The organism is Nocardioides sp. CCNWLW239 (assembly GCF_037137035.1).
In the GTDB taxonomy this organism is placed as follows: Bacteria; Actinomycetota; Actinomycetes; order Propionibacteriales; family Nocardioidaceae; genus Nocardioides.
The window spans coordinates 973,358-1,030,464 of sequence record NZ_JBBBNW010000001.1 but is presented as its reverse complement, the minus strand read 5'-3'; the positions used below and the strand labels follow the sequence as shown (position 1 = coordinate 1,030,464).

Sequence of the window (57,107 nt, the reverse complement as noted above, 5' to 3'; positions counted from 1 at the left end):
GTCGTGCTCGCTGCCGTTCTCGGGCTCGCCTGTGGCGCTGCCGCAACCAAGATCACCCACTCCGAGCTTCTCCAGACCCGCCGCGACTGGGCGCGTGACCGCGCCGAGCAGGCCCAGGCCTTCCGTGTCGAGTCCGAGAAGCGGGCCGAGGAGAACGCCGAGTTCCGCGAGCACATGGATGCCAAGCTCGCCGACCGCGCCCAGGCCGTCGAGGAGCTCGAGGCCGCCCTGGCCGCTGCTCATCAGCGTGCCGCCGAGGCGGTCCGTCGCCGTGGCGAGGAAGCTCGCCGGGCAGCCCAGGCCGAGCTGCGAGGAGAGCAGCTCGAGGAGCGCCTCCAGGCCGTCGAGGCGGATGCCGCGGAGGCGGCGATCCGGGTCGCCGAGCTGGAGTCCGAGCTGGACGCCGTGCGCGCGGAGCTGGAGGCCGAGCGCAGCAGCTGGACCGGGGCCCAGTCCGCCTGACCGGCGACCGACCCACAGATGTACGAATGGTGACGAGAATCCAACAGCCTTGAGGTAACTCGCGAAGGTACGCCTGAAAAGTGCCCGTGCGCCCAATCAGACACTCGGGTGGGTAACTGTCGGCGGGCTGCCTCGTTATGATTTCCTGGAACGGGTAACGCGTCTCTCTGTCGCGTTACCCGCGGTCTGTGGGGACGCTGCGGCTAGGTCGTTGGCTAGGTCGTTGGCTAGGTCGTTGAAGGGGAGGAGATGCCGGTGACGTTGATCGCCGAAAGGGCAGTCACGATCACTGATGGCCTCGACTACCTGCGCGACCTGATGACGACGTACGCCAGGAGGACCCCGGTGGCCTCGGTCGCTGTGCTCGGCAACGCTCCGTTGGCACCCAGCGACGACCGGGCCCAGGCGATCGACGACGCCGATCTGGTCATCCGGGTCAACAGCTTCGTGCTGGACGAGCCGGGTGAACCGCGCGTCCAGGGGTCGCGGGCGGACGTCGTGATCTGGAACCGGATCACCCGCCCGACCCGCTTCACCTTCGACCGCTACCGGGAGCGCCTCTACCTGCTCGCCGAGCCGATGCGCTTCCATGGCCGTCCCGAGGCGTGGCCGATGTCCTGGCCGCCCGACCTGGGTTTCGTGCCGCTCCCGAACGCGGAGGTGCTCCCTCGTATCGGCGACGAGCTCGACATCCCGTGGCGTGCCGAGAAGCTCGCGCCGACCACGGGCTTCACCGCTGCGTGGCTGGCGGTCAACCTGTTCCCGGGGGCCGACATCCGGCTGGCGGGGTTCTCGTTCATCGACAACCCCGGGCAGACCGAGTGGACCTACCAGGGAGGGGGCACGTCGCCGGTCGCCCCGGAGCATCGGATCGAGGCGGAAGCGCGTGTGATGAACGACTGGCTCAAGGAGGAACGGGTGTCTCTATGGCGTTGAACCGACTGCGCGGCGAGGTCATCAAGAAGGTCAGGTCCGCCGCCGACGCGGAGGAGGCCCGGGCCACCATCGAGGAGCTGCGGGCGATCACCGACCGGCAGCGCGTACGCATCGGTGATCTCGAGCGCGAGCTCGCCCGGGTCAGTCCGCAGGTCGCTGCTCTCGAGGCGCGTCTGGAGACCTTGCGCGACGCCGTCGAACGGGGCGCCACCGCGACGAGCCCGCCCGCGGCCGGCAGCGTCGACACCGCCGCGATCTGGGCCGAGATCCAGCGCCAGCAGGAGCAGGTACGTGCCCGGATCACCGCGGCCACGCGCTTCGAGGAGCGGTTGCGACGGCTCGAGGACGGCAACCGCGTTGGGTGAGAGCGGGACACGGGCTGCGCTGAGCATCGTCATCCCGTTCCACAACGTCGAGCCCTACTTCCAGACCTGCTTGGAGTCGCTGCGGACCCAGACCTTCGCCGACTTCGAGGTCGTCATGGTCGACGACGCGTCCAGCGACGGGTCCGCCGAGATCGCGGACCGGTTCGCGTCGACCGACCCGCGGTTCCGGGTGGTCCGCTCGGCGAAGGTCGGTGTCGGTGTCGCGCGCAACATCGGCATCGAGAACAGCAGGGGAGACCTGCTCGCCTTCGTCGACGCCGACGACTACGTGCCGGAGTACGCCTACGAGCTGATGACGGACACGCTGGCCCGGACGGGTTCGGACTTCGTGGCCGGGAACGCGCGCCGGTTCGACTCGGTATCGGTCTGGCAGTCGTGGTCCCACCGTCGCCCGTTCGTCACCACCCGCATGTCCACGCACTGCCGCCGGACCCACATCCTGGGGATCGACCGCTACATCTGGAACAAGGTCTACCGGCGCGACTTCTGGGACTCCGCCGGCCTCACCTTCCCGGACATGCTCTACGAGGACTACCCGGTCGCCCTGGCCGCGCACATCCGCGCCCGCCAGGTCGACGTCCTGGCAGACCCGATCTACTACTGGCGACACCGCGACGGTGGCGAGGCGTCGATCACGCAGAGCCACTGGAACCTCGACAACCTCAGTGACCGCGTACGTTCGGCCGAGATGCTCTTCGACATGGTCGACGAGCACGCTCCTTATCTGTCCGACCTGGTGAAGTCGCATCTCACCGCGACGGACGTCCAGGTGCTTGCCCGGTCGATCGAGGACCACCCGGCCGAGGAGGCCGGACGCATCTTCGACCTCGCGGCGCGCTACCTGGCGCGTGTCGACGACGCGATCCTCGACCGGCAGGGTCCGTTCGAGCGGCTGGTGTTCGACCTCTTGAGGCGTCGGCGACGTGACGCGCTGACCGCGTTGACCCGTTATCGCGCCGAGCACGGGACCCAGGCGCCGCTGGCCCGCCGTCGGGACGGCTGGTACGCGAAGCTGCCGTCGTTCGAGGACCGCGCGGTCGGCGTGCCCGACTCGGTGTTCCGCCTGTCCCCGGCCTACATGAAGGCCAAGGCGGTCGCGACCGAGGCCTGGTGGAGCGGCTCCCAGATCGCGGTCCGCGTGAACATCGGCATCAACACGCTCCCGCTGAGGCCACGCACCCGCTTCAAGGTGTGGCTGGAGAGTCCCACCGGCGGCAAGGTCCCGGTGGAGCACGTCACCCGCCCGCGGGCGATCGCGTTCGGTCAGGTGGACCGGTCCACGCTCGAGCTGAGCATCGATCCTGCGCGGCTGGCAGGCGACCGTCAATGGCGCATCATGATCGGCCTCCGCAACCGCGACGTACGCGACGTGATCCAGGTGACGACGTCGGGAGACGGCCGGGAGCGCTGGCAGGGCTGGCGGCGCATCGGCAACCGCTGGTGCCGCCCAGGACGTCTTCCCGGAGGCTTCGGGGTCACCGTCCGCGACCTTCCGGACGCCTGGGTGGACCACACCACGGACCTCGGCGACGAGTTCGAGATCCGGGGCGCGTTCCGAGGCAGTCCGCCCGAGGAGGCGGAGCTGACGCTCACCGATCGCGGTGGCTCGGTGGTGACCCATCCGCTGACGATCGGCGAACGGGGCGACCGGGGTGTCACGCCCTGGCGGGTGACGGTGCCCGTCGACGCCGTTCTCGAGAAGTCCGGGTTGGACGTGCCCATGGAGGAGATCGTGCCGACCCGAGTGAAGCTGGTCCGGAACGGACGCACCTCTCCGCTCCCTGTGCATCCGGACTTCCTCGGTTCTCGGTCGCTGATGAAGGGGCGCGCGGTGAACGCCACCCGCGACCCGAACGGTTGCTTCGTCATCACCGCGACGCCCGATCGACCGGTCGTCCACGACGCCTGGTGGCGGTCCGGCGACCTGGTCCTGCGTGGTCCCGACGGCCCTCGGCTGGCTTCCACCGGAGCGGTGCTCCGGACCTGGCCGACCCCGGAGAAACCTCTCGACGTCGCCCTCGACGTGGCCGACCGGGACGGTGTCTTCGAGGTCACCGTCCCCGTGCGTACGCTCCGAAGCACCGCGACCGAGCACGGTGCCTGCGAGACGACGCGATGGTCGTTGCTGGACGGTCGCGACCACAAGCCGGTCGTGGTGGCCCGTGAGCTCTGCGAACGGGTGCCTCAGCCAGCCGCGACCGAGGCGGCGAAGCTCGAGTTCGGCTGGTCGGACGAGATCCACCTGCGGCTCGCGCCGGCCACGCCCGTCGGGGCGTGACCGGCGGGCCAGACATGCCCTAGCGCTTCACCACGCGGCGGACGGCTCGGAGAGCCCGTCGCAGCAGACGGGCCGCTCGCCGCGTGCCGGGGATGCGTCCGATGCGCGCGCGGGCCCGCGAGCGCACGGTCGAGGCGCGCTGGGCGACCCGGCTGACGGGCGGGGCCTGCCGAGCTTTCAGCTGGTCCTCGAGCTCCTTGATGCGGCTGTTCAGCGCTGCGACGTCGCGGCGGGCGGCGGTGCGGACCTCGTGGGTCATCGTCTGACGCTGACGCATCTGCTGCTTGAACCAGGCGACCTGCCCGCGCAGCGCCTCGTTCTCGTCCCGCAGCTTCGCTCGCTCGCTCGGGTCGGCGTCGGGGGTCTCCGGCCGAGGGGGCACGACGGGGGACATGCCGGCGGAGGTGAGTGCGGCCTCTCGCTGGCGCCGCACCTGGCGCACCTCGGACGGGGTCGCCGTCATGTCGACGGTCGCGGCGAGCAGGACGCTGAGCTCGTCCCGACCGCGGCCGGCGGGCCAGGGGTGCCGCCACCCGGTCGCGCAGAGGTAGGCAGAAAGCTCGTCCAGCAGCCCCAGCAGGATGTCATCGGCGGTCTCGCCGAGCTTCACCGTCGACTCGTGGACAGGGACGATGCGGCCACCGTCCAGGCCGATCTCGTCGACCTGGACGCCGCACCAGTGCTCGGGCGCGCCCTCGACCGCGTCCCGCAGCTGGCGTACGTGGCGGCGAAGACCAGCAGCGTCGCGCCGAGCCGAGTCGCGCATCGCCTCGACCAGCCAGGACCGGTGGGCAGCGATCCAGGAAGCCTCGACGCCGGTCCGATCGATTCCGACGATCGGCGGGACCGGGTCCGCGGTGACGCCCTCGCTCGGAGCGAGGCCCCGCACGACCAGCCAACCGCCGGCGGCCGCGGGGGCTCCCAGCGTGTCCAGCGTCTGGCCAAGGACGGGCTGGACCTCGCGCAACGTGGGGACGTCGGCGGGGCGGCCGTGAGCGACCGCGAGCGCTGCCGAGCAGGCTTCCGGGACCGCGGCCAGGGTAGGCGCACCGATCCCGGGCCACAGCGTGTAGCCGCGACCGCCGAACCGCGTGCTCGCGTCCGCGAGGCTCCGCGGGTGAGCACGATCGTGGACCGGGAAGGACCAGTCGGCGTCCTCGTCGGAGGCCTCCGGAGGGACGGACCGGAGCTGCTCGACCGGAGAACCGGGGTTGGGGACGACCAGCGCCAGGCGAGCATCAGGGGCCGCGAGCGCCGCGACGTGCTCGGCGATCTGGTGCCAGTCGGTGGCGGACGCGTCGATCGTCGTGACCCGGCCGAACCCGTCCAGCGCGAGCACGGCGTCGACCGGCCGATCGGGGGACCACGACCGCAGGTCTCCGCAGACGACGTCGACCGGCCGGGTGGCGTAGCGCTGGGCGACGAGCTCGGCATCGGCATGGGCGCGGAGGACGACGGTCGTCGTCGCGGCTCGGCCGACGACCGCATCGAGCAGGTCGAGGTCGTGCGGGCCGACGACGAGCAGGTGGGAGGCGCCGCTCGCCGTGGCGACCGCGAACCGGGTCAGAACCGGCCCGCGCGGGGGTGCGACGGTGCCACTCATGTCGGACCAGTCGTACATGTCTCCCGAGACGATGCTGTAGGCAGCGCTCATCACGGAGGTGTCGGTGCTGTTCATGCTGCGATATCCCATCCGAAGAGCGCGCGCAGCTCAGCGGGCGACGCGATGGCATCGAGCCCGAGCTCACGCACGGTCGTGGCGCGTACTTCCTCTGCGTCGGTCTCGACCCCGTGGAACTCGGGGAACAGGCGCCTGGCCTGGTCGTTCCCGTCCCTGACGCTGGCGTCCCGGACGTCGGCGAAGGTCATCGGGTCGCCGTAGACCGCCACCTCGGAGCCGACCGACGCCCCGTAGAAGATCGCCGTGGTCAGCCGGTTCGATGCGACCCGGCGGTGGCGGATCTGCTCGGCGTACTGCTTGTGGAGGAAGCGGATGTCCGTGCCCTGACGGAGCGTGCCACGCTTGCCGTGGCAGATGACCCGGAACCCGGCGTCCTCGTAGCGGCCACGGATCTCGGGCATGTCGTACTCGATCCAGTAGAGGCAGACGGTCACCGGGCCGTCCTCGGTGTCGCGGATCTGCGCGATGAGCCGGTCGTGGTCGCCGTTGATCTCACCGTGGTCCCAGGTGTGGAACGGGTAGAAGATCGTCCCCTCGCGCTCGGCCGCCGGCGGAACCGGCTCGACGTCCTTCTTGAGCTCGAGCAGGTAGTTCCACGGCGCCCCGATCACTGCGTAGTCACGCCACCCGATCGCCTGACCGCGTCGCAGGTTCGCGTGGGACCAGACGAACTTGGGGAAGCCGTAGGGCGGCGCGTGGCCCGGACCGAAGCCGTGGAGCAGGTTCCAGCCGTGCTGCAGCACGCCCCAGATCGGGCGCGGCTCCTCGAAGGAGAGGCCGCAGTACTCCGACAGGATGTGGGCGTGTCCGTACCAGTGATTGCTCGTGTCCAAGTGTCAGTCTCCGAGAGCTAGCGAACGTCGTGCAGGTTCAACGATGAGGTTTGAGTGCCGTTACCAGCACCGAGGAACCGAACGGAAGATCGAGCGCGGGCAGGAGCCGCTCGTCGATGCGGGTGGCACCCAGCAGGAGCCGTTCGATCGCGGGGGAGACCTCGGGGAGCGGGGCGACAGCGCCGTCGGGAAGCTGCTGGACAGCGCCTGCGTCGCGCTCCTTGAACCGCGTGACCAGGCGCTGAGCGGCGAACATCGGGAACGTGCCGGTGAAGCCGTACGTCGCACGCAGTGGCACGAGTCCCGCGCCCTGGACCGCTTCGACCGCCCGCCGCCGGGTGTAGCGCCGGTGGTGGTGGTTGTGGTCGTCGTGGCTGGTCCAGGCCCAGTCGTACGCCGGCACGGACATCAGGAAGCGACCGCCGGGGGCGAGGACGCGCTCGATCTCGGCCAGCGCGGTGGCCTCGGGCTCGCAGTGCTCGATGACGTCGAAGGCGGCGACCACGTCGAAGGAGCCGTCGGCGAAGGGCAGCCCGGTCGCGGAGCCGCATACGCCGCCGTCGGGAAGGCCGCGCGGGTCGACGTCCAGCGAGACGTGGTGGTCGGCGGTGCCCCGGAGCCAGGTCACGCTCGGCCCGTCGGCGCTGCCGACGTCGAGGAGGCGATGTGGGGTGCCGACGTACGGCTTCATGACGGTCTCGAGGATGCGGGTGCGCGCCCGGTACCACCAGTAGTCGCTCTGGGCGATCGAGGGAGATCCCCCGGCCTGGGTGCCAGGCATCACGGTCGTGTCGGTCATCGGATGGAGATCTCGCTCACCTGGGTCGGCTGATGCTGGTGGCTGGGGGCGGACGTGCCGGCAGCGTAGGTTCGTGCGATGTCGTCGGCGGTCCGACGTACGCCGACGGAGAACGGCGTCTGTGGCCGGTGCCCGAGCTCGGGCCATACGACGCTGCGGACGCGGAGGTCACGCACCTGGCCGGGGGCGCCAGCGCCCGGGATCCGCAGCCTCGCCCGTCGCCTGAAGATCCGGTTGGTCTCCCCGATGACGGCCGAGAGGGTCACGCCGGTGCCGGCGGCCAAGATCTTGACGACGACGTTCGATCCGGTGCGGCGGGCATGCTCGGGGAGCCCGTCGAGGGCGTCGACGATCATCTCGGCGCAGTCGCCGACGTAGAGATAGTCCCGGATCGTGTCGAAGGAGACCCAGACCGGCAGTGGCGTGCCGCGCAGCTGGGCCAGACACAGCTGCGAGACCAGGCCCTGGGGCTTGGAGAGCCTCTGGCCGGGGCCGTAGAGGTTGGTGATCCGGCCGAGGAGTGCCACCGATCCGGTCTCGGCGCAGAACGCGGTCAGAGCCTCCTCCATCTCCAGCTTCGCCTTGCCGTACGCCACCAGCGGGCGTGGCTCGGAGAGCTCGGTGAACGGCGGATCGGCCGAGCCGGCGTAGACCCCGCCGGCGGAAGAGGCGAAGAAGAACGCGACCCGGGTGTCGGGCCGCAGCGCCGCTCGCAGGTCGGTGAGCACCTCACGGAAGAGCGCCACCTCGGTCTCGAGCTCGGCGGCCGGGGTGGCCACGATCCCGGCGCCCGCGCACCAGGCGACGTTGACGCGGCCGTCCGGCGCCGAGGCGACCAGGGTGGTGAGCTCGGACCTCAGTACGTCGCGGGAGGCGACCGGGTCGTGCCAGGGCACGTTCACGCTGTGTACGGGGGCTCCGGAGCGCTCGAGCGCGCTGTGGACGTGGCGACCCAGCAGACCACCACCACCGACGACGAGCGTCGGAGGCTTGGCGGCGGGGAGGACGCTGGTCACTCGGGGCGACCAGGCCCGGGTGCGTCCCGGAGCGGGCCGTACGCCGGGTCGCTGACGACGACGTAGAGCGGCTTGCCCATGGCCATGTTGACGGCCATGCCGAGGTATTCGGCGATCACTCCGAGGGTGAGCATGATCGCGCCCGAGCAGACCAGGATGGCTGCCATCAGCGAGGTCCAGCCCTGGACCTCGACGCCGCCGGCGAGCCGGGCGACGACCAGAGCGACCGCGAGCACGATGCCGGAGGTGGCGAGCAGGGCACCGCAGACGCTGACCGTACGCAGCAGCCGGGTGCCGCCGGTCAGCACCATCCGCCAGAAGTGGGACAGCAGGGACCGATAGCTGTAGCCGGAGGGCCGCTCACCCTCGTCGCGCAGCTCCACCGGGCACGTCGCCACGTCCGAGATCACCCAGCTCAGCGCGACGTCCAGGTAGACCCCGTTGGCCGCGTAGGCGGACACGCTGCGGCCGTACTCACCCAGGATCAGGCGGAAGCTGTTGAACTGCCGGGCACGCCCGCCGGGCATGACGCGGTCGATGAGGATCTTCGACCCGCGCGAGGCGAGGTTGCGCACCGGACCGTGGGGCGCCGGGTTGGTCGGCTGGGCGTAGACAAGCGCAGCCCGCTCGCCGAGAGCGGTGTCGAGCATCGGAGCGATGTACGCCGGGTCGTGCTGCCCGTCCTCGTCCATCGTCACGATCCAGTCCGCGCCGGACGAGGCCAGACCGGCGAGAGTGGCGGCGTGCTGGCCGAAGTTGCGGCTCAGCCAGATCGGGCGAACGATGTCGTACTTCTCGGCGAGCTGCCGGATGGCGACGTCGGAGCTGTCCGGGCCGTGGTCATGGACCAGCAGGATCTCGGTGACACGTCCCTGGTGCCCGCTCACGGTGACGAACGACTCGGCGAGATCGACGACCTCGCTCACCACCCCGGGAAGCGTCTCGGCACCGCGGTAGACCGGGATGACGACGGAGATGGTGTGGGTGAGGGACATCGCAAGGAAAATAGCGCATCCGGAGGGGGTTCGGTGTACTCGGTGTAGGCGTTTTGTTGGCATGATCGCCCGCGTGACTGCAGACCCGGCAACCAGGGGCGTCGCGCCCGACGCGACGCCTTCCTCGGATCGCACGCTCTCGGGCCGCGTCTTCCCGGGAGGGTCCTGGTCCGGACTGCTTCCGGGCGCGCTGGTCGTGGGCGCGATGCTCGTCCTCGCGATGGTCGTCGCCGGTGTCGCTGTCGGCGACGCTTTGCTCTTCACCGGGTACGTCCTGGCGTTCCTCACCTTCCCCGGCACCGTGGTGTGGCGGGCGGTCGCGAAGCCGGGACCGAGTCTCGGCAACGACCTGGTGCTCGGCACCATCCTCGGGCTGGTCCTCGAGGTCCCCCTCTACATCCTGCTGCGGCTGCTCGACCTCACTCCGCTGATCTACGGCTACCCGGTCGCGGTGCTGGTCGCCGTGCTGGTCGTGGTGCGTCGACGTGGGCAGGTCGGTCCGGTCGTGATCGGGCGCGCGAGCCTGTGGTCGTGGGCCGGTGCGGCGGTGGCGGGCGTACAGCTGCTGCTGGTCACGAAGCAGATGTGGACCTACCGGCCTCTCGACGCGTTGCGGGCGCCGTACGTCGACGAGCCCTTCCACCTCGCCATCGCCGGCGACCTGCTGCACCACTTTCCCGCCCAGATGCCGTGGGTCGAGGGCACTCCGCTCTTCTACCACTGGCTGGTCTACGTCCACCTGGCGTCGGCGGCGACAGTCACCCACATCGAGCTCATCGTGCTCATGCGCAGCCTGTCGATCGCGCTGCTGGTGCTGCTCACCGTCGCAGGAGCGTACGCAGCAGCCACCCGCCTCACCGGGCGGCCATGGACCGGGTTTGTCGCTGCCCTCGTCCTCGCCACGGGTGCCACTCCGGACTTCTTCGGCTGGACGAGCCTGGTCGCTCCCGCGCAGCTGGCCTTCGACTCCGTCACCCGGGCGTTCTACAGCCCGACGCACGCGTTCGTGATGCCGCTCCAGATGGTCCTGATGGTGCTGGTGGTCGAGATGATCCGAAGCTCGCGGTGGCGGTGGGAGACGTGGTTGCTGACGGTGGCCGTGATGGTCGCCGTGGCCGGCGCGAAGTCCTCGGCCCTGCCGACGGTGATCGCCGCCCTGCTGCTCGCGCTGGTCGTCGCTGCCATGCTGCGCCGTGGGCAGACGGTCCGCACCCTCGCCGCCCTGTTCGGGTCGGCCGTGGCCGTCTTCCTGGTCGCGCAGCAGCTGTTCTACGGTGGCGGGACGCGGGCGACGTCGATCGATCTGAACGGAAGCACCGTCCAACGGCTGGGCATCTTGATGCTGCCGGAGGGGGAGACGCTGCCCGGGTCCGCGCCGGTGTCGATCTGGATCAGCTTCACCGTCGGATTCGTCCTCGTCGCCGTGCCGGTCCTTGTGGGCCTGGTGCGTGGCGGCTGGCGGCGGCCGGACTTCGTTTTCCTGGCCGGGCCGTTCGCCGCTGGTGCCGGTGCGTTGATGGTCCTGAGCCACCCGGCGCTGAGCCAGGCCTACTTCCTCCTGGGTGCCGCCGGGTTCTTCGCCGTGGCCACCGCCGTCGCGCTCTCGGACCTCCTCCCTGTCGACCTGTCTCGGCGTGACGGGGCGCGGATCGTCGGCTGCGCCGTTCTCGGCTGGCTCACGATCGTGGCCGTTCGGCTGATCGTGGGCGGCGAGATGCCGGCCAGCGGCTCGGTCTTCACGCCGACGCTGCTGACACAGCTCGCCATCGGGCTGGTGGCGCTGGCCGTCGCGGTCGTTCTCGTGCTGGTGTACGCCAAGCGCACCACGATCGCGGCGATCCCGGCTGTCGTGGCGCTGATGCTGGGAGTCGTGCTCGCCGGCGCACCGCAGACCGTCGCGCTCGCCGTGGCTGGCCCCTCGCTCTCCCGGGCTCCCGACACGGACATCATCGGTCCCGGTGGGATCGCCGCCGCCCGGTTCGTCCGCGAGCACTCGCAGCCGGACGAGCTGATCGCGACCAACGCCCACTGCATCGGGTTGCCCGTCCCCGACTGCGACCGGCGGAACTTCTGGATCGCGGCGTACGCCGAACGCCGGGTGCTCGTGGAGGGCTGGGCCTACATCGACCCGCTCGTGGTCGGGCAGCCGTCCACCGATCTCAACAACTCGGCGTACCTGCCCTTCTGGGAACCTGAGCTGCTCGAGGCCAACGACGCCGCCATCACGCACCCGTCACCCGCGACGATCGCGACGCTGCGCGACGAGTACGGCGTCGACTGGCTCGTCGTCGACCGGCGCTACCGGGCCGACCTCCCTGGCATCCGACGTGAGCTCGGCCAGCCGCGGTTCAAGGACGGGCTGTACTCCGTGTTCGACCTGCGGTAGCGCCTGCGGGGCCGCCCGAGAGATAGGCGCTCCGCGGTGAACGAACGTTCGTTCACCGCGAGGGGACGAACGAACGTTCGTTCAGCGCCGGACCGCCCCTCCCAGATCCTGGGCCGCGGTGCGACGGCTCAGCGACGCAGGAGGCCGCGGAGGCGTCGCCGCGGGGGCGGGGCTGCTTCGCGGCGTCGGGCGCGGCCGGCCTCGACCTCCTGCTGGATCTCCTCCGGCATGGTGTGCAGGCCCTGCATCACCAGCTTCACGACCTGCATCACCTCGTTGCCCGGGATGGTGGCGTAGTCGCCGATGTTGTAGTCGGGGAAGGTGCTCTGCTCGATCATCTGGGTGAAGTCGAAGCCGCCGAGCTTGCCGATGAGGAGGTTGTCCTCGCGGTAGTCGTCGAGGAGCTCCTGGCGGAACTCGGGGGTCATGTAGACCGCGCTGGTGTTGTTCCAGCCGAGCTGGGTGGTCAGGGTGACGTAGTCGCCACGGATCATCTGGATCCACCGTAGCCGGGTGGCCTTCCAGGAGTCGGCTCCGCGGAGCCGCCCGCGCATCGGTGCCGCGGCCACGATCGGGGCCAGGTGGCGCGCGGTCTCGACGGTCCTCCAGCCGGAGCCGACGTTGGTCGCAGCGGCCCCGGTGCCCTGGAGGGGAAGCTCGCAGGTGCTGAGGAAGTCGGCGACGGCGTTCCCGTCACGGAGCTCCTTGCGGATGAAGGGGCGAAGCCGCAGGTCGACGTCGGGGATCGCCGTGGTGATGGTGTCCGCGAACTGGCCGTAGTGCAGGAAGCTCATGTCGAGCGGCGACCACTCGCGGAAGTCCTCGAAGGGCAGGTCGACCAGCTCGGCGTGCTCAGGGCGCATCACCATCAGCCGCTCGACGTAGAAGGCGTTGTAGAAGGTGGCCTGGTCGCGTACGTAATGGACCCAGCGGACCTTCGCGCCGGCCTGGCGGGCGTATTCGCCGATCGCCCTGATGTGCTCGGGCTGGAGCATCGAGAACGCCTCGCACGAGATCACCGTGGTCTCGGCGGTGCCCGAGGCGATCGACTCGACGAGCTGCTCCCACGTGCCGAGGGCGGGGGAGAAGAGCACCTCGCCGAGGAGCTCGGAGTAGAGGTTCTGGTGCTGGATGCTGTGCTCGCCCCGGCCGATCGTCGGATAGGCCACCTCGGGCGGGAGCTTCCCCTCGCGGCTGGCGCGCGCCAGAAAGGTCTGGATCGCCGTGCTCCCGGTCTTGAAGGTGCCGGAATGGACGATCAGAGTCTTCTGCATGGAACGCTCCCCATGTCGCTGCTGGAACGGAAGGGTGCGACATCCCCTGTGTGCACGGATCTTACTTGCCGAGGCTCACTGGCCGAGCTTCTTCTGCTCGATCTGGGCGTTGATCTCGACCAGCTCGGGATGGCTCTCCAGCAGGGCGACGAGGCCGGCGGTGTCGAGACGGTGCGCGTCGTGGTCCTCGATGAGGATCCGCAGGAGCCGCAGGTCCTCGGGGGTGTCGAGCGTGATCCGGTACGCCGAGGCGTCCCGCTCCCACGGCAGGTTGAGCTTGGGCCGGGCGTCGTCGGTGTAGAGCCACGGGGTGACGTGCTCGCGGTGGGGCTGCTCGGTCGCGAGCCGGTCGGCCTCCAGCAGCGCGGCCGCGGAGAAGACCTCGAAGTCGAGCCCTCGCGGGTAGGTGCGCTCCAGGGCGTTGCTGGCATACAGCGCGGGATCGCCGGCAGCGATCCAGGCGTCCACGCCGCGGCGTACGACATCGCCGTCGATCAGCGGACAGTCGCTGGTCACCCGGACGACGACGTCGGGTTCGAACTCCCGCACCGCCAGAGCGAAACGGGACAGCACGTCGTGCTCGCTGCCGCGAACGACCGCGGCGCCGAGCTTGTCGGCCAGGACGGTGACCGGATCGTCGTCGGTGTTGGTGGTCGTCGCGACGACCACCGGGAGTCCGGCCGCGGTGAGCCGCGTCAGGTGATGCTCGAGCATCGTGACGCCCGCCGCCTCCAGGAGCACCTTGCCCGGGAGGCGGGTGCTGGTCATCCGGGCCTGGGTGATCACCGCGATGTTCGGACGAGTCTTCACAGCACCCCGATCAGCGTCTCGACGACCTCGTCGACCTGGTCGTCGGTCAGGTCGGGGAACAGCGGCAGGGAGAGCTCCTCGGCGTAGAACGCCTCCGCGTTCGGGCACATCCCACGCCGATAGCCCAGGTCCGCGTAGACCGGGTGCCAGTAGACGGGCAGGTAGTTGACCTGTACGCCGATGCCGGCCGCCCGCATCTTCTCGAAGACCTCGCGCCGACGGCCCTCGAGGATGCGCACCGGGTAGAGGTGCCATGCCGGGTCGACCCCCTCGCGCCGGACCGGGAGCCGCAACCCGTCGATGTCGGCGAGCGCCGCGTCGTAGCGGGCGGTGATCTCGGCACGGCGCTGCTTGAACGCGGCGAGCCGCTTGAGCTGGGAGAGACCGAAGGCGCACTGCAGGTCGGTGAGCCGGTAGTTGAGCCCGAACTCGTGGACCTCCTGGTGCCACGGCCCCTCGTCCTCGATGCGGAACCGGGCGGGATCGCGCATCAGCCCGACGTAGTGGAACTCGTGGGCCCGCTGGGCCAGCGCGGGGTCCTTGGCGACGACCGCGCCGCCCTCGGCCGTGGTGAGGTTCTTGGTCGGGAAGAAGGAGAGCGTGGTCAGGTCGGCCAGGTCGCCGACGGGGCGCCCGCCAGAGAGACCGCCGATCGAGTGCGCCGCGTCCGCCAGCGTCAGCGCGCCGACCCGGTCGGCGATCGGCTGCAGCGCGGCGTAGTCGGCCGGATGACCGGCGTAGTCGACGGCGGCGACGACCTTGGTGCGGTCGGTCACGAGCGCGTCGACGGCGGCCGGGTCGATGAGGGCGGTGTCCTCCTCGACGTCGGCGAAGACGACCGTCGCGCCGAGCAGCGAGGCTCCCGAGGCGGTCGCGACGAACGTCATCGGCGTGGTGACGACCTCGTCACCGGCACCGACCCCGGCGGCTGCGTAGGCGATGTGGAGGGCAGCGGTGCCGGAGGTGCACGAGACCGCGCGGTGGCCGCCGACGAGGTCGGAGAGCGCCTGCTCGAACGCGGCGACCGTCGGTCCGGTGGTGAGCCAGTCGCCGCGCAGGACCGCGGTGACGGCCTCGATGTCTTCCTCGGAGACCGACTGGCGGCCGTAGGGCAGCATGCTCAGATCCCCGACTCCAGCACCGTGCGGAGGTCGTCGGCGTCGTACCAGATGTCGTTCTTGTCCGAGGCGCAGTGGAAACCCTCGGGGACCGGCACGGCGTCCATGATCGGCTTGTAGCCCCACTGCGGGTTCTCGGGCTCGATCACGTAGTACTTCCCGTCGCGGATGCTGACCGCGCGGCGGCCCTCCTCCGGGCTGATCATCTCCTCGTGGAGCTTCTCGCCGGGGCGCAGCCCGATGTCGACGAGCGTCGCGTCGGGTGCGACCGCCTTCGCCAGGTCGATGACCTTGTGGGAGGGGATGTGCGGGACCAGCAGCTCGCCGCCCTGCATGAGCTCGAAGGTGTCGAGCACCATCTGCACCGCCTGCGGCAGCGTGATCAGGAACCGGGTGCACCGCAGGTCGGTGATCCCGAGCGGCTCGCCGCGCTCGGCCATCGCCTTCCACTTCGGGATGATCGAGCCGCGCGAGCCGGTCACGTTGCCGTAGCGCACCACGGAGAACCGGGTCTCGTAGGAGGAGGCGTAGTTGTTGCCGAGGATGAAGATCTTGTCGGCCGTCAGCTTGGTCGCGCCGTAGAGGTTGATCGGCGAGGAGGCCTTGTCCGTCGAGAGGGCGACGACCTTCTTGACGCCGGCGTCGATGGAGGCCTCGACGACGTTCTGCGAACCCAGGACGTTGGTCTTGATGAACTCGAAGGGGTTGTACTCCCCGGTGTCGACCTGCTTGAGCGCAGCGGCGTGGACGACGTAGTCGACGCCGTGGAGCGCCCGGTGGAGCCGGTCGCGATCACGGATGTCACCGATGAACCAGCGAAGCCGAGGGTCGTTGCCGAACAGCTGACGGCACTCGTACTGCTTCAGCTCGTCGCGTGAGAAGACGATCACGCGCCTCGGGTTGAGGTTGTCCAGTACGTGGCGGATGAACGCCTTGCCGAACGAGCCGGTCCCACCCGTGATGAGGATGCTGGCGCCATCGAGAGGATGGTCGGTCGGGGCGGCGGACTCGGGGGCGTCCGAATGGGGCACGGTCACAGGGCTCTCTCTAGTCTGGGCCTTACTGGTGCGCCAACGATCTGGCGCGCAAAAGGTGACACCGTGCCGTTCGTCGGAACGGACGAGATCGGGAGGTTGCGCAGACATGTCCGGGGTATCGCGCGACGCCGATCGGCGCCGCGTGGCGATGGTCTGTGACGCCGGTCCCGACGTCGGGATCGGGCACGTCATGCGCTGCCTGGCGCTCGGGGAGGAGCTCGTCGCCCGCGGCGTACGCGTGGTGATGGTCGCCGACCTGGACCGGGTGCCCTGGGCGGCGGAGCAGGTGCGGCGGCGGGGGATCGAGATCGTGTTCCCGGGACCCGAAGACGTCCGCGAGGTGCTCGTCGGCCTCGACCCCTCGTCGGTGGTCGTGGACTCCTACCTCCTCCCCGCCTCGGTCTACGCCGACCTGCGGGACCGCTGGCCGCTGCTGGCGCTCACCGACGGCGACCCCGGTGGCCGGGTCGCCGATCTCTACCTCGACCAGAACCTCGGGGCCGAGGCCTCCGCGTGGACCCTTCCCGAGGGGTCCCGACACCTCGGCGGGCTCGACTACGCCCAGCAGCGACGCGACATCGTCCGGCAGCGGCCGAGCCGGCCCAAGACCGCCGCCGACGAGCACACGCCGCTGCGGGTGCTGGCGTTCTTCGGGGGCACGGACGCTTTCGGTGTCGCGCCACGGGTCGCTCGTCTGGTCGCTCGGACCGGGGTCGCGGTGGAGCTGACCGTCATCGCGGCCACGCCCGAGCTGGCCGAGGCCACCCACGGCATCGAACCGGCCCCGGGACAGGTCGTCCAGGTGATCGGGCCGACCGACACCCTGGCCGAGCTCGTCGCCGACGCCGACGTGGTGCTCAGTGCCGCCGGCACCTCGGCCTGGGAGCTCTTCTGCCTCGGCGCGGCGGTCGGGTTCGTCTGTGTCGCGGACAACCAGGCGGACGCCTACGCGCGGATGGACGCCGACGGCCTGGCCCTCGGGATCGCCACCCTGGCCGAGCTCGACGCCGATCCCGGGCGTGCGGTGACCCGGCTGGAGGCGCTCCTGGGTGACGTACGCCTGCGGGAGAGGTTGCGCGCCGCCTGCTGGACCACGGTCGACGGCCGCGGACCGGCGCGCGTCGCCGACGCGCTCCTCGCCCTCGAGCATGATCGGGCCTAGACCAGGTCCCAGCTGAGCGGCGTGCCCGCCGGGACGTCGGCTGTGAAGGTGCGGCCGAAGACGATGTCGACGTCGGCGGGCGGCAGCCCGTCGGCAGGTCGGACGGAGCGTACGTTGTCCGGCCCGACCTTCTCCCCGGCGCGGACGTCCCGGGTGACGAAGAGCGAGCGGCGGAAGCGCAGGCCCTCGCGCTCGGCCGACTTCGGGCCGATCCGAGCCTCGCCGAGCGCCTGCCAGGCGATCTTCGTCTCGCTGACCAGCGAGGCGAACTCGTGCGGCTCCAGGGAGAAGTCGGAGTCGACGGCGCCGTCCTCGCGCGAGAGCGTGATGTGCTTCTCGATCACGCACGCGCCGAGGGCGACGGCCGCGACCGAGGCGCCGATGCCGAGCGTGTGGTCGGAGAGGCCGACGGCCACGTCGAGCCCGTCGCGCAGCACCGGGATCCCGCGGAGGTTGGAGGCCTCCGGAGGGGCCGGGTAGGACGCGGTGCAGGCCAGCACGACGAGGTCCTCGTTGCCGGTCGCCCGTGCCGTACGCACCGCCGCGTCGATCTCGGCGAGCGTCGCCGTCCCGGTGGAGATGATCGTCGGCAGCCCGGCCTCGGCGATCGCCCGGACCAGCGGCAGGTCGGTGATCTCGGAGGAGGCCGACTTCAGCATCGGGACCCCCAGCCCGACGAGGAAGTCGACAGCGGTCGGGTCGAAGGCGGCGGAGAACGGGACCATGCCCAGCTCGGAGGCCAGCGCGAAGATCGGCTCGTGCCACTCCCACGGTGTGTGCGCCTCCTCGTAGAGCTCGTGGAGGCGGCGGTTGGGCCACAGCGGGTGATCGGCCGAGAGCCGGAAGGCGGGGGTGTCGACGTCGAGGGTGATGGTGTCGGCGGTGTAGGTCTGGATCTTGAGCGCGTGCGCGCCGGCCTCGCCGGCGGCGCGGACGATGTCGAGCGCCCGTTCCAGGTCGCCGCCGTGGTTGCCGGACATCTCCGCGATCACGAACGGCTCGTGCCCGGGGCCGATCAGCCGGTCGCCGACGGCGATCTCGTGGGTGGTCATCACTGCTCCTTGCCGGAACGTCGGGTGGGCCGGTCGTCGCGGTGCAGCCGGACCGGGATCGAGGTCACCGTGCTGTCGCCGACGGTCTGTTCGTAGGGCTCGCCCTCGGTGAACCCGAGGCGGCGGTTCATGGCACGTACGGACTCGTTGTGGGGGAGCACCTCACCCTCGAGCAGGTCGACGTCGAGGCCGTCGGGCTCGGGAGCGAAGGCGTACGCCACGGCCTCCCGCATGACCTTGGTCCAGGCCAGCAGCGCGGTGCCGTCGGCGGCGGTGCCGTCGTGGTCGAGATAGAAGCCCCAGGACGCCGACCTGGCGACCGGGTCGTGGTCGAAGAAGGTCACCACGCCGAGCGGACGGGAGGAGTGCTCGAACATCAGCACCCGCCGGGTCGGGTCCTGGCTGACCCGGGACCACCAGGCGGCGTGCTCCTCGGCGGCGATCAGATGCTGGGTGATGCTCACCGACCGGTTGGCGTCCTGGTTGCGCCACGCGAGCATGTTCGGCAGGTCGTCGACGGTGGCCGGTCGTAGCATCGGTCTCCTCAGGCGGTCGGGGGAATGCGCGCTCACGTTACTCACCTGTTCAGGCCCCGTGGGAAATTCGGCGGCCGGGCGTCGCGATATGGTCCGAGGCCATGGAGACTCTCGACCGACCGGCGGTCCGCAAGCTCATGGGCGAGGTGCTGGCCGTGCAGGGGAAGACCCTGCCCGCTGACGACACCGCGAAGCTGGCCGACATCGGCTTCCGTTCCCTCGACTTCTCCGAGCTCGCGCTCCGGGTCGAGGACGAGATCGGTGACGAGCTCAACTTCGAGGCGGCCGGCCTCCGCTCGATCGAGACGATCGGAGACGTGCTCGACCTGCTCGTGGAGATCCAGGGGCAGTGATCGCCGACAACCTCGTCACCGACGCCCGGACGGGGCGGCGGGCGACCTGGGGTGAGCTCGCCCAGCGGGCCGCGCCACGGTCGGCGCCGACGGCCTACGTGGTGGAGCACGGCGTCGACGCGCTGCCGATGGTCGCCGCGCTGAAGGACGGCGGTGAGCTGCTCGTCGTCGCCGCCGGACGGCTCGACGAGCCGCTCGCCGAGGAGCTGCGCGAAGCCGGGTTCGACCTCTCGACCGGCGACGACGTCCAGGCGACGACAGCCGGTCGTGCGGCCGAGGACGGCCGGGTCTGGCTGCTCACCTCCGGGTCGACCGGTCGGCCCAAGCGCGTCGGCCACACCCTGGCGTCGCTCTCGACCGTGACCGGCGAGCTGGCCCCGCGCACCTGGCTGTGCCCCTACTCGCCCGGGACGTACGCCTGGTGGCAGGTGATCACCCTGGGCCTGGGCGTGCCCGGCCAGGACGTCGTGCTCGTCGACCCGGCGGACCTGGACGACTGGGTCGCGCCCGCGCTCGAGCACGGTGTCACCGCGGTGTCCGGCACGCCGACGTTCTGGCGACGTACGTTGATGCGCCACGGCGCCGAGCTGCAGAAGCTGCCGCTGGAGCAGGTCACGCTCGGCGGCGAGCCGGTCGACCAGGCGGTGCTGACGCAGCTCGGCGAGGCCTTCCCGGCCGCGCGCGTCTCCTGGATCTACGCCTCCTCCGAGGTGGGAGCCGCGATCGTCGTCCACGACGGCCGCGCCGGTTTCCCGGCGGAGTGGCTCGATCGCGACGTACCCGGCCGTCCACGGTTGTCGGTCGTCGACGGCGAGCTGGTGATCACCTCGCCCCACCACGGCACCGACGCCGCGGGCGCCGAGATGGCCGGCGCCGTACGCACCGGAGACGCCGCCCGCATCGAGGACGGCCGGGTGCTGGTCACCGGTCGCCTGGACCGCGACGAGATCAACGTCGGGGGCTCGAAGGTGTCCGCCGGCGCCGTCCGGGACCTGCTGCAGTCCCACCCCGAGGTCGCCTGGGCCTCCGTACGCGGCCGGAAGGCGCCTCTCGTCGGCACCATGGTCGTCGCCGACGTGGTCCTCGGGTCCGGCTCCGACGTGACCGCGGACGACCTGACTCGTTGGGCGGCCGGGCAGTTGCCCGAGTACGCCGTGCCGCGGCGTATCACGATGCGTGCCGAGATCCCGGCCAAGGAGACGCTGAAGAGCGATGTCTGACGTACACCCTGCCGAAGCGAAGCCAGAGGCGATCAGCGCTGTCCAGCCCGCCTCCGTCGTGCTGGTCTCCGGCGCCTCACGAGGCCTCGGCCTGGCCATCGTCGCCGACCTGCTCGAGCGCGGGGTCAAGGTCGCGGCGTTCGCGCGCACGGTGACTCCGGAGATGGAGGTGCTCGCCGAGAAGTTCCCCGACGCGACCCACGTCGGTTCGGTCGACGTGACCGACGAGAAGGCGGCCCAGGCCTTCGTCAAGGAGGTCGAGGGAAAGCTCGGCGTCATCGACGGGCTGGTCAACAACGCCGCGATCGGGCAGGACTCGCTGCACGTGCACACCTCCGCCGACCGGATCGCGCAGATCATCGAGACCAACCTGACCGCGCCGCTGGTGCTGACCCGGTTCGTGCTGCGGCGCCTGATCGGCAAGGGCCTCAAGGGCCGGGTCGTCAACGTGACCTCGATCTGCGGCCAGCGCGGCTACCAGGGCCTGGTGGCATACTCCGCCACCAAGGGAGGTCTCGACGCGGCGACCCGTTCGCTGGCCCGTGAGCTCGGTGGCCGGGTGCTGGTCAACGCGGTCGCGCCCGGGTTCTTCGCCTCGGAGATGTCCGCAGTGCTCGGCGCCAACCAGCTCGAGTCGATCGCGCGGCGTACGCCTTCGGGGGCGATGACCACGCCCGAGGACGTCGTGCCGACCGTGCGGATGCTGCTGCTCGAGCAGACCAACATCAACGGCCAGTCGATCGTCATCGACGGCGGCGGCTCGATCTGATGCCCGGGAGCCGGCTCCGCGTCGGCAGCGATGCCGAGCTCGCCGGCTACCGCGCCCGCAGCCATCTCCACGACGGCCGAGTGGTGGCGTGGACGGGTGGTTACGACGTACCGGTGGCGATCGACGGCGAGGTGGACCGCGAGGTGCCGACCGCTCTCGCGAGACGTTTCGGGACCGACCGGTTCTGGGAGCGGTGGACCAGAGCCGAGTGCGTCGCGAAGCTCACCGGCCGCGGGGTCGTCGACCTGGTGGACCTGATGGCCCAGAACCCCGGTGGTGGCGACCGGCCCGACCTGGGCCTGAGCCTGAGCCTGAGCACCGTGCATCTTCCAGGGGGCATCGTGGTGTCGATCGGCCGTGGAACACTCCGGGGGCATCAGCCGGAGTGCGGGAGAGTGTTCGTTCGCCTGTAACCTCTGGATTCGACCAGATTCGCGGGGGCGTCATCCGGGACGCCGTCGAACCGAGAGGGATTTTTGCATGGGTCAGGGAATCGTCGACGTCCTACGTCGCGCCGAACGAAGGATGCCACAGGGCGTCCGTCGACTGGCTCGCGACGCCGGGCATCGCGTTCTCGGCCACGAGCGCGCACCGCTCGTCTCGGTCGTGGTGACCGTCACCGACCAGGACAAGCAATACCTGGCCGAGTCGCTCCTCTCCGTACGCGAGCAGACCCACACCGCGCTCGAGATCCTGGTCGCCCCCTACGGGCAGGCCAGCGTGGTGAGCGACCAGATCCTCGCCGAGTTCCCCGACGACTATCGCCTCCGCCTTCTCGACCGTTCCGCGTCGCAGGCGGAAGCCCGTGACCGCGGCGGCCGCGCGGCGCGCGGCAGCTACGTCTGCTTCCTGCTCGCCGCCGACCTGCTCACCCCGAACGCGATGCGCACCCTGGTCACCTCGCTCGAGCAGAGCGGCTCCGACCTGGCGGTCGGTCGCATCGAGAGCCGCCAGCGGCTCTCGCCGCCGGTGGTCCCGACCTACGACCTCGTGCACGCCCAGAACCGCTCCGGTCTCACCCTGGACGAGTTCCCGGTCGCGCTGAGCGACGTCGGGGTGAGCAACCGGCTGTTCCGCACCTCGTTCTGGCGTCGGAACGGCTTCAGCTTCGGTGGCCGTGGTGGCGCCGCGGCGGTCGGGTTCGACGGTTACCTGAAGGCCAACCGCTTCGACGTGGTCACGGCGCCGGTGTGCGTCGACATGGACCGTGCCGACGGCACGCCGGTCGAGCAGCTCCACGACCAGACCCTCGGCATGGAGGAGTGGATCGAGCAGACCCGCTCGACCTGGGTCGCGATCGGCGAGCTCGCCTCCGACCTGCGCGACCACTGGGCGCTCGGCGAGCTCACCAGCCGGGCCAACACGATCCTCGGCGACGTCGAGCGGATGAGCGCCGAGCAGTGGACCAGCCTGCGCGACCTCGTCGTCGAGATCGAGCGCGACGTCTCGACCGGCGTGTGGCTCAAGCTGCCGGTCGAGGTACGCGCGCGGTTGTCCTATCTCATCGCCGACCAGCGCGAGGAGCTGACCGCGTTCGTCGCGTCCCGCTGGTTCGAGCGCGGCAACCTGCGCACCCGGGTCGTCGACGGACAGGTGCACGGGATCTTCCCCGACACCGACCTGCCCGCGGCCGTGACCACGCTCAACGTGCACGAGACGCCGGCGCGGGTGCTGGTCCGTGACGTACGTCCGCTGGACACCGACCGGGTCGAGGTCGACCTGGTGGCACGGATCGAGCTGGTCGACCTCGCCGAGACGACCCCGGTCGTCACCGCACGCCTGGTGCCGGACCTGGTCGACATGGACGACGAGGACGGCTTCGCGAGCGACCCCGACGAGGTGCTCCCGGATGCCATCGAGCTGACGGTCACGCCGCGCTACGACGCGCAGGCCAACATGACCATCGGGCACAAATACCAGGACTACCGTCCCGGCGGGTGCCGCACCGAGGTCGACCTGACCCAGCTGGCCGCTGGCCGCTGGCATCTCGAGGTCACCGTCGATGTCGACGGCGTCGTCCGCACCACCAGCGAGGTCCAGATCGACACCCGCGGTCCCGCGGGCAACCTGGCGACGCGCTACCGGCCTCGGATCCACACCTCGGCCGGTCTGTCCGTCGCCTGCGACCGGTTCAACGACCAGCTCAGCTTCCGCGCCGTCCCCACGACGAACACCTCCCTGGAGCAGGCGCAGGTCGACGGCCGCACGGTCTCCCTGGCTCTGACCGGTGACCTTCCGCGGGCCGTGCGGGCGATCGGTGGCGGCGTACGCATCGAGGCACCCGTCAAGGACGGCAAGGTCAGGCTCGACCTCCCGCCTCACGGAGCCGCCGAGCCCGGGACGTCCGCCGCCTGGCGGCTGGAGACCCTCCAGGACGGTGGCTCGGGCCGGATCATCTGGACCGATCCGACCGGCGAGCCGTGGACCGGCGAGCGCGGTGGCAGCGTGCTCGTCGGCCGAGACGGCCGCGGCTACGCCCAGATCGTCGAGGCGGCCGACACCGTCGCGCTGGACCGCGTCGAGCTCGGCCAGGGTCGCATCACGGTGCGCGGCCACTGGCTCAGCACGGTCCCGAAGCATGCCCGGCTGACGCTTGCCGGCTCGCGACACAGCGAGACCGTCACGATCGACACCGGTGCCGCCGAGTTCGAGGTGGTCTTCTCGCTGTACTGGGACGAGTGGGGCCTGGGCGAGTCCGTCCTGCCCAGCGGCGTCTACCAGTTCCGGCTCACCTGCGGGGCCAAGCGCACCGGCAACGTACGCCACACCACCCCGTTCCTCGAGCATCAGGCGGAGTTCCAGACCAGCGACGAGGTCCGGCTCCGGCCGGTCAACGGCAACGGCCCGGGCGTCACCCTGCAGCCGCCGATCCCGGTCGACCACGCCGGCAGCTACGCCCACAACCTCGCCCGCGAGCGCGTGCTGGCGGCCGAGGAACCCCTCGACGAGTCCGCGGTCTACCTCTCGACCTACGCCGGCTCGACCGCCACCGACTCCCAGCTCGCGATCCACGAGCACCTTCGGCGCACCCGCCCCGACCTCACTCTCTACTGGGGCATCGCCGACCACGCCTCCCGGGTCCCCGAGGGCGGTGTCCCGGTCGTGCTGCAGAGCCCGGAGTGGTACCGGGTCATCGGCACCGCGAAATACCTTGTCCAGAACATCGACTTCGACCGCTGGTGGCGCAAGCGGGAGGGGCAGCGGTTCCTGCAGACGTTCCACGGCTACCCCGCCAAGTCGATGGGCCTGCGGATGTGGCGCGCGAAGATGTTCTCGCCGCTGCGCTGCGAGGCCGAGCTCGACCGGACGACCGCCGGGTGGGACCTGATCCTGACGCCGACGCCGGAGATGGACCGCTACTACCGCGAGGAGTACGCCTACGACGGCCCGATCCACAGCGAGGGCTACCCGCGCGACGACGCGCTGGTGGGCCCCTCGGTGGACGAGGACCGCGAGCGCACGCGGAGCCTGCTCGGTATCGGCTCCCACCAGAAGGTGATCCTCTATGCCCCCACGTGGCGGGACCACCTGGCGCTCAACTATCGCTCGGCGAAGATGGTCGAGCACCTCGACGTGGTCGCGGCCAGCGAGGCGCTGGGGGACGACTACGTCATCCTGCTGCGCGGTCACCGGTTCAACTCCAAGGGCAGCGAGCGCAGCGAGCGCACCGCCCGGATCATTGACGTCACCGACTACCCGGAGATCAACGACCTGATCCTGGCCTCCGACGCGGCGGTGCTCGACTACTCGAGCCTACGCTTCGACTTCGCCCTCACCGGGCGGCCGATGGTGTTCCTGGTGCCCGACCTGTCCGACTACACCGGCGGCATCCGCGGCTTCCTCTACGACTACGCCGACACCGCTCCCGGACCGATGCTCGACACCGCTGAGCAGGTCGTCGAGGCACTGTCCGACCTGGACCGGCTCGAGGCCGACTACCGCGACCGGATCGCCGCGTTCAACGCGAAGTATCAATACACCCAGGACGGTAAGGCGACCGAGCGGGTCGTCGAGGCCTTCTTCGACAAGCCCTGAGCCTCGGTGGTCTGGGCTCAGCCCCGACCGACAGAAGCAGCGATGGCGCGTCCCCTCGCGGGGCGCGCCATCGCTGCGTCTACGGGCTCAGCCCAGGATCAGGGCAGTCGGGCGAGAGCCGGCTCGGCCACCGAGGTCTTGCCCGGGATGGCGTTCCAGCGCTCGGGCAGGACCGCGCGGTGCGGGCCGACCTCGAGGAGGACCACGTTGCGGTAGGTCATCCCGTAGGTCTCGACGTAGGGCGCCAGCGAGGCGAGCAGCCCCTTGTCCCGCCACTGGGCGGCGTCGAGCACGAGCACCTCGATGTCGAAGGCGTCGAAGTCGAACGCGTGCCGCTGGTGGCCGTCACGACGCAGCTCGGCCGCCTCGGTGGTGCGCTCGGCCTGCTTGTTGGCGGCAGCGTGGATCTGCTGGAAGCCGCTGACCCCGCGGGTGCCGACGACGTCGGTGGCCGCCAGCAGGTTGCCACCGAGGTCGGTGTCGGCCAGTCCGGCGATGTCCTCGGTGAGCACCGCGGAGACCGGCAGGATCAGCAGCTTGTCGACGTCGGGCAGCAGGTCGGCCACCACGAGGCGCTCGACCTGGCCGATCGGCATCGTGCTGCCGTCGGGCAGCTTGATGCCGTCGAAACCGGACACGTCCAGTGCGCTGAGCGTGATGCCCGGGCGGGCGAGCTCGTCGAGCCGCAGGTCGGTGCCACCGGTCTGCACCCACAGGTGGACCGGACGGGACGAGTACGCCGCGATCGACTTGATCAGCCGGCGCAGCTTCGGGCGCTGCTTGGGGCGGGCGGAGACGGCGACGTGGATCGCGTCGGCCGGGACCTGCTCGGGGGTGTGCACCGGGTTGCTGCGTACGTCGTCGGCGATCGAGCTGCGCAGCTCGCCGACCTTGCGGGCGCCGGCCCGGCGCTGACGCGCGATCTCGACCTCGGCGGCGTTCATCTCGCGCCACTGGGCGTAGACGTCCTCGACGCTGGCACCGGAGAAGATCGTGGTGAGGATTTTCTCGAGCCGGTCGTTCATGCTCTCCCGGATGCCGTCGAACTCGGCCGGGGTGAGCGGGTTGAGGCCGGCGAAGCGCGGGTCCGAGAGGTTCTTCGGGCGGAAGTCGATGTCGATCCCGATGCTGCGACCGGGCAGGTAGCAGTGCAGGCGGCTGGTGACCAGCTTGCGGTGGTCGCGACGGTAGCCCTCGAGCATCGCGATCGCGTCGTCGATGTTGCGCACGAACGGCCGGAACCGGACCTCGTCGAGACCGCCCTGGGCGTAGGTCGGGGCGCCTTCGGGGATGGACCCGTCGAAGACGTCGACATAGCCGACCGGGGCGTCGGGCCCGGGCAGCTGCTCCGCGTCGGGGAACACGGTCGAGACCGTGGTGGTGAGGCAGCCCGAGAAGAACGCGGGCACGCCGACGGAGAGCAGGATGTCGACGGTCGTCCAGTCGCGGCAGCCGATCGGGGCGTACTTCTTCAGGTAGTCGATCGTCTCGTCGGTCATCATGGCGCGGGTGCTGCAGTGGAACGAGACGAAGATCGGGCACAGGTTCTTGTGGAACGGCATCCCGTAGCGCATCTCGAAGATGGGGTGCATGTACCACCCGAAGCCGAGCATCCAGGTGTCCTTCGGGACCGGCTGGTACATCGACGCGTCACGCTGCAGGGTCATCAGCTGGACCTTGGCGGACAGGCCCTCGCGGACGCGCTCGGGGCGGACCCGCTCGCGCAGCCGGTCGGCGAGGTCGTCGAGCTCGGACTCACCGGTGAACTCGAGGTCCTTGTGACGCACCACGTGACCGAGGGAGGCAAGAGTCTGGACGTGGTCGCCGATGTTGGCCGAGGCGCGAGAGCGGCCGGGGTGGCCGTAGTCGACGACGGCGTAGGAGACGGTGTCCTCCGGGACCTCCGGGCCCTCGGGCTCGTCGTTGTCGGCAGCCACCCACGAGCGCAGCCAGTCACGGCTCTCGACGACCCACTTCGTGTCGCCCTTGGTGCCGTCGCCGACGGCCTCGTCGAGCCGGGCGTAGAGGCTGCGGGCCAGCTCCTGGTCGCCGAAGCCGAAGACGCGGCTGGTCATCGCCAGCCAGGCCCGCCCCGGGACGTACGCAGGGCTGGACTCGGCGAGGTCGCGCAGGGTCGCGCGGGTGGCGTCGGGGTCGACGTGGAGCCCGGACATGACGTACTCGTCGGCGGCCGTCGCTGCCCACGTCTCCACCGGGATGCCCTGGAAGAGTGCCCAGGCACGCTCGTAGAAGCCGCCACCGGCGGCGCTGACCGCACCGTCGAGGTCGGCGGCGACGACCAGCGGCTCGACCTCGATGGAGATCGGCGCCGGCTTCGCGGCCTCCGGCGCACCCTCCGAGATGGCGGGGACGCGCGCCGTCAGGCTCTGACGCAGGCGCTCGGGGAGCAGCTGGCGAGCGAGTCGTCGAGCTGGGCTGGCCATGGGACTCCTTCATTGATGGTTCGAGGCATGGTCGTGCGGCGGAACCGCGTCGTTCGCGGCCCGTTCACACGTTCCCCCTGGTGATCCAGACGAGTCATCCTGCCCGAAGAATCGGTGATCCCCAAAGACGCCGACTAATCTCCTGCGCATGTCGATCGCCACCCCCCACGAGCAGGTCGCGCTCCCCGACGGCCGCTACCTCACGATGTGCAACGAGATCGCGACCAAGTTCGGTGGGCAGACCCGGGCGATGATCATGCGCAACCGGCTGATCACCCAGAACACCGGGATCCCGACCACGTTGCTGACCACCGAGTCGAAGCCGGTCTACGACGAGGTGCGCGAGGTCCTGCGCGAGTCCGGGCAGCTGGTCGACGGCATGCAGCTCCTCAACCTCTACGAGTGGTATCGCCAGAACACGCCGACCGACGCGCCGGACGAGACCGTCGCTGCGCTCGGTGGTGGGCTGGGCGAGGTCCCCGGCACGACCACCCAGGACGTCCTCCACCCCGACGGCACCGTCTACTACACCGCCCACTCGCAGTCCGGGAAGGACCTGGCGCGCGACTACCGTCGCGCCGACGGCTCGATCTACCTGCGGGCGCCGGGCCCGGGTGCGCCGGCCGCGTCCCGGGTGCCCTACATCCTCACCGATGCCGAGGGTCGCCCGATCCGGTCGTGGGAGACCGTGGGCGGCTGGCTGTGGCACTGGCTCGAGATCCTCGCCGGCGATGCCGAGCGGGTCTTCGTCGTGACCGACTCCCGGTTCACGCTGCGTGACGTCATGCCCCGTCAGGACGACCGCTTCTACTTCCTCCACCTCATGCACAACAACCATGTGGTGAGGGAGCGGCGCTGGAACTCCCAGCTCTCGGGCAAGTACGCGCCGCTGCTGGACAACATCCACGAGTACGACGCCCTGGTGAACCTCACCCATCGTCAGTCCGAGCACATCGCGATGCGCTACGGCTCGACCTCGCACCGGTTCGTGGTGCCCAACCCGGTCGAGCTGCCGGAGCTGCCCGAGACGATGCCCGAGCGCGAGCCGGCGACGTTCGTGACGGTCGCCCGGCTCGAGCCGCAGAAGCGCCTCGAGCACGCGATCAGGGCATTCGCGAAGGTGATCGAGAAGCGGCCTCAGGCCAAGTTCCAGATCTACGGCGACGGCAAGCTCTACAAGCCGCTGGCGGACCTGATCGAGACCCTCGACGTCGGCAAGAACGTCCAGCTCATGGGCCATGACCCGCGGGCCAAGGAAGCGCTGCTGCACGCCACCGGCTTCATCATGACCAGCGTCAACGAGGGCTACCCGCTCGCGACCCTCGAGTCGCTCTCCTTCGGCTGCCCGGTGATCAGCTACGACATCAACTACGGTCCGCGCGAGCAGATCAGCGACGGTGTCGACGGCTTCATCGTCGAGGCCGAGGACATCGACGCGGTCGCTGATCGCTGCATCCGGATGATCGACGCCCCCGAGATGGTGGCCGAGATGTCCCGCAAGGCGCTGGAGAAGGCGGACAAGCACACCTGGCGCGCCTTCCTCGAGGACTGGCGGGTCGCCTTCGAGGGCGCGGTCGCCCAGCGCCCGGGCCGGATCGAGAAGGCACATGCTCGGCTCGACGTGCACGCCCTCGGCTGGGCGCGTCCGATGCCCGAGGGCGTCGCGAACCGCCTGCCCGGTCCGGCGAGCCGTCTCGGTCGCACTCAGTCGAGCTCGGCCGCCTTCCGGGACTCTCGTACGCTCCGCTTCGACGCCACGCTCACCGTGACGGGCGAGTGGCCCAAGGGCGTGATGGAGGACCGCATCGTCACCCTCGACGCCGTCTGCAACGAGACCGGTGAGGTCGCGTCGCTGCCCCTCGAGGTCTCGCCCGAGGGTCGCGGTGTCTTCCGGCTCGCCTCCCGGTTCGACCTGGCGGAGGTCTTCTCGGAGTTCTCCGAGGAGTCGCGCAACCTGGACCTGCGGCTCCGGTTCACCGTCCACAACTGGAACTGGCAGACCAAGCTCGGCCGGCCACGGCACGTACGCCCGAACTTCGAGGTGTCGTTCGGTCCGAACGACACCCTGCACCTGCAGCGGCGCTGATCAGTCCGTGCGGACGACGTGCAGCTTCGTACGTCGTTCGAGCCTGAACCCGGGCCGGTCCTGGAAGTATTCGTCGACCGCGTCGCGGCACCCGCTGTAGTGGAAGTAGTCGTCGAGGACGATCCGACCGCCCACGACCAGGTGCGGGACGATCCGCTCCAAGCAGGTCATCGTCGACTCGTACCAGTCACCGTCCAGGTGGGCGAACGCCACCGGCTCGTCGATCTCGAGGGTGTCCTGGAACAGGCCCTGCACCAGCTCGACGTTGTGCTCGGCCAGCTTGATCCCGTGTCGGGTGAAGGAGTCGGTCACCTCGTCGTAGAGGTTGTCGCGGTAGCCGTAGTAGGTCTCCCCGCCGATCCCCTTCGACGTGCCGCTGACGATCTTCTCGTAGCGCTTGTGGACGTCCTCGCCGTCGCGCTCCGACGGCTCGGGGATCATCCCGAAGACGTCGTAGACCTTCATCGGCCGCTTCGGGTCCTTCGCTGCGGCCATCACGATCGCGGAGCCGCCCAGCGCCGCGCCGGTCTCGATGATCAGGCCCGGCCGGTCCTGCAGATCGGCGTCCATCACCTGGCGGGCGAGCACCTCGAGGTTCTCGGGCTTGAGGTAGGTGAGGTGCTCGGAGCGAACATCGTCCACGACGGTGCGGACCTCGGTGGGGAGCGCGAGATCGACCAGCGGGTCGCGTACGGACTCCCGGGTGCGGATGGTCTCCGACCGGAGCCGCGCGACCTCGGCCTCGAGCTCGGCGCGGGTCTTGGCGGTCTTCGTCTCGGACGCCGGCTGCTTCGGCGTGGTCGTCGTCGGTGAGGTGGGCTTGCGCGCGACCACGACATAGTTCTTGGGCATGCCGCGCTCGAACCGGTCGCCGGTGACCTCCAGCCGGGAGTAGAACCGGCTGAGCCGGACCGCGACCTTCCGGTTGAGGAGCACGATCGGGGCGATGTAGGCGAGCTTCCAGCGCAGACCTCGTCCGCGGAGCTCACCGACGTTCTCGGGGAGGTTCTTCGCCATCATCTGGTAGTTGTAGGCGACCGTCCCGAAGTAGCCCTCGAGCCAGTTCATCCGGGCGATCTCGAACCCGGCCTCCTCGAACATCTTCTGCAACGAGAACTGGGTGTAGCGGAAGAAGTCGTAGGGCTTCTGGTGCTCGGCGAAGAAGAGCGGCGCGGAGAGGAAGATCCGGCCGCCCGGCTTGAGCACGCGGTGCAGCTCGTGGATCGCCTTCTCCGGCTCGGGCACGTGCTCGAGGACCTGGTTGCAGATCACCCGGTCGAAGTGTCCGTCGTCGACCGGGATGTCGGTGATGTCGCAGACGTAGTCGAGAGGTGCGTACTGCGAGCTCAGCTGGGCGAAGTCGGCGGCCTCGTAGTGGGCGTGCTTGAACAGCTTCCGGTAGGGCGACTTGCCGGCGCCGGCGTCGAGGACACGCATGCCGCGCTTGGTGCCTTTGGCGAAGCGTGCCATCTCCTGACGGAGGCGCACTCGGGATGGGTTGATGTGCCGGGGCCGAACCGCCTTGGTGCGATCCTTCCGGACAATGGTCCGCATGGGCGGAAACATTAGCGCCCGGAACGAGGACTCTCTCGCAAACCACGCAAGACGGCATCACGAACTGGATCGTGGAGTCGGCGCTCGACCAGGTAGTGCAGAGCGATGGCCAGAACCAGTGCGGTGGCGACCGCGGCTGCCAGGACGACGTACTCGTCGTAGCGGCCGTGGAAGGTGTCGATCACCCAGAACGCGAACTGCGCGTGGATCAGGTAGAGCGGGTACGTCAGGGCCCCGAGAGTCGTCAGGAAGCGTGCCTCCACGCGGCCCAGCGGGCCGGCGGAGACGAGCCAGACGAGCGCCGCGAACGCCACGATCGCCCACCCGGTGACCACCGGCGAGACGGTGGCGCCGACGAGCTCGGTCGCCCGGTCGGCGTACTCCGTCGCCTGGCGGACGCCCAGGATGACGTTGTAGGCCACCGCGAGCCAGGCGATGAACGAGTTGCCGAACCGGTAGACGAGGAACAGCGCCATGCCCATCGCGAAGAACGGGGCGTACTCGGCGAACAGGAGCGAGTTGAGCATCCCGGAGTCGGTCGCCCGGGCGATCTGAGCCAGCAGCGGCCACAGGAACGCGACCGCGATCACCCGCTGCTTGGTGATCCCGACGAGCAGGAAGACGCCGATCAGCAGGTAGAACTTGAGCTCGATCCAGAGCGTCCAGAAGGCGCCCTGGGCGCTGAGCACGTCCCAGGCGTCCTGGGTCATGGTCAGGTTGATCAGGCCGCCGACGAATCCCTGGTCGCGGCCGCCCTTCCAGTAGGCCTGGAGGACCAGCGTGATCGCCACCGCGACCCAGTAGGCCGGGAAGAGGCGGGCGAGCCGGGAGGCGACGAAACCGGGCAGGTCGCGTCCCCACGCCGTCATCAGGATCACGAAGCCGCTGATGATGAAGAAGAGCTCCACGCCGAGATAGCCGTAGCGGGTGACGTGGTTGAGGCTCGGGAAGACCTCTCGGGGCTCGAGGCCCCAGTAGTCGATCCCGATGCCGGTCAGGTGGTAGCCGACGACGACGGCGGCCGCGATGAACCGGAGCGCGTCGAGCGCGCCGAGCCGGGAGCGGCGTACGGCCTTCGTGGGGGCGGGGGCGGGCGCGGGGGCGGTGTCCGCCGAGACGGTCGGGGCGCTCGTCATCGGGTCAGTTCCCCGTGGCGGCGTCCAGGGCCTCCTGGATCGGGTCGATGCGGCGCAGGTCGATGACGTGGCCGGTGCTCGACGCGATCAGGGTGTCCAGCGACGCCCGCGCGACGGCCTTCGACTCCAGCAGCGTGTGGGACGGCTCCTGGCCGAACGCCTTGGTGCGCATCGGGGTGCCGGTGCGCTCGGGGTTGATCGCGTTGACGCGTACGCCCTGGTCGGCCCACTCGTCGGCGAGCGCCTGGGTCAGGTTGACGGTGGCCGCCTTCGCCGAGGAGTAGAGCGCGTAGCCGCGGCGACCGCGGGTGTAGGAGCTCGAGGTGAAGAAGAGCAGCGACCCCTTCGCCCGAGCGAGGTAGGGGAAGAACTCCTGGGCGATCAGGACCGGCGCGATGTAGTTGATCTCGGTCGCGCTGTAGATCGTCTCCTCCGAGACGGTGGCCAGCTCACCGCGCGGGAGCACGCCCGCGGTGTTGACCACGAAGTCGATCGAGCCGAAGCGCTTGCCGGCGTCGGCCGCCGCGGCGACGATGTCGGCTCGCTTGGAGACGTCGGTGCCGGTGGCCGAGCGGCTGTAGGAGGCGACGTTGGCGCCGTAGGACTCGGCCAGCGCCGCGATGTCGGCGCCGATGCCGTAGCTGCCGCCGAAGACGACCATGTTCTTGCCCTCGAGGGCGGCGCGGTAGTCGGCCTCCGCCTTCTGCGGGAACTGCTGGTGAGCGGTGAGCTGGAAGAGCTTGTCGGCGATGTAGACGTCGATCGGCTCGGTGACCTTCATGTTCTGCTCGTGGCCGTCGACCACCCAGATCTTGGTGTCGGGGAGGTATTTGAGCACCACGCTGCAGTCGTCGGTCGCCCGGAACTCGGGGTCCTGGTCGGCGATCTCGTAGGCGCGCTTCAGGGTCGAGGCGAGGAAGGCCTGCGGCGTCTGGCCGCGGCGCAGCCGCGAACGGTCCGGGATCTGCGCGATGGTGTTGTCGTCGTTGAGCTCGATGATCGTGTCCGCAGAGGGGATCGCCACGTCGACGGCCTGGTAGGTGACCAGCGCCTTGAAGCAGTCGGTGATCACGTCCTCGCTGAGCAGCGGACGCACGGCGTCGTGGAGGAGTACGTTGCAGTCCTCGCCCTCGGGGAGGGCGGCCAGGGCGCGCTTGGTCGTCTCGTTGCGGGTCTCGGCGCCCTCGAGGATCTTGGAGACCTTCGGGTAGCGGCCGTCGCGCGTCATCGCGTGCACGGCATCGAGGTGCCCGGGGGCCATCAAGATGATGATCTCGTCGATCTGCGGGTGGCGGTCGAGCACACCGAGGGTGTGCTCCATGATCGGCATCCCGGCGATCTTGATGAGCTGCTTCGGGATGTCGAGGCCCACCCGGGAGCCCACACCGCCGGCAAGCAGCACGGCAACGTTACGAAGCACTGAACTCGAACCCTTTGATAGATGACGCGGAGGGGAGGATTCTTCCACGCCCCGCGCTGTTGACTCCAATGCCGGGGGCCGCTCGGTGTGATGGCAGTCACGGTAACGGGATGTTTCAGAAGCATGAGCTGCGGCGTACCGTTGTGGTGGCTCGGTCACGGTGGCTGAGCACGCAGGCACAACGTCTGGTACCCATCCCGGCTCCGCTCACCAGGGGGGAGTGGTCGGAGGGACTGGAACGAAAGGTCTACACCATGAACCCACTCAGGGTGGGCGTCGTCGGCGCGGGTCGCGTCGGGGCCGTCCTGGCAGCAGCACTGCGCTCCGCGGGACATTCGATCGTCGCGGTCGCGGGTGAGTCGGACGCCTCTCGCGGCCGCATCGCCGACCTTCTCCCGGGCGTCCCGGTCGAGAAGCCGACCGCCGTTGCTCGCGCGTGCGACCTCCTTCTCCTCACCGTCCCCGACGACATGCTCGGCAACGTCGTCCAGACGATGACCGACGCCGGTGCGATCCGCCCCGGGATGTACGTCGCCCACACCTCCGGCCGCCACGGCCTGGCGATCCTCGCGCCTGCCGCCGCCGTCGGCGCGCACACCATGGCCGTGCATCCGGCGATGACCTTCTCCGGCACCTCCGTCGACCTCGCCCGGCTCGCCGGCTGCGTCTTCGGGCTGACGGCGGCCACGCCCGCCGACCGTGCCTTCGCCGAGGCGCTGGTGGGTGATCTCGGCGGCACGCCGATGTGGGTGCCCGAGGAGATGCGGACGCTCTACCACGCCGGGCTCGCCCACGGCGCGAACCACCTGGTCACCCTGGTCACCGAGGCGATGGAGATCCTCGCCGCGGCGGGGGCGACCGACCCTGCCGGGACCCTGCGCCCGCTGTTGACCGCCGCCCTCGACAACGCCCTGGACCACGGCGACGCGGCGCTGACCGGCCCGATCGTCCGCGGCGACGCCGGCACGGTGGCGGCCCACCTCGACGACATCCGCACCAACGCGCCGCAGACCCTGGCCTCGTACGTCTCGATGGCGCGAGCCACGCTCGACCGGGCCGTCTCCGACGGCCGGCTGCTGCCCATCCGGGCGCTCAAGATCAAGAACCTCCTCGACGAGGCCGACCGCGCCGCCGTACAGCCGCTGCCGCGTCCCGCCCACCTCTGGAACCAGTGATGACCGTTCTCGCCTCCACTCGTGAGGAGCTCGCGAAGCTCCTGGACCCTGCCCGTCGCGACGGCGCCGTCGTCGGCTTCGTGCCGACGATGGGCGCGCTCCACGAGGGGCACGCGTCGCTGATGCGGGTCGCCCGTGAGCGGGTCGGCGGCGGTCCGGTCGTCGTGTCGATCTTCGTCAACCCGCTGCAGTTCGGTGCGGGCGAGGACCTCGACCGCTACCCGCGCACGCTCGAGGCGGACCTCGAGGTCTGCGAGCGCGAGGGGGTCGACGTGGTCTTCGCGCCGTCGGTCGACGAGGTCTACCCCGGCGGGCTGCCGCAGGTGACCGTCGCCCCCGGCGAGCTCGCCGAGGTGCTCGAGGGCAAGACCCGGCCTGGCCACTTCGCCGGGGTGCTCACCGTCGTCGCGAAACTGTTCGGGCTGGTCGAGCCCGATGTCGCCGTCTTCGGCGAGAAGGACTACCAGCAGCTGACGCTGATCCGCCGGATGTCCGCTGACCTGTGCCTCGGCGTCGACGTCGTCGGTGCGCCGACGCAGCGCGAGGCCGACGGCCTGGCGCTCTCGTCGCGCAACCGCTATCTGACCCCTGAGCAGCGGGAGGAGGCGACGACGCTGTCGCGGGCCCTCTACGCCGCGCAGCGCGAGGCCGCGGGCGGTGTCGAGACCGCGCTCCAGGCTGCGCGCGCCGAGCTCCGCCGCGCCAAGGGGGTCGACCTCGACTACCTCGTGGTCACCGACCCCGCGCTGGCAGCGCTGCCCACCGACCCGGCACCGGGCACCGAGGCCCGGATCCTCATCGCCGCCCGCGTCGGCACCACCCGACTCATCGACAACATGAGCCTGCGGGTGGGGCGATGAAAACCTTGGACCGCCAGCGCCGCCAGGGCACGCACTGGGCGGCGTTGTCGTCAGTCGCCGTGGCTCCGCCACGGCTCCCTCCTCCGCCTTGCCCCGCACGCGCCCTGACGACGCTGAACGGCCCAACTTGTTCAACGCCACACCCTACGATCGGAGCATCCCGATGACCCGTCTGCGCACCATGATGACCGGCAAGATCCACCGCGCCACGGTCACCCAGGCAGACCTCCACTACGTCGGCTCGGTGACCGTCGACGCCGACCTTCTCGACGCCGCGGACATCCTCCCGGGCGAGCTGGTCTCCATCGTCGACATCACCAACGGTGCCCGCCTGGAGACCTACACGATCGCGGGCGAACGGGGCTCGGGCGTCCTCGGGATCAACGGCGCCGCCGCCCATCTGGTCCACCCCGGCGACCTCGTCATCCTCATCGCGTACGCACAGATGACCACCGAGGAGGCCCGCGCCTTCGAGCCGCACGTCGTGCACGTCGACGAGGCCAACCACATCGTCGCGCTCGGCTCCGACCGGAGCGAGCCGGTTCCAGGGACCGACCAGATGCGCGGACCGCTCGTTCTCACGCAGTAGCGTGCGGGCATGAACATCGAGCTGCTCTCCGCCCGCGATCCGGGCTGGACCGAGTGGGCGGACGTGATCGTGGTGGGCTCGGGGATCGCCGGGCTGACCGCGGCACTGCGGCTGAAGGATCAGGTCGAGCGGGTCGCCGTCGTCACCAAGGACGTGCTCCAGGCCGGCTCGACGCAGTGGGCGCAGGGCGGCATCGCCGCCGCGCTCGGCGAGGGCGACACCCCTGAGCAGCACGAGGTCGACACGCTCGTGGCTGGCGCCGGGGCCTGTGACCTGGAGGCCGTACGCGTCCTGGTCGGTGAGGGCGCCGAAGCGGTCCGCGAGCTCATCGAGTGGGGCGCCGACTTCGACAAGGACCCCGAGGGCAACCTGTCGCTCACTCGGGAGGGCGGCCACCGCCGCGACCGGATCGCGCACGCCGACGGCGACGCGACCGGCGCCGAGATCCAGCGTGCGCTGATGGAGGCGGTCCGCCGCGCTCCCGAGATCCTGGTCTTCGAGCACGCCATGGTCGTCGACCTGCTGACCGCCGCCGACGGCGGCGTCGCCGGCCTGACCATCCACGTGATGGGCGAGGGCGACCCCGACGGCGTCGGGATCGTACGCACCCGGGCCGTCGTGCTCGCCTCCGGCGGCCTCGGCCAGGTCTTCTCGCAGACGACCAACCCCGCGGTCGCGACGGCCGACGGGATGGCGATCGCGCTACGGGCCGGGGCGACGCTGCGCGACCTGGAGTTCGTGCAGTTCCACCCGACCGTGATGTATCTGGGTGAGGACTCCCGTGGCCAGCAGCCGCTGATCTCCGAGGCCGTACGCGGCGAGGGCGCCTTCCTGGTGGACTGGGACGGCGACCGACTCATGAAAGGTGTCCACGAGCTCGAGGACCTGGCGCCGCGCGACATCGTCTCCAAGGCGATCATGAAGCGGATGCTCGAGACGGGCCGCCCCAACATGTGGCTCGACGCCCGTCATCTGGGTCGTGAGTTCTGGGAGAAGCGGTTCCCCAACATCCTCGCCTCCTGCGAGCAGCACGGCGTGGACCCTTCTGTCGATCTGATTCCCGTCGCTCCGGCGTGCCACTACGCCTCCGGCGGCGTACGCACCGACCTGTGGGGCCGGTCGGACGTGCCCGGGCTCTACGCCACCGGTGAGGTCGCCTGCAGCGGTGTCCACGGGGCCAACCGGCTCGCCTCCAACTCGTTGCTCGAGGGACTGGTCTTCTCGCGCCGGATCGCCGAGGTCCTGCCCGGCGAGCTGCGGCAGCTGGAGGACCCCGCCCCGGGTCCGGGCACCGGGCGCGCGCTCGTCCCCGGCACCGCGCTCAAGCAGCTGCAGGAGACGATGACCACCAAGGTGGGAGTCCTCCGCAACGCGACCGGCCTCGCTGAGGCGATCGACGATCTCGAACAGCTCGGTGGCACACCGGCGACCGAGATCGACCCGGCCGCCTGGGAGACGACCAACCTGCTGACCGTCTCGCTCGCGCTGGCGACGTCCGCGCTGCTGCGCGAGGAGACCCGCGGCTCCCACTGGCGCGAGGACTTCGCCGAGCGCGACGACGCCGGGTTCGCCGGCCACTTCGACGTACGGCTCCGGGACGGCGAGACTGTCGCCACGTTCACGCCGGCGCCGGCGACCGATCCATCAACCATGGCAGGAGCCTGATGACCATCCGACGCGTGCCCTTCGACGAGATCCCGCAGTCGCTGCGCGAGGAGCTGACCACGGCCGGCCTCGACGCCGGCGAGGTCTACGACGCCGTCGAGCTCGCTCTCGACGAGGACCTGCCCTCGGCGGCCCCCGGCGAGATGCCCAGCGAGGACGTCACCTCGGTGGCGACGATCGCCCCCGACTCGGCCGGGATCGGCGTCTTCGCCGCCCGGGAGGACGGCGTGGTGGCCGGCCTCGGCGTGGCCGAGCTCGTCTTCGCGTACGTCATGGGTGACACGGTCACGGTGACCGACCGGGTCAAGGACGGCTCCAAGGTGAAGGCCGGCGACGTCATCATGCGGATCGCGGGGCCGACCCGTGGGCTGCTCACGGCGGAGCGTACGGCTCTCAACTACGCCTCCCACCTCTCCGGCGTCGCCACCGGGGTCGCAGCGTGGACCGAGGCCCTGGAGGGCACCGGCGCGCAGGTCCTCGACACCCGCAAGACGCTGCCGGGCTTCCGGGCGCTGGAGAAGTACGCGGTGCGTTGCGGGGGCGGTGCCAACCACCGGATGTCGCTCTGCGACATGGCGCTGGTCAAGGACAACCACATCGTCGCCGCCGGTGGCGCGGTGCAGGCCTACGAGGCCGTGAGGTTCGCCTACCCGGACGTTCCGGTCGAGGTCGAGGTGACCACGCTCGAGGAGCTGTCGGCCCTTCTCGACGCCGGGTGCGGCCGGATCATGCTCGACAACATGTCGACCGCGATGATGAAGGAGGCCGTCGAGATCACCGCCGGGCGCGCGGTGCTCGAGGCCTCCGGCGGGCTGACGCTGGACCGTGCTCGCGAGGTCGCCGAGACGGGCGTCGACTATCTCTCCGTCGGTGCGCTGACCCACTCGGTGAAGGTCTTCGACATCGGCTTCGACCTGTCCGAGGGCTGAGGCGGCCCGCCATGCCCCTGCTCGCTGTCAACATCGGCAACAGCCACACGGTCCTCGGGCTGATCGCCGACGGCGTCGTGTCCGCGGACTGGCGGGTGTCCACCCTCGAGCACCGCACCGCGGACGAGTGGTGGGCGCTGCTGCGGGGGACCGTGGGCGACTCGCTGGTGGCGGGGATCTCCGGGGTCGTGGTCTGCGCGACCGTGCCCTCGGTCCTGCACGAGTGGCGCGAGATGATCGCCCGCCACCTGGGCTCGGTCGAGAGCGTGGTGGTCGAGCCCGGCGTACGCTCCGGCATCCCGATCCTCATGGACAACCCGCGCGAGGTCGGCACCGACCGGATCGCCAACGCGGTCGCGGCCGTGGCCATCCATGGCGGCCCGGTGATCGTGGTGGACTTCCGCGGGACGGCGACGACCTTCGACGTGGTCAACGCGGAGGGGCAATACGTCGGTGGCGCGATCCTGCCCGGGATCGAGCTGTCCTTGGAAGCGCTGGGGCGGCGCGGTGCGCAGCTGCGCAAGGTCGAGCTCGCGCGTCCGCGGTCGGTGATCGCCAAGAACACCGTCGAGGCGTTGCAGTCCGGGATGGTCTTCGGGGTCGCGGCGCAGGTCGAGGGTATGGTCGCCCGGATCATCGCCGAGCTGGGTGCTTCTGCCGACGACGTGACGGTGATTGCGACCGGCTATCTGGCCGAGTTCGTTCTGGACGAGAGCAAATGTTTCTCCGCTCATTCTCCGTGGCTGACGATGCAAGGGCTGGAACTCATATTCCGACGCAATGTGGTTCGTTAGCGCATTTCGGTATGCCGCCCTGTTGATTCCATCAGTTGATATGTAATGCTATGCGCATCTCGCTTAAACGCGGGGCCTATATTCGGCCCGTTTCCGGGTGAAGAGCAGTGAAGGTAGGAACATGGCAAAGAAGGTTCAGATCATCCTCGAGGATGACATCGACGGCTCGGAAGCCGCTGAGACGGTGTCTTTCGCCCTGGACGGCACGTCCTACGAGATTGATCTCAGCGATGCCAATGCGGCAAAGCTTCGTGATTCTCTCGCCCTCTTCATCGGACACGCGCAGAAGGTGAGCGGCCGGCGCGCCGGCGCCAAGAAGGCGGCGGCCTCCGGTGGGGCGACCCCGAAGGTCATGCGCGAGTGGGGCAAGGCCAACGGTTACTCCGTCCCCGACCGCGGCCGCATTCCGGCCGATGTGCGAGCGGCTTTCGAAGCGGCACACTGACCGACCGTCTCGTCGCACCGAACGACCGGCTGTCGCGCCCGCACGGGCGTGACAGCCGGCTTTGCGTGTGGTCGGCTCCAGGTCGGCCGGAGGTCGGCACCCGTCCGGCGTACGGCACGCTTGTTCGCTCTCAGCGCACGGATCGCGCTGTGTTGTCGGGAACGCGTAGGCTGTCTGAGGGGTTGAATCTTGGTGACGCCCCAGAATTCTTAGGAGAGATGCGTACATGTTCGAGCGGTTCACTGACCGAGCCCGCCGGGTGGTCGTGCTGGCCCAGGAAGAGGCCCGCATGCTCTCCCACAACTACATCGGGACCGAGCACATCCTGCTCGGCCTGATCCACGAGGGCGAGGGCGTCGCGGCCAAGGCCCTGGAGTCCCTCGACATCTCGCTCGAGGCGGTGCGCAACCAGGTCGAGGAGATCATCGGCCAGGGTCAGCAGGCGCCGTCCGGCCACATCCCGTTCACGCCGCGTGCCAAGAAGGTGCTCGAGCTGTCGCTGCGCGAGGCGCTGCAGCTCGGCCACTCCTACATCGGCACCGAGCACATCCTGCTCGGTCTGATCCGTGAGGGCGAGGGCGTCGCCGCCCAGGTGCTGCAGAAGCTCGGCGCCGACCTCAACCGGGTCCGCCAGCAGGTCATCCAGCTGCTCTCGGGCTTCCAGGGCAAGGAGGGCCAGGCCACCTCGGGTGCCACCGCGACGGCCGGCACGACCTCGACCGAGGCTCCTTCCTCCAGCCTCGTGCTCGACCAGTTCGGCCGCAACCTGACCCAGGACGCGCGTGAGGGCAAGCTCGACCCGATCATCGGTCGCGAGGGTCAGATCGAGCGCGTCATGCAGGTGCTCTCGCGGCGTACGAAGAACAACCCGGTCCTCATCGGCGAGCCCGGCGTCGGCAAGACGTCGATCGTCGAGGGCCTGGCCCAGGACATCGTCAAGGGCACCGTCCCGGAGACGCTCAAGGACAAGCAGATCTACACGCTCGACCTGGGTGCGCTCGTCGCCGGCTCGCGCTACCGCGGTGACTTCGAGGAGCGCCTCAAGAAGGTGCTCAAGGAGATCAAGACCCGCGGCGACATCGTGCTGTTCATCGACGAGATCCACACCCTCGTCGGCGCCGGTGCGGCCGAGGGCGCCATCGACGCGGCCTCGATCCTGAAGCCGATGCTGGCGCGTGGTGAGCTGCAGACCATCGGTGCGACCACGCTGGACGAATACCGGAAATACCTGGAGAAGGACGCCGCTCTCGAGCGCCGCTTCCAGCCGATCCAGGTGCCGGAGCCGTCGATCGCGGTCGCGATCGAGATGCTCAAGGGCATCCGTGACCGCTACGAGGCCCACCACCGGGTGACCATCACCGACGAGGCGCTGGTCTCCGCGGTGACCCTGGCCGACCGCTACATCTCCGACCGGTTCCTGCCCGACAAGGCGATCGACCTGATCGACGAGGCCGGCTCGCGCCTGCGCATCCGCCGGATGACGGCCCCGGCCGACCTGCGGGAATACGACGACAAGATCGCCGACGTGCGCCAGCGCAAGGAGGCCGCGATCGACGGCCAGGACTTCGAGGCGGCTGCCCGTCTGCGCGACGAGGAGAAGCAGCTCATCGCGAAGAAGGCCGAGCGTGAGAAGGCCTGGCGTGCCGGCGACATGGACGAGGTCGCCGAGGTCGACGAGGAGCTGATCGCCGAGGTTCTGGCCGTGGCGACCGGCATCCCGATGGTGCAGGTCAACGAGGAGGAGTCCCAGCGCCTGCTGCGCATGGAGGACGAGCTCCACAAGCGCGTCATCGGTCAGGACGAGGCGGTCAAGGCGCTCTCGCGTGCCATCCGGCGCACGCGTGCCGGTCTGAAGGACCCGAAGCGCCCCGGCGGTTCGTTCATCTTCGCCGGCCCGTCCGGTGTCGGTAAGACCTGGCTGTCCAAGACGCTCGCCGAGTTCCTCTTCGGGGACGAGGACGCGCTGATCCAGCTCGACATGTCGGAGTTCGGCGAGAAGCACACCGTCTCGCGGCTCTTCGGTTCGCCTCCGGGCTACGTCGGCTACGAGGAGGGCGGCCAGCTCACCGAGAAGGTGCGCCGCAAGCCGTTCTCCGTGGTGCTCTTCGACGAGGTCGAGAAGGCCCACCCGGACATCTTCAACTCGCTGCTGCAGATCCTGGAGGAAGGTCGCCTGACCGACTCCCAGGGCCGCGTGGTCGACTTCAAGAACACCGTCATCATCATGACCACCAACCTCGGCACGAGGGACATCGCGAAGTCGGTCAACCTGGGCTTCTCCCAGGCCAACGACGCCGCGGGCTCCTACGAGAAGATGAAGTCCAAGGTCTCCGACGAGCTCAAGCAGCACTTCCGTCCTGAGTTCCTCAACCGTGTCGACGAGGTCATCGTGTTCCCGCCGCTGTCGCAGGAGCAGATCATCGCGATGGTCGACAACATGATCGCCGCCGTCGAGATCCGGCTCAAGGACCGCGACATGGGCATCGAGCTCACCACCGCCGCGAAGAAGGTCCTCGCCGAGCGTGGTTTCGACCCGGTCCTGGGCGCTCGCCCGCTGCGCCGCACGGTGCAGCGCGAGCTCGAGGACGTGCTCGCCGAGAAGATGCTCTACGGCGACATCGGCCCCGGCGAGATCGTGCTGGTCGACGTCGAGGGCGAGGGTCCTGCGGCGACGTTCACCTTCACCGGCCAGAAGCGCTCCGTGGTCCCGGACGTACCGCCGCTGGAGGGTGCGACCGTGTCCGATATCGAGCTCCCCGACCAGGATGAGCCGGTGAGCAAGGACAAGCCCGAAGGCGAATAACGCCGAGTAGTCACTTATCGACGCCGAGCGGTCAGAAATCTGGCCGCTCGGCGTCGTCGTTTTCCCGGATCTTTTCAGAAATTGACCTTTCGCGGTCGATAACTGACTTCTCGGCGGTTAGGGGAGCGCGTACGTGTCGGCGGACACTTTCACCACCAGGGCATCTTGCAGGAGGCTTTCCAGGGCTCGTTTGCGTTGGGTCTCGTCGGACCAGACCGCATCCAGACGGCTGCGGTGGACGGGCGAGTCGGCGTCGCGGAGGACGGCCAGGAGGCGGCCGCGGCACTGGCGGTCGGTGCCGGCCCAGGTCTGGACCTTGCGCGGCGGCCCGTCGTACGCGGGGTGGCCGGCGGCGCGCCAGGCGCACAGGTCCGCGACGGGGCAACGGGTGCAGGACGGGTTCGCTGCCGTGCAGACGAGCGCCCCGAGCTCCATGACTGCGACCGACCAGGTGGCAGCGGTGGGCTCGTCCTGGGGGAGTACGCCGGCAGCGAGCTCGCGCTCGGCCTTGTTGACCGACTGTGCGGGGAACTCGACTCCGCTGAGCGTCCTGGCGAAGACGCGGCGAACGTTGGTGTCGAGGACGACGTGACGCTTGCCGTAGGCGAAGGTCGCGATCGCCGCGGCCGTGTAGTCGCCGACGCCGGGGAGTGCGATCAGCTCGTCGTAGGAGTCGGGCACCTCGCCGCCGTGATGTTCGACGATCGCGGTCGCGGCAGCGTGCAGCCGCAGCGCTCTGCGGGGGTAGCCGAGGCGGCCCCAGGCGCGTACGGCCTCGCCGGTCGGCTCCGCGGCCAGATCGGCCGGGGTCGGCCAGCGCTCCAGCCAGGCCGCGTGGACCGGGAGCACGCGGGAGACCGGGGTCTGCTGGAGCATGAACTCGCTGACCATCACCGACCACGGCGTCGCGGTCACGGTGCGCCACGGGAGGTCGCGGGCGTTGGCGTCGTACCAGTCCAGAACGGCGTCGTGGAGTTCGGTCACACCCAGATTGTGCCGTGCGACAGGTATTGCCACGGAGTGGCACCCCGAAACCTGGGCACGGGGTCACTACGGTGTCGCCTATGGCCCGCGCGAGAAGGACTGGAGGACGTCTGCCGGCCTCGGTCTACTGGCGCCGACGGCTGGCGGTGCTCTCGATCGTTCTGCTCCTCATCGTCGGTATCTCGCGTTTCTTCCTCAACGGTTCCGACGGGACGGGCGAGACCGCGACCCCTGTCGCCGACCAGCCCACCGCGACCGTGACGGTCACGCCGACCCCGAGTGCGGAACCGTCGAAGAAGGCGGGCAACGCGGGCGCCCAGCCCAAGAAGCAGAAGAGCAGCGCGCCACCGGAACCGACCGGAGAGTGCTCGCCCTCCGACATCGTCGTCGAGCCCGCCGTCGCCGACGGCTACGCCGAGGACAACGTCACCATCCCGCTCCAGCTGCGCACCGTGAAGGCGTCTGCGTGCACCTGGAAGCTGTCCGCGGACGCGCTCCAGGTGCGGATCTCGCAGAAGGGCGGCGACCTGGTCTGGTCGACGGTCGACTGCCGCAAGGCGGTCCCGACCCGGGAGATCGTCGTACGCCGTGACGTCGTCACCACGCTGCCCCTGACCTGGTCCGGCCGCCGCGTCGTCGCCGGCGAGTGCACCGGTCACGGCCCGTGGGTGAAGCCCAACTTCTTCGTGATCGTCGCTTCCGCCCTCGGTGGCGAGCCGTCCTCGTCCACCTTCGGCCTCTACAAGCCGGGCACCGCCCTGTCGCGTACGGAGCCCGACTCGCCAACCGGCTGACGCGCCGAGCCGTCAGGCAGGTCGGCCGAGGCGTCGGTTAGGTCGGCCGAGACGTCAGCTAGGTCGATCGAGTGGGCTCTGGCTGCCAACTCGGCCGACGGGGGTGACGCTTCGGCCGGCGGGGGTGACGCCTCGGCAGGGAGGGTCAGACGTAGCGCTCGAGAATGGTGGACTCGGCGAGGCGGGAGAGGCCTTCGCGTACGGAACGGGCGCGGAGTTCGCCGACGCCCTCGACGGCCTGCAGGTCGTCGACGCTGGCGGAGAGGAGCTTCTGCAGGGTGCCGAAGTGGTCGACGAGGCGGTCGACGACGGCGGGTGGGAGACGCGGGACCTTCGCGAGGAGGCGGTAGCCGCGCGGGGCGACGGCGCCGTCGAGCGCGTCGGAGGTGGTCAGGCCCAGGACCCGGGCGGTGGCGGCGGGGTCGACGAGCTCGGCCGAGTTGAGCGCCTCGAGCTCGGCCAGCAGCTCTTCGGGCGACCGCGCACGGCGGCCGCGCGGAAGGTAGTCACGGATGACCATCTCGCGCTCCGCGTCGACGCCGGTGATGAGCTCCTCCAGCTGGAGGGACAGCAGCCGGCCGTCGGTGCCGAGCTCGAGCACGTAGTCCTCGATCTCGCGGGCGATGCGGGTGACCATCTCGAGACGCTGAGCGACCACGGCGACGTCGCGCACGGTCACCAGGTCCTCGATCTCCAGCGCCGACAGCGTGGAGGCCACCTCGTCGAGGCGCAGCTTGTAGCGCTCGAGGGTCGCCAGCGCCTGGTTGGCGCGGGAGAGGATCTGGCCGGAGTCCTCCAAGACGTGGCGGGTCTCCCCGACGTACGCAGCGATGATCTGCATCGACTGGGACACCGAGATCACCGGGTGACCGGTCTGCTTCGCGACCCGGTCGGCGGTGCGGTGGCGGGTGCCGGTCTCGGTCGAGGGGATGGTGTGGTCGGGCATGAGGTGGACGGCAGCCTGCACGATGCGACTCAGCGAGTCGTCGACGATGATCGCGCCGTCCATCTTGGCGAGCTCGCGCAGGCCGGTGGAGGTGAACGGTACGTCGAGCGTGAAGCCGCCGGTGGAGATCGCGTCGACCATCTTGTCGTAGCCGAGCACGATCAGCGCGCCGGTGCGGCCTCGAAGGATGCGCTCGAGCCCGTCACGCAGCGGTGTTCCGGGCGCGATCAGAGCGAGCGTCTCGCGCAGTCGGATGGAATCCGCGGTGCGGTCGGCGGGCACGAGAGTCCTTTCGGAGTGGGATGAGGTGATTCTAGCCGTGGATCCAACCGTAATGCCGAGAACGATCTGCCACGAGTCACCACGATGACTACGCCAAGCGGAGGAATTCCAGGGCAGAACTGATGCTGTGTACCTCAAAAACGCGCATCCCGTCGACATCGCGCTCGTTGGGGCGGTTGGGCACCGGGGCTCCCGGGTCGGCCGGGACGACCGCGACGGTGAAGCCGAGCCGTGCCGCCTCGGAGAGCCGCTGGTCGAGGTCGCGCACTCGGCGCAGCTCGCCGGCCAGGCCGATCTCGCCGAGCGCCACCACCCCGCGCGGCGTCGGCGTGCCGGTGTGGCTCGAGGCGACCGCGAGCGCCATCGCCAGGTCGGCGGCGGGGTCGCTGATCCGCGCTCCGCCGACGGTGGAGGCGAACACGTCGCGGCCCGAGAGACCGACCCGCGCGTGGCGCTGCAGCACGGCGAGGATCATCGCGAGTCGAGATCCGTCCAGCCCCGAGGTCGTGCGTTTTGCCCGTTCCTCCGCGCCCAGCACGGTCAGCGCCTGGATCTCGGCGAGCAGCGGCCGGCGCCCCTCCATCGTCACGGTGACACAGGTGCCGGGGACCGAGACGTGATGGGTCTCCACGAAGAGGCCCGACGGGTCGGTGACCGCGACGATGCCTTCCGAGGACAGGTCGAAGCAGCCCACCTCGTCCACCGGGCCGAAGCGGTTCTTCATGGCCCGCACCATCCGGAACCGGGAGTCGCGGGCGCCCTCGAAGTGGAGGACCACGTCGACCAGGTGCTCCAGCACGCGCGGCCCGGCGATCGCGCCGTCCTTGGTGACGTGGCCGACCACCACGGTGGTGATGTTGCGGGTCTTGGCGACCCGGATCAGCGCCGCCGCGACCTCGCGCACCTGGGTCACGCCACCGGGAACGCCTTCCACCCCGGAGGCGCCGATGGTCTGCACCGAGTCGACCACGATCAGGTCGGGCCGGGTCTCCTCGATATGGGTCAGCACGGCGCCGAGGTCGGTCTCGGCGGCGAGATAGAGCTCGTCCTGGATCGCGTTGGTCCGGTCCGCCCGCAGGCGCACCTGCGAGGCGGACTCCTCGCCCGTCACGTACAGCGCGCGCCGCCCGTAGCGGGCCGTCTGCGCCGCCACCTCGAGCAGCAGCGTGGACTTCCCGACGCCGGGCTCGCCGGCGAGCAGGATCGCCGCGCCCGGCACCAGCCCGCCACCGAGGACCCGGTCGAGCTCCGGCACTCCTGACGTACGCCGCTCCGACTCGGTCACCGACACCGTCCCGATCGGGACTGCCGCGGTGGAGACCGGAGCGGCCTGCGTACGTCCGACCGGGGCCGCCGCCTCGGCGACCGACCCCCACGCTTGGCACTCGCCGCAGCGACCGACCCACTTCCCGGTCTCCCAGCCGCACTCCGAGCAGCGGTAGGTGGCGCGTTTGGACGAGCGAGCGGTAGCCATGGCCAGCAACCTAGACCACGGCACCGACAAGGAATGGGCCCGATAGCATCCGGGGAGGCCAGCAGTCGTTACCATGGCTTGGAACGATCCAGAGTTCCACATCGGCATCAAGGGAGGCAGAGCGTGGCGGTGCCGCGTTCCGGCGGTCATATCTCGGCCGCTCCGCCGACCCTGGCGGACGTCGCGGAGCTGGCCGGCGTGTCCCGGCAGACGGTCTCCAACGCGGTCAACAACCCCGACCTGCTGCGTGCCGACACCCTGGCCCGGGTGCAGGACGCGATCGACAAGCTCGGCTACCAGCCCAACCGCGCCGCGCGCAGCCTCCGCACGCGAGCGAGCCACCTGATCGGTCTCCGGATGCCCGCCCTCCAGGAGGGCACCGCCAACGCGATGATGGACCGGTTCGTGCACACCTTCGTCGAGGCCGCGGCCGAGACCGGCTACCACGTGCTCCTCTTCTACGGCGACCCCGCCGACCCCCTCGACGGCTACGACGAGCTGCTCCGGTCGACCGCGGTCGACGCGTTCGTGGTGACCGACACCCACCTCGGTGGTCAGCAGACGACCTGGCTGCAGTCCCGGCGGGCCAGGTTCGTGAGCTTCGGTCGACCCTGGACCCAGCCCGACGCCAAGCATCCCTGGGTCGACGTCGACCTCGCCTACGGAGCCGAGATCGCCACCGAGCACCTGATCGAGCGCGGCCACTCCAAGATCGCCTGGATCGGCTGGCACAAGGACTCGCTGCTGGGCGAGGAGCGGCGCAGCGGCTGGATCCACGCGATGCACACCCACGGCCTCTCGACCACGGGGCTGGCCTCGCGCACCGAGGACTCGATCAGCTCGGGCAAGGCCGCCGCCGACGCGATCCTCGACGAGACCGAGCCGACAGCGCTCGTCTGCGCCTCGGACACGCTCGCCATGGGCGTGCTCCACTCCCTCTTCGAACGACGGCTCCGGCTCGGTGAGGACATCGCGGTCGTCGGCTTCGACGACTCCCAGGTCGCGCAGACGGTGCCGCCGGGCATCACCTCCGTACGTCCTCCGCTGGAGGAGGCCGCCCGCGAGCTGGTCAAGGCGCTCGAGGAGCTGCTCGCGACTCCTTCCTACGCCGCCCCGGGCGTGATGCTGAAACCCGTCCTCACCGTGCGAGGGTCTTCCTAGTTCACCGGTTCCGAGCGACGATGGCGTCATGGGAAGCGCGGACATCACAGACATCGTCGTCATCGGTGCTGGCCTCGCGGCCGTCAGCGCCATCGAGACCCTTCGCGAGGAGGGCTATGACGGTCCCCTGATCCTGGTCGGCAGGGAGCCGGAGCTTCCCTACGAGCGACCACAGCTCTCCAAGGACTTCCTCTCCGGTGCCAAGGAGTTCAAGGTCTCCCACGACGAGGCGTGGTACGCGGAGAAGGACGTGACCGTCCTGGCCGGCACCACCGCCACCGCCCTGGACCTGAACGAGGGGACCGTCGCGCTGGACAGCGGCAAGAAGCTGGCCTTCGGCCGGCTGCTCCTGGCCACCGGCGCCGACCCGAAGACCCCGCCGATCCCGGGCATCGAGAACGCGATGACCCTCCGCACCGTCGAGGACGCCCGCCGTCTCAAGGAGAAGGTCCGTTCCGGGACGCGGGTCGTCCTGGTCGGGGGCGGCTGGATCGGCCTGGAGGTCGCCGCGTCCGTGACCGCGCTGGGCGGCACTGCGGTCGTCCTCGAGGCCGCCGCGCAGCCGCTGCTCACCGTCCTCGGCCCGACGCTCGCCGAGCACGTCGCCGACCTGCACCGTCGCCACGGCGTCGAGATCCACACCGAGACGTCGGTCGAGGCGATCGAGCCGGGCTCCGTACGCACCAGCGCCGGCGAGATCCCCGCCGACGTCGTGCTCGTCGCCGTCGGTGCGGCACCGGCCACCGCCCTGGCCGCGGACGCCGGCCTCGAGGTCGGTGACGGCATCGTGGTCGACGAGAGGCTGCGTACGTCTGATCCGAGGGTCTTCGCCGCAGGCGACGTCGCGCTCGCGAACCACACCGTGCTCGGCCCGCTGCGGGTCGAGCACTGGGACAACGCGATCAAGCAGGGCCGGCTGGCGGCGCGGACGATGCTGGGCAAGGACGGCGCCTACGACTGGCAGCCCTACTTCTTCACCGACCAGTTCGAGTTCTCGATGGAGTACGTCGGCCATTCCGCACCCGAGGACGAGGTGGTCCTCCGTGGCGACACCGACGGTGACGAGTTCATCGCCTACTGGCAGCGCGGCCGCACCGTCACCGCCGGGATGAACGTCGGGATCTGGGACGTCAACGACAAGCTCCGCGAGCTGGTCGGGACCGACGCCGACCCCGACCAGCTCACCGAGTCACCCTGAGCAGCTCAGAAGCACTGCGAGGCGCTGTGGTAGACGCTCGACTGGATGCCGAGGTGGATGTGGTCGCTGTGGTCGGGGTAGCCCGGCCCGAGGACCTGCGGGAACGACTGGCGCGAAGCACGCGCGATGCCGCACATGGTCGTGGCGCTGCTGCCGGGCACCAGATCCATCGCCCGGCCGTAGAGGTGGTTGCTGTTGGAGGCTCCGCCGACCGAGGTGTTGCACGCCCGCGAGCGGTAGGCCGAGGTCACCCGTAGCGGGTTGTCCCCGAGCCGGTGCCGGATCGCCTCCGCGCGCCACATCGCCTGCATCAGGTTGGCCTTGACCTGCGCGATCGTGACCCCGGAGACCGGCGTCGGCCAGCCGCCGTAACAGACGTCGTCGACCTCGCTCCAGGAGAAGTGGATCGGCGTGCAGTCGTCGTCCTGGAGCGCGTAGATCTTGTTGAACGTGTTCGGTCCGGCGACCCCGTCGGCGCTGAGCCCGTAGGCGGCCTGGAAGTTGCGGACCGCGGTCGTCGTCGCAGGGCCGTAGGACCCGTCGATCGAGAAGACCGTACCGGAGGCCGCCCAGCCGGCGACCCGGATCTGCAGCTGGGTGACCGCGCCGCCCGAGGACCCCTGCTGCAGGGTGCCGCTCCAGGTGTAGCAGGCGTCGGCCTGGGCCGGAGCAGCCGTGACGGAGACCGCGGCGAGGGAGGCCGCGACCGTGAGAAGGAGGGTGCCGATGACCGTGCCGAGCCGACGCCCGAGACGTGGGATGTGGTGCATGGTGAAACTCCTTTCCTTGGAAGGAGCTTCAATGGTTACGGGTTTTCCTCAGCGGTGTGAGTGATTCAGAAACGCTTCCACCAGAGATTCACCGCGTAGCCGACGTACGTCCCCTGGTGTTCCTCCAGGATCGCGTCGGCCGTGGCCGGATCGAACTCGATGCGTACGACTGCCTCCAGGTCTGCGCGGGAGGTGAAGGACCAGTCCATGTCGACCGGGACGCGTGTCCAGCCGTGCATCGACCAGAACCGCTCCTGCTCCTCCGGCGGCGGGACCTTCGGGTAGCCACGGCGGAACCACGCGCCGAAGGTCGAGCGGGAGCCGTCGTTGTCGATCACCATCGCCACCCCGCCGCGCCGCATCACCCGGTCGAGCTCACCGAGCCCCGGTTCGGAGCCGGGACCGAAGAAGTACGCCCAGCGGGCGTGCATGACGTCGACCGACGCCGGGGGCAGCGGCAGCCGCTGCGCGAGGCCGTTGTGCACGGTGACGTTCGAGAGCCGTTTCGTACGCCGCCGAGCCAGGGTCACCAGATCCGGATGCGGTTCGATCCCGGTGACCGTGTGGGCCGTCTCGGCGAACTTCGGCAGGTAGAACCCAGTCCCGCAGCCCAGGTCGAGCACGTCGCGCCCGTCCCAGGGCCCGGTCTCGGCCATCGCGGCCCAGAGCCGGCCGTGCGGGTCGAGCGCACGGTTCTCGATCTCGTACGTCGCGGTGTGGTTCCAGATGTTGGGGGACGGGATCGCTCCCGTCGCCCCCGGCAGGTCGAGCCTGGTCAGATCCGGACCTCGCCGCGCGGCGTCACGAACTTGGCGGCCAGCAGGCCGGGGGTGCCGTGCTCGGCGACCCAGTCGATGTGGACGTTCTCGGCGGGCTTGCCGGTCCACGGGTCGACGCGCTCCTTCAGCTCGTCGCCGAGGTAGTCCTTGACCCGCTCGGGGTCCCCGGAGATCTCCAGGTCGGTGAGGGTGATGTCGGAGCCGGCGTTGCCGGGGTGGAGCTCCGGGGTCTCCCACTTGATGAAGTAGGGGAGCTGCGGGTCGGCGATCAGGCCGTTGATGCCGATCTGCTGCCAGTGGAGCTCGCGGCCGTCGGGGAGGTGGCGGTTGCCGGGGACCGCCTTGCGGCCGAGCCGCTCCTCGATCGGGGCCATGTCGTCGACGCCGACCACGAAGCCGATCCAGCCGCCGCCGAGTGCCGAGCGGGCCTTGACGGCCTGCCCGAACGGGGCCTTGTCGCTGGCCGGGTGCTCGAGCGCCTCGACGACCTCGAGGTAGAGGCCGCCGCGCATCGGGAGGATGAAGTTGCGGGTGCCGAAGCGTGGGTGGACACCACCGTCGACGAACTCCTGGCCGAGCAGCTCACCGAGCTGCTTGGCGGTCTGAGCCAAGCCATCGGGTCCTGCAGCGTACGAAACATGGTCCAGGCGCATGTAACGATTCTGAACTCTCGCTGAGAGGGAGACCAATCCAGGGTCGCTATCTCTTGATATCGAGATACCAATCAGCGGGGGCTGGCGGGATGGAGGGCCAGCGCGGACCTCGACCGGACGTGCGCCTCGCAGTGGCGGACGAGCTCGGCGTACGCCGCCTTGCCCATCAGCTCGGTCAGCTCGGGCGCGTTGGAGACATAGACGGGTTCGACGGCGACATGGGCCTCGGTGTTGCCGGAGCAGTACCAGTCCAGGTCGTGCCCGCCCGGACCCCAGCCGCGCCGGTCGTACTCGGTGATCGTCACCTCGGTGTAGGTCGTCCCGTCGGTCAGCTCGACGTCCCGGAACGTACGCCGGATCGGCAGCTGCCAGCACACGTCCGGCTTCGTCTCGAAGTGCTCCCGGCCCTCCCGGGCGGCCAGGATGTGCAGCGCGCACCCCGATCCGCCGGGGAAGTCCGGCCGGTTGGCCAGCACGCACGACTCCTGCCCGCGGAACTCCGTCACGCGCGTCTTCCGCTCGCCGTCCTCGTCCAGCTCGACCCAGTCGTCGGTCCCCACCTTGCGCCCCGGGTGCTGCTCCCAGATCTCCGGCGTCAGCTCGGCGACGAACCCCGCCGTCCGCGCCTCGTCCTCCCCGTCGGCGAAGTGCGCCCCGAGGGTGCAGCACCCCACGTCCGGCGAGCTCTTGAACATCCCCGGGCAGCCGTTGCCGAAGATGCACGAGTAGGCCGACGTCAACCACGTCAGGTCGCAGCGCATCCGCTCGTCCGGGTCGTCGGGGTTGACGAACTCCACCCACGCGCGCGGGAAATCCAGGGGTACCTCAGGCACTGGGCAAGCCTACGTTGCGGAGCGTTGTCAGTCAGGTCGGAGTGGCGGCCTCCGCGCCGAACTCAGATCGTGGTCCCGTACGGCCCAGGTGCGAGTGACGCGGTCGTATCTTGGCGCCCTCGACCCATGGCGTGAGGATGAGGAACAGGGATCCAGGGTGCCGGGCCGCTACTACAGAGGGTCCTGCCTTGTGAATCCTTCACAAGGCAGGACTCGATGCGGTCTACTACAACGGCGACAGCGTCGAGTCAGCCGCCGGTCGTACGTCGAGGCGAAAGGGTCATGATGGGCGTCGAGTCCGCTGTGTACCGCGTCATTCCTGCCGACGGGACTTCTGAACAGCAGGTCTCCGCTTTGCTAGACGCCGGCGCGGAGAGGCGAGGAGAAAGTCGCCTCGTGCTCCGAGGGCGGCGTTATTGGATCGACTCGGAGGTCGGCGTTCCGGCCCCTTCAATTGGTCTGCGGGTGTCGTTCAGCAATCCGGTCGACGTCGTCCCTGAGATCCGTCGAGTCTTTGGGGTCATCGCCAGTGCGGGCAGCGGTGACGTCGTCGATCCCACGGCGAAAAGGCGCTTCAGCGTCGACGATGCCGCAAAGGTCGAACAGCTGCTCGCGGACTACGTTCGCCGGCGGGAGCTGTTTCAGCGGCATTTCGGGCCTTTCGAAGTCGCGGTCAGTGCTGGTGACGTGTTCAGGCTGATGCGCGAACGCTCGGCGGAACGCCCATGATCCGACAAGAAGTGCTGGATCTCGTTCGGTTCGGCTCTCTGCCATCGGAAGACAGCAGCGACAAGCAGATCGGCGAAGCAGAGACTCTGCTCTCACGGCTGCCGAAGCTGTTGTCGGATGAGGAAGCCAACGCATTGGTGGCCGTCTTCGGGCCAGACGATTGCCACGGCTTGGCCTGGACCCTTCTGCATTTGATCGAGACAGCCCCAAGCGCGCAGAGCGCCTCGTACCACGGCGATGACGACGATCCTTGGATCCGGCTGCTCAACGACCGGGTCGCTTCAATTAAGTCTGACGACGAAAACCGCGGGCGTCCTTCGTATCCGTGATGATCCCGACCGATGAAACCGACGGCGTCTGGCTGATCGTCCACGACCAGGTCTCGGTGCCGCTCGACATCGCCAACGGCACCGGGATGGTCGACCTCGAACCGTGACGGAGACGACTCCGCGGCGATTCCGGACGGGCGAGGCGTACGGCGTATTCTTGTAGGTGCGGAGCATCCGCTCCGTTTCCATCGTGTGTATCACCTCGCGCTGGCCCCGCCGGCGGACCAAGGCGGCACAGAGCCGCGGTTCGCAGCGGGAGGTTCGAGAGATGTCAGGGCAGGGCGAGCAGAGACTGGTTCGCGCCGTGGGGAAGACCTACTTCCCGCTTGCGCTGGTCGCGCGGATGCCGTACGCGATGATGGTCGTCGGTGTGCTGACGCTGGTCGTCGCGGGCCGCGACTCGCTGGCGCTCGGCGGGCTGAACTCGGCCCTGGTGGGCATCGGCGCCGCGACGTGCGGCCCGCTGCTCGGCGCGGCTGTCGACAGGTTCGGTCAGCGCCCGGTCCTGCTGGTGATCAGTGTCCTCAGCAGTGCCGCGCTGGGTGCGATGACCTGGGTCGTCTACAGCCCGCTGCCGGACGCCGCCGTGCTGGCCGTCGCCTTCCTGGTCGGTGCGACCGCGCCCCAGATCGCGCCGCTGTCGCGGTCCCGGCTGGTCGCGATCATCTCCGCGCACATCGTCCCCGGGCGTCGCGTCCGCGTGCTCAACTCGACGATGGCCTACGAGTCGGCGGCCGACGAGATCGTCTTCATCGTCGGGCCGGTCGTCGCCGGCGTCCTCGCCGTCGCGATCGACCCGTGGGCGCCGGTCGCCGGTGCCGCGGCGATGACCCTGGTCTTCGTCTCCGCCTTCGCCCTCCACCCGAGCGCCGCGACCGCACAGGCAACTGCCGGACGTACGCCGGCCGCGGGCCCCGCGCGCGAGCTCGCCCGCCCGGGCTTGGTCGTCGTCGTGGTCGGCATCCTCGGCGTCGGCCTCTTCTTCGGATCGATGCTCACCTCGCTGACCGCGTTCATGGCCGACCACGGCCGCCCCGAGGAGGCGGGCCTGGTCTACGCCGCGATGGGCGTCGGATCGGCCGCGCTCGCGCTGAGCGTCGCCGCCTTCCCGGTGGGCTTCACCGCAGCCGCGCGCTGGCTGGTCTTCGGCGGTGTGATGCTCGCCGGTGCGCTCGCGCTGCCGGGCGTCTCCTCGGTGACTGGGATGATGCTCGCGCTGCTCGTCATCGGCATCGGGATCGGGCCGACGCTGGTGACCCAGTACGGCCTCGGTGCCCGCCGCAGCCCGGTCGGTCGCTCGGCCACCGTGATGACGATGCTCGGCTCTGCGGTGATCCTCGGTCAGTCCCTCGCCTCCGCCGCCACCGGCGAGATCGCCGAACGCTGGGGCACCGGGACGGCCCTGCTCATGCCGGCCGCAGCGGCGCTCGTCGTGGTCCTCGCGGGAGCGGTCAACGCCCGGATCGGTGAGCGGACCGCGCCGGTGACGGCCCCCGGTCTCGAGCCTGTCGCGGCGAGCTCCAGCCGCTGAAAAATCGCTCGGAGAGCAGTCTTCGGGCAACGGCGTGGGCGCGGCGAAGTAGCGTAGACCCTATGCGTCTGGGCGTACTCGACATCGGATCGAACACGGGACACCTGCTCGTGGTCGACGCCCACGGCGGGGCTGCCCCGCTGCCGGCGTACTCGTTCAAGCAGCCGTTGCGACTGGCGGAGCACCTCGACGACACCGGCGACGTGACCGAGGCCGGGATCGAGGCGCTGACCACGTTCACCCGCGAGTCCGTGGCGGTCGCGGAGGAGAAGGGCGTCTCGGAGATGCTCGCGTTCGCCACCTCGGCGGTGCGCGATGCCGGCAACTCCCAGCAGGTCCTCGACCGCGTCCACGCGGCGACCGGGGTCGAGATAGAGGTCCTCCCCGGCGACGACGAGGCGAGGCTGACCTTCCTGGCCGTACGCCGCTGGTTCGGCTGGTCGGCCGGCCGGTTGGCCGTCTTCGACATCGGCGGCGGCTCCCTGGAGATCGCGGCCGGGCTCGACGAGCAGCCGTACGTCGCCTGGTCGCTGCCGCTCGGTGCGGGCCGGCTCGCGCGCACCTATGCCGGTGACCGGCCCACGGAGGAGGAGCTGCGGGAGATGCGCCGCACCATCCGGGCCTCGATCGCCGAGGACGCGGGCAAGGTCCTGCGCGGCGGCCGGCCCGACATGGCGGTGGCGACCTCGAAGACGTTCCGGTCGCTGGCTCGGATCTGCGGTGCCGCGCCGAGCGGCGAGGGCCTGCGGGTGCGCCGCCAGCTGCAGCTGGCCGAGCTGAGCACGTGGATCCCCAAGCTGGTGGAGATGTCGCTCGAGGAGCTCGCCGAGCTGCCCGGTGTCAGCCCGTCGCGGGCCCATCAGATCGTCCCCGGTGCGCTGGTCGCCGAGGCGTGCCTCGACATCTTCGACCTGCCGGCCTTCGAGATCTGCCCCTGGGCGCTGCGTGAGGGGCTGATCCTCGACCGCCTCGACCACCTGTCCTTCATCAGCAGCCCTGAGTAGGAGGCCCGCGATGATCGCGCTGTCGACCGTCTCGACCTATCCCGAATCGACCGCCCAGGGGTTCGCCTACGCGGCCGAGGTGGGCTATGACGGTGTCGAGGTGATGGTCGGGATCGACGCGCTCTCCCAGCAGACCCACGCGATCAAGCAGCTCTCCGAGCACCACGGCCTGCCGGTCGTCGCGATCCACGCCCCGACGTTGCTGTTCACCCAGCAGGTCTGGGGGTTCGAGCCCTGGGGCAAGCTCGAGCGCTCCGCGGAGATGGCCGTCGAGGTCGGGGCAGGGGTGGTCGTCGTCCATCCGCCGTTCCGATGGCAGCGCGAGTATGCGGCCGGTTTCGTGGAGGGGATCGCCACCCTGGAACGCTCGACGGGCCTGCGGTTCGCGGTGGAGAACATGTATCCGTGGCGGGCCGCCAAGCGCTCCACCCAGATGTATCTGCCGCACTGGGACCCCTCGACCGAGCCCTACGCCAACACCACCATCGACCTCTCGCACGCCGCCATCGCCGGCGACGACGTCATCGAGATGGCCAAGCGCCTCGGGCCGAGCCTGCGACACATCCATCTCACCGACGGCACCGGTTCGGCCAAGGACGAGC

50 protein-coding genes (2 of these 50 running past the window's edge) are annotated in these 57,107 nt (G+C 69.9%); 28 read left to right on the top strand and 22 right to left on the bottom strand.

Translation table 11 applies throughout. The features are described 5' to 3' along the window. From WBG06_RS04960 to WBG06_RS04945, 4 genes are all read left to right on the top strand, one after another. A protein-coding gene (locus WBG06_RS04960) for a hypothetical protein (RefSeq protein WP_336735412.1) crosses the window boundary here: on the top strand, positions 1-462 show its 3' portion. 132 nt of this gene lie to the left of the window's left edge; the window shows 462 of its 594 coding nt (coding positions 133-594); its start codon lies off the left edge, out of view; the stop codon is at positions 460-462. Positions 463-717: 255 nt separating this feature from the next. Continuing rightward, positions 718-1,398, top strand: coding sequence for a hypothetical protein (locus WBG06_RS04955; RefSeq protein ID WP_336735411.1), 681 nt, complete (start codon positions 718-720; stop codon positions 1,396-1,398). Beyond that, a complete protein-coding gene (locus WBG06_RS04950) occupies positions 1,389-1,763 on the top strand; it encodes a hypothetical protein (RefSeq protein ID WP_336735410.1) in 375 nt (124 codons plus the stop codon). The genes WBG06_RS04955 and WBG06_RS04950 overlap by 10 nt, the downstream gene beginning before the upstream one ends. Continuing rightward, entirely contained in the window at positions 1,756-4,062 is a 2,307-nt protein-coding gene (locus WBG06_RS04945) for a glycosyltransferase family 2 protein (protein WP_336735409.1), read from the top strand. Before WBG06_RS04950 ends, WBG06_RS04945 begins: the two co-directional genes overlap by 8 nt. Positions 4,063-4,081: 19 nt before the next feature. Here the strand turns inward: WBG06_RS04945 and WBG06_RS04940 are convergent, their stop codons facing one another. The 5 genes from WBG06_RS04940 to WBG06_RS04920 are packed head-to-tail and all read right to left on the bottom strand — an operon-like array spanning position 4,082 to position 9,386. Further along, a complete protein-coding gene (locus WBG06_RS04940; RefSeq protein ID WP_336735408.1) occupies positions 4,082-5,740 on the bottom strand; it encodes a hypothetical protein in 1,659 nt (552 codons plus the stop codon). Continuing rightward, a complete protein-coding gene (locus tag WBG06_RS04935) occupies positions 5,737-6,576 on the bottom strand; it encodes a hypothetical protein (protein ID WP_336735407.1) in 840 nt (279 codons plus the stop codon). Before WBG06_RS04935 ends, WBG06_RS04940 begins: the two co-directional genes overlap by 4 nt. Before the next feature lie 37 nt (positions 6,577-6,613). Next, positions 6,614-7,375, bottom strand: coding sequence for a class I SAM-dependent methyltransferase (locus tag WBG06_RS04930; RefSeq protein ID WP_336735406.1), 762 nt, complete (start codon positions 7,373-7,375; stop codon positions 6,614-6,616). Beyond that, positions 7,372-8,391: an NAD-dependent epimerase/dehydratase family protein gene (locus WBG06_RS04925; protein ID WP_336735405.1), complete on the bottom strand. Its 1,020-nt coding sequence runs from the start codon at positions 8,389-8,391 to the stop codon at positions 7,372-7,374. Before WBG06_RS04925 ends, WBG06_RS04930 begins: the two co-directional genes overlap by 4 nt. Beyond that, positions 8,388-9,386, bottom strand: a complete 999-nt coding sequence (locus WBG06_RS04920) for a glycosyltransferase (RefSeq protein WP_336735403.1) — start codon at positions 9,384-9,386, stop codon at positions 8,388-8,390. The genes WBG06_RS04925 and WBG06_RS04920 overlap by 4 nt, the downstream gene beginning before the upstream one ends. Before the next feature lie 73 nt (positions 9,387-9,459). Between WBG06_RS04920 and WBG06_RS04915 the strand changes: the two genes are divergently transcribed. Next, positions 9,460-11,772: a hypothetical protein gene (locus tag WBG06_RS04915; protein ID WP_336735402.1), complete on the top strand. Its 2,313-nt coding sequence runs from the start codon at positions 9,460-9,462 to the stop codon at positions 11,770-11,772. Positions 11,773-11,900: 128 nt separating this feature from the next. On the opposite strand, the gene WBG06_RS04910 is transcribed toward WBG06_RS04915, so the two are convergent. The 4 genes from WBG06_RS04910 to pseB form a co-directional block, all read right to left on the bottom strand. Further along, the gene (locus WBG06_RS04910) at positions 11,901-13,046 is read right to left on the bottom strand and encodes a hypothetical protein (protein WP_336735401.1); all 1,146 of its coding nucleotides are present in this window, start codon (positions 13,044-13,046) and stop codon (positions 11,901-11,903) included. Between the two features lie 75 nt (positions 13,047-13,121). After that, positions 13,122-13,856: a glycosyltransferase family protein gene (locus WBG06_RS04905; RefSeq protein ID WP_336735400.1), complete on the bottom strand. Its 735-nt coding sequence runs from the start codon at positions 13,854-13,856 to the stop codon at positions 13,122-13,124. Further along, positions 13,853-14,974, bottom strand: coding sequence for a UDP-4-amino-4,6-dideoxy-N-acetyl-beta-L-altrosamine transaminase (gene pseC, locus WBG06_RS04900; protein WP_336735399.1), 1,122 nt, complete (start codon positions 14,972-14,974; stop codon positions 13,853-13,855). Before pseC ends, WBG06_RS04905 begins: the two co-directional genes overlap by 4 nt. Positions 14,975-14,976: 2 nt before the next feature. Further along, on the bottom strand, positions 14,977-16,011 hold the full coding sequence (pseB, locus tag WBG06_RS04895; RefSeq protein WP_336735398.1) for a UDP-N-acetylglucosamine 4,6-dehydratase (inverting): 1,035 nt from the start codon (positions 16,009-16,011) through the stop codon (positions 14,977-14,979). Between the two features lie 106 nt (positions 16,012-16,117). Here pseB and WBG06_RS04890 point away from each other — a divergent pair, with 106 nt between their 5' ends. Continuing rightward, positions 16,118-17,173 carry a PseG/SpsG family protein gene (locus WBG06_RS04890; protein ID WP_336735397.1) on the top strand — a complete coding sequence of 352 codons (1,056 nt, stop codon included), beginning with the start codon at positions 16,118-16,120 and terminating at the stop codon, positions 17,171-17,173. Here the strand turns inward: WBG06_RS04890 and pseI are convergent. Both pseI and WBG06_RS04880 read right to left on the bottom strand, forming a co-directional pair. Further along, a complete protein-coding gene (gene pseI, locus WBG06_RS04885) occupies positions 17,170-18,225 on the bottom strand; it encodes a pseudaminic acid synthase (protein ID WP_336735396.1) in 1,056 nt (351 codons plus the stop codon). The two genes, WBG06_RS04890 and pseI, sit on opposite strands and share 4 nt — an antisense overlap. Next, complete coding sequence (locus WBG06_RS04880; RefSeq protein WP_336735395.1) at positions 18,225-18,761, bottom strand: GNAT family N-acetyltransferase; 537 nt, start codon at positions 18,759-18,761, stop codon at positions 18,225-18,227. The genes pseI and WBG06_RS04880 overlap by 1 nt, the downstream gene beginning before the upstream one ends. A gap of 101 nt (positions 18,762-18,862) precedes the next feature. Here WBG06_RS04880 and WBG06_RS04875 point away from each other — a divergent pair, with 101 nt between their 5' ends. From WBG06_RS04875 to WBG06_RS04855, 5 genes are all read left to right on the top strand, one after another. Next, positions 18,863-19,114: a phosphopantetheine-binding protein gene (locus WBG06_RS04875; protein WP_008354901.1), complete on the top strand. Its 252-nt coding sequence runs from the start codon at positions 18,863-18,865 to the stop codon at positions 19,112-19,114. Next, complete coding sequence (locus WBG06_RS04870; protein ID WP_336735394.1) at positions 19,111-20,334, top strand: AMP-binding protein; 1,224 nt, start codon at positions 19,111-19,113, stop codon at positions 20,332-20,334. Before WBG06_RS04875 ends, WBG06_RS04870 begins: the two co-directional genes overlap by 4 nt. Continuing rightward, the gene (locus WBG06_RS04865; protein WP_336735393.1) at positions 20,327-21,103 is read left to right on the top strand and encodes an SDR family NAD(P)-dependent oxidoreductase; all 777 of its coding nucleotides are present in this window, start codon (positions 20,327-20,329) and stop codon (positions 21,101-21,103) included. Before WBG06_RS04870 ends, WBG06_RS04865 begins: the two co-directional genes overlap by 8 nt. Then, positions 21,103-21,516, top strand: coding sequence for a hypothetical protein (locus WBG06_RS04860; protein WP_336735391.1), 414 nt, complete (start codon positions 21,103-21,105; stop codon positions 21,514-21,516). Before WBG06_RS04865 ends, WBG06_RS04860 begins: the two co-directional genes overlap by 1 nt. Before the next feature lie 67 nt (positions 21,517-21,583). Next, on the top strand, positions 21,584-25,138 hold the full coding sequence (locus WBG06_RS04855) for a bifunctional glycosyltransferase/CDP-glycerol:glycerophosphate glycerophosphotransferase (protein WP_336735390.1): 3,555 nt from the start codon (positions 21,584-21,586) through the stop codon (positions 25,136-25,138). Positions 25,139-25,236: 98 nt separating this feature from the next. Here WBG06_RS04855 and WBG06_RS04850 read toward each other — a convergent pair whose 3' ends face one another. Continuing rightward, positions 25,237-27,582, bottom strand: coding sequence for a hypothetical protein (locus tag WBG06_RS04850; RefSeq protein WP_336735389.1), 2,346 nt, complete (start codon positions 27,580-27,582; stop codon positions 25,237-25,239). 148 nt (positions 27,583-27,730) lie between these two features. Between WBG06_RS04850 and WBG06_RS04845 the strand changes: the two genes are divergently transcribed. After that, positions 27,731-29,668 carry a glycosyltransferase gene (locus WBG06_RS04845; RefSeq protein WP_336735388.1) on the top strand — a complete coding sequence of 646 codons (1,938 nt, stop codon included), beginning with the start codon at positions 27,731-27,733 and terminating at the stop codon, positions 29,666-29,668. Here WBG06_RS04845 and WBG06_RS04840 read toward each other — a convergent pair whose 3' ends face one another. Genes WBG06_RS04840 through WBG06_RS04830 form a run of 3 tightly spaced genes read right to left on the bottom strand, consistent with a single transcriptional unit; the run spans position 29,669 to position 33,778 of the window. Continuing rightward, a complete protein-coding gene (locus WBG06_RS04840; protein ID WP_336735387.1) occupies positions 29,669-31,222 on the bottom strand; it encodes a class I SAM-dependent methyltransferase in 1,554 nt (517 codons plus the stop codon). A gap of 11 nt (positions 31,223-31,233) precedes the next feature. Continuing rightward, a complete protein-coding gene (locus tag WBG06_RS04835) occupies positions 31,234-32,358 on the bottom strand; it encodes an acyltransferase family protein (RefSeq protein WP_336735386.1) in 1,125 nt (374 codons plus the stop codon). Between the two features lie 4 nt (positions 32,359-32,362). Next, a complete protein-coding gene (locus WBG06_RS04830; protein ID WP_336735385.1) occupies positions 32,363-33,778 on the bottom strand; it encodes a bifunctional cytidylyltransferase/SDR family oxidoreductase in 1,416 nt (471 codons plus the stop codon). A 254-nt stretch (positions 33,779-34,032) separates the two neighbouring features. On the opposite strand from WBG06_RS04830, the gene WBG06_RS04825 reads away from it, so the two are divergent. From WBG06_RS04825 to WBG06_RS04790, 8 genes are all read left to right on the top strand, one after another. Then, positions 34,033-34,953 (top strand): Rossmann-like and DUF2520 domain-containing protein, encoded by a 921-nt coding sequence (locus WBG06_RS04825; RefSeq protein WP_336735384.1) that lies wholly within the window; start codon positions 34,033-34,035, stop codon positions 34,951-34,953. Beyond that, complete coding sequence (gene panC / locus WBG06_RS04820) at positions 34,953-35,813, top strand: pantoate--beta-alanine ligase (RefSeq protein WP_336735383.1); 861 nt, start codon at positions 34,953-34,955, stop codon at positions 35,811-35,813. The genes WBG06_RS04825 and panC overlap by 1 nt, the downstream gene beginning before the upstream one ends. 163 nt (positions 35,814-35,976) lie before the next feature. Beyond that, entirely contained in the window at positions 35,977-36,402 is a 426-nt protein-coding gene (gene panD / locus WBG06_RS04815; protein ID WP_206443655.1) for an aspartate 1-decarboxylase, read from the top strand. A 9-nt stretch (positions 36,403-36,411) separates the two neighbouring features. Continuing rightward, positions 36,412-38,067, top strand: coding sequence for an L-aspartate oxidase (locus WBG06_RS04810; protein WP_336735381.1), 1,656 nt, complete (start codon positions 36,412-36,414; stop codon positions 38,065-38,067). Beyond that, entirely contained in the window at positions 38,067-38,996 is a 930-nt protein-coding gene (gene nadC / locus WBG06_RS04805) for a carboxylating nicotinate-nucleotide diphosphorylase (RefSeq protein WP_336735380.1), read from the top strand. Before WBG06_RS04810 ends, nadC begins: the two co-directional genes overlap by 1 nt. An 11-nt stretch (positions 38,997-39,007) precedes the next feature. Beyond that, a complete protein-coding gene (locus tag WBG06_RS04800; protein WP_336735379.1) occupies positions 39,008-39,790 on the top strand; it encodes a type III pantothenate kinase in 783 nt (260 codons plus the stop codon). A gap of 121 nt (positions 39,791-39,911) precedes the next feature. Beyond that, on the top strand, positions 39,912-40,235 hold the full coding sequence (locus WBG06_RS04795; RefSeq protein WP_336735377.1) for a histone-like nucleoid-structuring protein Lsr2: 324 nt from the start codon (positions 39,912-39,914) through the stop codon (positions 40,233-40,235). A 226-nt stretch (positions 40,236-40,461) separates the two neighbouring features. Then, positions 40,462-43,038, top strand: a complete 2,577-nt coding sequence (locus WBG06_RS04790; protein WP_336735376.1) for an ATP-dependent Clp protease ATP-binding subunit — start codon at positions 40,462-40,464, stop codon at positions 43,036-43,038. 117 nt (positions 43,039-43,155) lie between these two features. On the opposite strand, the gene WBG06_RS04785 is transcribed toward WBG06_RS04790, so the two are convergent. After that, positions 43,156-44,022, bottom strand: a complete 867-nt coding sequence (locus WBG06_RS04785; protein WP_336735375.1) for an A/G-specific adenine glycosylase — start codon at positions 44,020-44,022, stop codon at positions 43,156-43,158. Positions 44,023-44,102: 80 nt separating this feature from the next. On the opposite strand from WBG06_RS04785, the gene WBG06_RS04780 reads away from it, so the two are divergent. Further along, the gene (locus tag WBG06_RS04780) at positions 44,103-44,816 is read left to right on the top strand and encodes a hypothetical protein (RefSeq protein WP_336735374.1); all 714 of its coding nucleotides are present in this window, start codon (positions 44,103-44,105) and stop codon (positions 44,814-44,816) included. A gap of 145 nt (positions 44,817-44,961) precedes the next feature. Here WBG06_RS04780 and disA read toward each other — a convergent pair whose 3' ends face one another. Both disA and radA read right to left on the bottom strand, forming a co-directional pair. After that, entirely contained in the window at positions 44,962-46,044 is a 1,083-nt protein-coding gene (gene disA / locus WBG06_RS04775; protein WP_336735373.1) for a DNA integrity scanning diadenylate cyclase DisA, read from the bottom strand. Between the two features lie 88 nt (positions 46,045-46,132). After that, positions 46,133-47,518, bottom strand: coding sequence for a DNA repair protein RadA (radA, locus tag WBG06_RS04770; protein WP_336735372.1), 1,386 nt, complete (start codon positions 47,516-47,518; stop codon positions 46,133-46,135). Positions 47,519-47,641: 123 nt separating this feature from the next. Here radA and WBG06_RS04765 point away from each other — a divergent pair, with 123 nt between their 5' ends. Together WBG06_RS04765 and WBG06_RS04760 are read left to right on the top strand one after the other, a co-directional pair. After that, positions 47,642-48,679, top strand: a complete 1,038-nt coding sequence (locus WBG06_RS04765) for a LacI family DNA-binding transcriptional regulator (protein WP_336735371.1) — start codon at positions 47,642-47,644, stop codon at positions 48,677-48,679. 28 nt (positions 48,680-48,707) lie between these two features. Then, positions 48,708-49,877, top strand: coding sequence for an NAD(P)/FAD-dependent oxidoreductase (locus WBG06_RS04760; RefSeq protein ID WP_336735370.1), 1,170 nt, complete (start codon positions 48,708-48,710; stop codon positions 49,875-49,877). Positions 49,878-49,882: 5 nt separating this feature from the next. On the opposite strand, the gene WBG06_RS04755 is transcribed toward WBG06_RS04760, so the two are convergent. The 4 genes from WBG06_RS04755 to WBG06_RS04740 form a co-directional block, all read right to left on the bottom strand. Next, the gene (locus WBG06_RS04755; protein WP_336735369.1) at positions 49,883-50,647 is read right to left on the bottom strand and encodes a M15 family metallopeptidase; all 765 of its coding nucleotides are present in this window, start codon (positions 50,645-50,647) and stop codon (positions 49,883-49,885) included. 65 nt (positions 50,648-50,712) lie between these two features. Further along, complete coding sequence (locus WBG06_RS04750; RefSeq protein WP_336735368.1) at positions 50,713-51,534, bottom strand: class I SAM-dependent methyltransferase; 822 nt, start codon at positions 51,532-51,534, stop codon at positions 50,713-50,715. Beyond that, positions 51,423-52,079, bottom strand: a complete 657-nt coding sequence (locus WBG06_RS04745) for a VOC family protein (protein WP_336735367.1) — start codon at positions 52,077-52,079, stop codon at positions 51,423-51,425. The genes WBG06_RS04750 and WBG06_RS04745 overlap by 112 nt, the downstream gene beginning before the upstream one ends. Positions 52,080-52,150: 71 nt before the next feature. After that, positions 52,151-52,912 (bottom strand): hypothetical protein, encoded by a 762-nt coding sequence (locus WBG06_RS04740; RefSeq protein ID WP_336735366.1) that lies wholly within the window; start codon positions 52,910-52,912, stop codon positions 52,151-52,153. A 282-nt stretch (positions 52,913-53,194) separates the two neighbouring features. Between WBG06_RS04740 and WBG06_RS04735 the strand changes: the two genes are divergently transcribed. The 5 genes from WBG06_RS04735 to WBG06_RS04715 form a co-directional block, all read left to right on the top strand. Next, positions 53,195-53,641 (top strand): hypothetical protein, encoded by a 447-nt coding sequence (locus WBG06_RS04735; RefSeq protein WP_336735365.1) that lies wholly within the window; start codon positions 53,195-53,197, stop codon positions 53,639-53,641. Then, the gene (locus WBG06_RS04730; RefSeq protein ID WP_336735363.1) at positions 53,638-53,970 is read left to right on the top strand and encodes a hypothetical protein; all 333 of its coding nucleotides are present in this window, start codon (positions 53,638-53,640) and stop codon (positions 53,968-53,970) included. Before WBG06_RS04735 ends, WBG06_RS04730 begins: the two co-directional genes overlap by 4 nt. A gap of 268 nt (positions 53,971-54,238) precedes the next feature. After that, entirely contained in the window at positions 54,239-55,501 is a 1,263-nt protein-coding gene (locus WBG06_RS04725) for an MFS transporter (RefSeq protein WP_336735362.1), read from the top strand. Positions 55,502-55,563: 62 nt separating this feature from the next. Next, positions 55,564-56,505: a Ppx/GppA phosphatase family protein gene (locus tag WBG06_RS04720; protein WP_336735361.1), complete on the top strand. Its 942-nt coding sequence runs from the start codon at positions 55,564-55,566 to the stop codon at positions 56,503-56,505. 10 nt (positions 56,506-56,515) lie between these two features. Beyond that, positions 56,516-57,107: the 5' portion of a sugar phosphate isomerase/epimerase family protein gene (locus WBG06_RS04715; RefSeq protein ID WP_336735360.1), read on the top strand. Its footprint extends 167 nt past the window's final position; the window shows 592 of its 759 coding nt (coding positions 1-592); it begins with the start codon at positions 56,516-56,518; its stop codon lies beyond the right edge, outside the window.

What these genes read in the sequence shown, in the direction of transcription:
- WBG06_RS04950 (WP_336735410.1), top strand. Translation starts at nt 1,389, where the DNA reads ATGGCGTTGAACCGACTGCGCGGCGAGGTCATCAAGAAGGTCAGGTCC.
- WBG06_RS04875 (WP_008354901.1), top strand. Translation starts at nt 18,863, where the DNA reads ATGGAGACTCTCGACCGACCGGCGGTCCGCAAGCTCATGGGCGAGGTG.
- WBG06_RS04845 (WP_336735388.1), top strand. Translation starts at nt 27,731, where the DNA reads ATGTCGATCGCCACCCCCCACGAGCAGGTCGCGCTCCCCGACGGCCGC.
- WBG06_RS04850 (WP_336735389.1), bottom strand. Translation starts at nt 27,582, where the DNA reads ATGGCCAGCCCAGCTCGACGACTCGCTCGCCAGCTGCTCCCCGAGCGC.
- WBG06_RS04880 (WP_336735395.1), bottom strand. Translation starts at nt 18,761, where the DNA reads ATGCTACGACCGGCCACCGTCGACGACCTGCCGAACATGCTCGCGTGG.
- pseC (WP_336735399.1), bottom strand. Translation starts at nt 14,974, where the DNA reads ATGCTGCCCTACGGCCGCCAGTCGGTCTCCGAGGAAGACATCGAGGCC.
- WBG06_RS04835 (WP_336735386.1), bottom strand. Translation starts at nt 32,358, where the DNA reads ATGACGAGCGCCCCGACCGTCTCGGCGGACACCGCCCCCGCGCCCGCC.
- WBG06_RS04865 (WP_336735393.1), top strand. Translation starts at nt 20,327, where the DNA reads ATGTCTGACGTACACCCTGCCGAAGCGAAGCCAGAGGCGATCAGCGCT.
- panD (WP_206443655.1), top strand. Translation starts at nt 35,977, where the DNA reads ATGACCCGTCTGCGCACCATGATGACCGGCAAGATCCACCGCGCCACG.
- WBG06_RS04940 (WP_336735408.1), bottom strand. Translation starts at nt 5,740, where the DNA reads ATGAACAGCACCGACACCTCCGTGATGAGCGCTGCCTACAGCATCGTC.
- WBG06_RS04755 (WP_336735369.1), bottom strand. Translation starts at nt 50,647, where the DNA reads ATGCACCACATCCCACGTCTCGGGCGTCGGCTCGGCACGGTCATCGGC.
- nadC (WP_336735380.1), top strand. Translation starts at nt 38,067, where the DNA reads ATGACCATCCGACGCGTGCCCTTCGACGAGATCCCGCAGTCGCTGCGC.
- WBG06_RS04920 (WP_336735403.1), bottom strand. Translation starts at nt 9,386, where the DNA reads ATGTCCCTCACCCACACCATCTCCGTCGTCATCCCGGTCTACCGCGGT.
- WBG06_RS04730 (WP_336735363.1), top strand. Translation starts at nt 53,638, where the DNA reads ATGATCCGACAAGAAGTGCTGGATCTCGTTCGGTTCGGCTCTCTGCCA.
- WBG06_RS04725 (WP_336735362.1), top strand. Translation starts at nt 54,239, where the DNA reads ATGTCAGGGCAGGGCGAGCAGAGACTGGTTCGCGCCGTGGGGAAGACC.
- WBG06_RS04735 (WP_336735365.1), top strand. Translation starts at nt 53,195, where the DNA reads ATGATGGGCGTCGAGTCCGCTGTGTACCGCGTCATTCCTGCCGACGGG.
- radA (WP_336735372.1), bottom strand. Translation starts at nt 47,518, where the DNA reads ATGGCTACCGCTCGCTCGTCCAAACGCGCCACCTACCGCTGCTCGGAG.
- WBG06_RS04720 (WP_336735361.1), top strand. Translation starts at nt 55,564, where the DNA reads ATGCGTCTGGGCGTACTCGACATCGGATCGAACACGGGACACCTGCTC.
- WBG06_RS04860 (WP_336735391.1), top strand. Translation starts at nt 21,103, where the DNA reads ATGCCCGGGAGCCGGCTCCGCGTCGGCAGCGATGCCGAGCTCGCCGGC.
- WBG06_RS04780 (WP_336735374.1), top strand. Translation starts at nt 44,103, where the DNA reads ATGGCCCGCGCGAGAAGGACTGGAGGACGTCTGCCGGCCTCGGTCTAC.
- WBG06_RS04910 (WP_336735401.1), bottom strand. Translation starts at nt 13,046, where the DNA reads ATGCAGAAGACTCTGATCGTCCATTCCGGCACCTTCAAGACCGGGAGC.
- WBG06_RS04840 (WP_336735387.1), bottom strand. Translation starts at nt 31,222, where the DNA reads ATGCGGACCATTGTCCGGAAGGATCGCACCAAGGCGGTTCGGCCCCGG.
- WBG06_RS04825 (WP_336735384.1), top strand. Translation starts at nt 34,033, where the DNA reads ATGAACCCACTCAGGGTGGGCGTCGTCGGCGCGGGTCGCGTCGGGGCC.
- WBG06_RS04890 (WP_336735397.1), top strand. Translation starts at nt 16,118, where the DNA reads ATGTCCGGGGTATCGCGCGACGCCGATCGGCGCCGCGTGGCGATGGTC.
- WBG06_RS04795 (WP_336735377.1), top strand. Translation starts at nt 39,912, where the DNA reads ATGGCAAAGAAGGTTCAGATCATCCTCGAGGATGACATCGACGGCTCG.
- WBG06_RS04790 (WP_336735376.1), top strand. Translation starts at nt 40,462, where the DNA reads ATGTTCGAGCGGTTCACTGACCGAGCCCGCCGGGTGGTCGTGCTGGCC.
- WBG06_RS04855 (WP_336735390.1), top strand. Translation starts at nt 21,584, where the DNA reads ATGGGTCAGGGAATCGTCGACGTCCTACGTCGCGCCGAACGAAGGATG.
- WBG06_RS04810 (WP_336735381.1), top strand. Translation starts at nt 36,412, where the DNA reads ATGAACATCGAGCTGCTCTCCGCCCGCGATCCGGGCTGGACCGAGTGG.
- WBG06_RS04930 (WP_336735406.1), bottom strand. Translation starts at nt 7,375, where the DNA reads ATGACCGACACGACCGTGATGCCTGGCACCCAGGCCGGGGGATCTCCC.
- panC (WP_336735383.1), top strand. Translation starts at nt 34,953, where the DNA reads ATGACCGTTCTCGCCTCCACTCGTGAGGAGCTCGCGAAGCTCCTGGAC.
- WBG06_RS04745 (WP_336735367.1), bottom strand. Translation starts at nt 52,079, where the DNA reads ATGCGCCTGGACCATGTTTCGTACGCTGCAGGACCCGATGGCTTGGCT.
- WBG06_RS04760 (WP_336735370.1), top strand. Translation starts at nt 48,708, where the DNA reads ATGGGAAGCGCGGACATCACAGACATCGTCGTCATCGGTGCTGGCCTC.
- pseI (WP_336735396.1), bottom strand. Translation starts at nt 18,225, where the DNA reads ATGACCACCCACGAGATCGCCGTCGGCGACCGGCTGATCGGCCCCGGG.
- WBG06_RS04800 (WP_336735379.1), top strand. Translation starts at nt 39,008, where the DNA reads ATGCCCCTGCTCGCTGTCAACATCGGCAACAGCCACACGGTCCTCGGG.